The organism is Ureibacillus galli, from assembly GCF_014836845.1.
Taxonomy (GTDB): domain Bacteria; phylum Bacillota; class Bacilli; order Bacillales_A; family Planococcaceae; genus Ureibacillus; species Ureibacillus galli.
Genome location: NZ_JACSQA010000015.1, coordinates 1 through 57,671 on the forward strand (window position 1 = coordinate 1; position 57,671 = coordinate 57,671).

General features: G+C 33.3%; 58 protein-coding genes, 2 pseudogenes and 1 riboswitch (1 of these 61 running past the window's edge). Of the genes and pseudogenes, 52 read left to right on the plus strand and 8 right to left on the minus strand.

Annotated elements, in window-relative coordinates; genetic code table 11:
• Positions 1-110: 110 nt before the first annotated feature.
• Positions 111-1,856: a B12-binding domain-containing radical SAM protein gene (locus H9636_RS10695; protein ID WP_191707602.1), complete on the minus strand. Its 1,746-nt coding sequence runs from the start codon at positions 1,854-1,856 to the stop codon at positions 111-113.
• Between the two features lie 509 nt (positions 1,857-2,365).
• Here H9636_RS10695 and H9636_RS10700 point away from each other — a divergent pair.
• The 21 genes from H9636_RS10700 to H9636_RS10800 all read left to right on the plus strand — a co-directional run bounded on the left by H9636_RS10700 (position 2,366) and on the right by H9636_RS10800 (position 21,388).
• Positions 2,366-2,749 carry a DUF1259 domain-containing protein gene (locus H9636_RS10700; RefSeq protein ID WP_191707603.1) on the plus strand — a complete coding sequence of 128 codons (384 nt, stop codon included), beginning with the start codon at positions 2,366-2,368 and terminating at the stop codon, positions 2,747-2,749.
• Between the two features lie 358 nt (positions 2,750-3,107).
• Positions 3,108-3,980, plus strand: coding sequence for a hypothetical protein (locus H9636_RS10705; protein ID WP_191707604.1), 873 nt, complete (start codon positions 3,108-3,110; stop codon positions 3,978-3,980).
• A gap of 276 nt (positions 3,981-4,256) precedes the next feature.
• The gene (locus tag H9636_RS10710) at positions 4,257-4,964 is read left to right on the plus strand and encodes a DNA alkylation repair protein (RefSeq protein ID WP_191707605.1); all 708 of its coding nucleotides are present in this window, start codon (positions 4,257-4,259) and stop codon (positions 4,962-4,964) included.
• A 187-nt stretch (positions 4,965-5,151) separates the two neighbouring features.
• Positions 5,152-5,484 (plus strand): metal-sensitive transcriptional regulator, encoded by a 333-nt coding sequence (locus H9636_RS10715; RefSeq protein ID WP_191707606.1) that lies wholly within the window; start codon positions 5,152-5,154, stop codon positions 5,482-5,484.
• 70 nt (positions 5,485-5,554) lie between these two features.
• A complete protein-coding gene (gene copZ, locus H9636_RS10720) occupies positions 5,555-5,761 on the plus strand; it encodes a copper chaperone CopZ (protein ID WP_191707607.1) in 207 nt (68 codons plus the stop codon).
• 72 nt (positions 5,762-5,833) lie between these two features.
• Complete coding sequence (locus H9636_RS10725) at positions 5,834-8,263, plus strand: heavy metal translocating P-type ATPase (RefSeq protein ID WP_191707608.1); 2,430 nt, start codon at positions 5,834-5,836, stop codon at positions 8,261-8,263.
• Positions 8,264-8,358: 95 nt separating this feature from the next.
• Positions 8,359-8,976: a nitrite reductase gene (locus tag H9636_RS10730; RefSeq protein ID WP_191707609.1), complete on the plus strand. Its 618-nt coding sequence runs from the start codon at positions 8,359-8,361 to the stop codon at positions 8,974-8,976.
• Positions 8,977-9,263: 287 nt separating this feature from the next.
• Positions 9,264-9,737 (plus strand): DinB family protein, encoded by a 474-nt coding sequence (locus H9636_RS10735; RefSeq protein WP_191707674.1) that lies wholly within the window; start codon positions 9,264-9,266, stop codon positions 9,735-9,737.
• 208 nt (positions 9,738-9,945) lie between these two features.
• A complete protein-coding gene (locus H9636_RS10740; RefSeq protein ID WP_191707610.1) occupies positions 9,946-10,326 on the plus strand; it encodes a hypothetical protein in 381 nt (126 codons plus the stop codon).
• Positions 10,327-10,644: 318 nt separating this feature from the next.
• Positions 10,645-11,841 (plus strand): MFS transporter, encoded by a 1,197-nt coding sequence (locus H9636_RS10745; RefSeq protein ID WP_225230178.1) that lies wholly within the window; start codon positions 10,645-10,647, stop codon positions 11,839-11,841.
• Between the two features lie 183 nt (positions 11,842-12,024).
• A complete protein-coding gene (locus H9636_RS10750; protein WP_191707611.1) occupies positions 12,025-12,858 on the plus strand; it encodes an SPL family radical SAM protein in 834 nt (277 codons plus the stop codon).
• 195 nt (positions 12,859-13,053) lie between these two features.
• Positions 13,054-14,649 carry an ATP-binding protein gene (locus tag H9636_RS10755; RefSeq protein ID WP_191707612.1) on the plus strand — a complete coding sequence of 532 codons (1,596 nt, stop codon included), beginning with the start codon at positions 13,054-13,056 and terminating at the stop codon, positions 14,647-14,649.
• Positions 14,646-15,326, plus strand: a complete 681-nt coding sequence (locus tag H9636_RS10760) for a response regulator (RefSeq protein ID WP_191707613.1) — start codon at positions 14,646-14,648, stop codon at positions 15,324-15,326. Before H9636_RS10755 ends, H9636_RS10760 begins: the two co-directional genes overlap by 4 nt.
• Before the next feature lie 54 nt (positions 15,327-15,380).
• The gene (locus tag H9636_RS10765; protein ID WP_191707614.1) at positions 15,381-15,872 is read left to right on the plus strand and encodes a hypothetical protein; all 492 of its coding nucleotides are present in this window, start codon (positions 15,381-15,383) and stop codon (positions 15,870-15,872) included.
• Between the two features lie 278 nt (positions 15,873-16,150).
• On the plus strand, positions 16,151-17,443 hold the full coding sequence (locus H9636_RS10770; protein ID WP_191707615.1) for a CitMHS family transporter: 1,293 nt from the start codon (positions 16,151-16,153) through the stop codon (positions 17,441-17,443).
• 185 nt (positions 17,444-17,628) lie between these two features.
• Positions 17,629-18,045, plus strand: a complete 417-nt coding sequence (locus H9636_RS10775) for a BlaI/MecI/CopY family transcriptional regulator (protein WP_191707616.1) — start codon at positions 17,629-17,631, stop codon at positions 18,043-18,045.
• A gap of 2 nt (positions 18,046-18,047) precedes the next feature.
• Complete coding sequence (locus H9636_RS10780; protein WP_191707617.1) at positions 18,048-18,896, plus strand: M56 family metallopeptidase; 849 nt, start codon at positions 18,048-18,050, stop codon at positions 18,894-18,896.
• Between the two features lie 52 nt (positions 18,897-18,948).
• Positions 18,949-19,593, plus strand: a complete 645-nt coding sequence (locus H9636_RS10785) for a DsbA family protein (protein ID WP_191707618.1) — start codon at positions 18,949-18,951, stop codon at positions 19,591-19,593.
• Entirely contained in the window at positions 19,586-19,987 is a 402-nt protein-coding gene (locus H9636_RS10790) for a disulfide oxidoreductase (protein WP_191707676.1), read from the plus strand. The genes H9636_RS10785 and H9636_RS10790 overlap by 8 nt, the downstream gene beginning before the upstream one ends.
• Positions 19,988-20,013: 26 nt before the next feature.
• Positions 20,014-20,553, plus strand: coding sequence for a thiol-disulfide oxidoreductase ResA (gene resA, locus H9636_RS10795; protein ID WP_191707619.1), 540 nt, complete (start codon positions 20,014-20,016; stop codon positions 20,551-20,553).
• A 220-nt stretch (positions 20,554-20,773) separates the two neighbouring features.
• Positions 20,774-21,388, plus strand: a complete 615-nt coding sequence (locus tag H9636_RS10800; protein WP_191707620.1) for an RraA family protein — start codon at positions 20,774-20,776, stop codon at positions 21,386-21,388.
• A 49-nt stretch (positions 21,389-21,437) separates the two neighbouring features.
• On the opposite strand, the gene H9636_RS10805 is transcribed toward H9636_RS10800, so the two are convergent.
• A complete protein-coding gene (locus tag H9636_RS10805) occupies positions 21,438-22,307 on the minus strand; it encodes a LysR family transcriptional regulator (protein WP_191707621.1) in 870 nt (289 codons plus the stop codon).
• A 205-nt stretch (positions 22,308-22,512) separates the two neighbouring features.
• Between H9636_RS10805 and acnA the strand changes: the two genes are divergently transcribed.
• The 6 genes from acnA (at position 22,513) to H9636_RS10835 (ending at position 27,885) form a co-directional block, all read left to right on the plus strand.
• Positions 22,513-25,239 (plus strand): aconitate hydratase AcnA, encoded by a 2,727-nt coding sequence (acnA, locus tag H9636_RS10810; RefSeq protein ID WP_191707622.1) that lies wholly within the window; start codon positions 22,513-22,515, stop codon positions 25,237-25,239.
• A gap of 153 nt (positions 25,240-25,392) precedes the next feature.
• Positions 25,393-25,581, plus strand: a complete 189-nt coding sequence (locus H9636_RS10815; RefSeq protein WP_191707623.1) for a hypothetical protein — start codon at positions 25,393-25,395, stop codon at positions 25,579-25,581.
• A gap of 201 nt (positions 25,582-25,782) precedes the next feature.
• Complete coding sequence (locus H9636_RS10820) at positions 25,783-26,004, plus strand: transcriptional regulator (RefSeq protein ID WP_191707624.1); 222 nt, start codon at positions 25,783-25,785, stop codon at positions 26,002-26,004.
• A 166-nt stretch (positions 26,005-26,170) separates the two neighbouring features.
• Entirely contained in the window at positions 26,171-26,386 is a 216-nt protein-coding gene (locus H9636_RS10825; RefSeq protein WP_191707625.1) for a hypothetical protein, read from the plus strand.
• Between the two features lie 215 nt (positions 26,387-26,601).
• Positions 26,602-27,309, plus strand: a complete 708-nt coding sequence (locus H9636_RS10830) for an MBL fold metallo-hydrolase (protein ID WP_191707626.1) — start codon at positions 26,602-26,604, stop codon at positions 27,307-27,309.
• A gap of 9 nt (positions 27,310-27,318) precedes the next feature.
• Positions 27,319-27,885, plus strand: a complete 567-nt coding sequence (locus tag H9636_RS10835; protein WP_191707627.1) for a TetR/AcrR family transcriptional regulator — start codon at positions 27,319-27,321, stop codon at positions 27,883-27,885.
• Between the two features lie 64 nt (positions 27,886-27,949).
• Here H9636_RS10835 and H9636_RS10840 read toward each other — a convergent pair whose 3' ends face one another.
• Complete coding sequence (locus H9636_RS10840; protein ID WP_191707628.1) at positions 27,950-28,465, minus strand: hypothetical protein; 516 nt, start codon at positions 28,463-28,465, stop codon at positions 27,950-27,952.
• Between the two features lie 202 nt (positions 28,466-28,667).
• On the opposite strand from H9636_RS10840, the gene H9636_RS10845 reads away from it, so the two are divergent.
• The 13 genes and pseudogenes from H9636_RS10845 to metA all read left to right on the plus strand — a co-directional run bounded on the left by H9636_RS10845 (position 28,668) and on the right by metA (position 42,958).
• Positions 28,668-29,327 (plus strand): SDR family oxidoreductase, encoded by a 660-nt coding sequence (locus H9636_RS10845; protein ID WP_191707629.1) that lies wholly within the window; start codon positions 28,668-28,670, stop codon positions 29,325-29,327.
• A 160-nt stretch (positions 29,328-29,487) separates the two neighbouring features.
• Entirely contained in the window at positions 29,488-29,955 is a 468-nt protein-coding gene (locus H9636_RS10850) for a CBO0543 family protein (protein ID WP_191707630.1), read from the plus strand.
• A 370-nt stretch (positions 29,956-30,325) separates the two neighbouring features.
• The gene (locus tag H9636_RS10855; RefSeq protein ID WP_191707631.1) at positions 30,326-32,656 is read left to right on the plus strand and encodes a helix-turn-helix domain-containing protein; all 2,331 of its coding nucleotides are present in this window, start codon (positions 30,326-30,328) and stop codon (positions 32,654-32,656) included.
• A 167-nt stretch (positions 32,657-32,823) separates the two neighbouring features.
• Complete coding sequence (locus H9636_RS10860; protein ID WP_225230179.1) at positions 32,824-34,053, plus strand: MFS transporter; 1,230 nt, start codon at positions 32,824-32,826, stop codon at positions 34,051-34,053.
• Positions 34,054-34,066: 13 nt separating this feature from the next.
• Entirely contained in the window at positions 34,067-35,248 is a 1,182-nt protein-coding gene (locus H9636_RS10865; RefSeq protein WP_191707632.1) for a M20 family metallopeptidase, read from the plus strand.
• A gap of 55 nt (positions 35,249-35,303) precedes the next feature.
• A complete protein-coding gene (gene sdaAA / locus H9636_RS19380) occupies positions 35,304-36,866 on the plus strand; it encodes an L-serine ammonia-lyase, iron-sulfur-dependent, subunit alpha (protein ID WP_191707633.1) in 1,563 nt (520 codons plus the stop codon).
• A 252-nt stretch (positions 36,867-37,118) separates the two neighbouring features.
• Positions 37,119-37,310, plus strand: coding sequence for a hypothetical protein (locus tag H9636_RS10875; protein WP_191707634.1), 192 nt, complete (start codon positions 37,119-37,121; stop codon positions 37,308-37,310).
• Between the two features lie 208 nt (positions 37,311-37,518).
• A complete protein-coding gene (locus tag H9636_RS10880; RefSeq protein ID WP_191707635.1) occupies positions 37,519-38,049 on the plus strand; it encodes an RNA polymerase subunit sigma in 531 nt (176 codons plus the stop codon).
• A gap of 150 nt (positions 38,050-38,199) precedes the next feature.
• A complete protein-coding gene (locus H9636_RS10885) occupies positions 38,200-38,589 on the plus strand; it encodes a RidA family protein (RefSeq protein WP_191707636.1) in 390 nt (129 codons plus the stop codon).
• A 115-nt stretch (positions 38,590-38,704) separates the two neighbouring features.
• Positions 38,705-40,132 (plus strand): aldehyde dehydrogenase family protein, encoded by a 1,428-nt coding sequence (locus H9636_RS10890; RefSeq protein WP_191707678.1) that lies wholly within the window; start codon positions 38,705-38,707, stop codon positions 40,130-40,132.
• Between the two features lie 210 nt (positions 40,133-40,342).
• The gene (locus H9636_RS10895) at positions 40,343-40,972 is read left to right on the plus strand and encodes a DUF3885 domain-containing protein (RefSeq protein ID WP_191707637.1); all 630 of its coding nucleotides are present in this window, start codon (positions 40,343-40,345) and stop codon (positions 40,970-40,972) included.
• Between the two features lie 598 nt (positions 40,973-41,570).
• A riboswitch (cyclic di-GMP riboswitch) is annotated at positions 41,571-41,662 on the plus strand.
• A 111-nt stretch (positions 41,663-41,773) separates the two neighbouring features.
• Positions 41,774-41,878, plus strand: a pseudogene (locus tag H9636_RS19455) (phenylacetaldoxime dehydratase family protein); the annotation flags it as partial.
• Positions 41,879-42,019: 141 nt separating this feature from the next.
• A complete protein-coding gene (gene metA, locus H9636_RS10900) occupies positions 42,020-42,958 on the plus strand; it encodes a homoserine O-acetyltransferase MetA (RefSeq protein WP_225230186.1) in 939 nt (312 codons plus the stop codon).
• 93 nt (positions 42,959-43,051) lie between these two features.
• Here the strand turns inward: metA and H9636_RS10905 are convergent, their stop codons facing one another.
• Complete coding sequence (locus H9636_RS10905) at positions 43,052-43,501, minus strand: hypothetical protein (RefSeq protein ID WP_191707639.1); 450 nt, start codon at positions 43,499-43,501, stop codon at positions 43,052-43,054.
• A gap of 600 nt (positions 43,502-44,101) precedes the next feature.
• Here H9636_RS10905 and H9636_RS10910 point away from each other — a divergent pair.
• The 4 genes from H9636_RS10910 (at position 44,102) to H9636_RS10925 (ending at position 48,230) form a co-directional block, all read left to right on the plus strand.
• Entirely contained in the window at positions 44,102-45,067 is a 966-nt protein-coding gene (locus H9636_RS10910) for a helix-turn-helix transcriptional regulator (RefSeq protein ID WP_191707640.1), read from the plus strand.
• Between the two features lie 74 nt (positions 45,068-45,141).
• Positions 45,142-45,771 carry a type 1 glutamine amidotransferase family protein gene (locus H9636_RS10915; RefSeq protein ID WP_191707641.1) on the plus strand — a complete coding sequence of 210 codons (630 nt, stop codon included), beginning with the start codon at positions 45,142-45,144 and terminating at the stop codon, positions 45,769-45,771.
• A 181-nt stretch (positions 45,772-45,952) separates the two neighbouring features.
• On the plus strand, positions 45,953-47,404 hold the full coding sequence (locus tag H9636_RS10920; protein WP_191707679.1) for a serine hydrolase domain-containing protein: 1,452 nt from the start codon (positions 45,953-45,955) through the stop codon (positions 47,402-47,404).
• 373 nt (positions 47,405-47,777) lie between these two features.
• A complete protein-coding gene (locus H9636_RS10925) occupies positions 47,778-48,230 on the plus strand; it encodes a hypothetical protein (RefSeq protein WP_191707642.1) in 453 nt (150 codons plus the stop codon).
• 146 nt (positions 48,231-48,376) lie between these two features.
• On the opposite strand, the gene H9636_RS10930 is transcribed toward H9636_RS10925, so the two are convergent.
• From H9636_RS10930 to H9636_RS10940, 3 genes are all read right to left on the minus strand, one after another.
• Positions 48,377-48,865, minus strand: coding sequence for a PaaI family thioesterase (locus H9636_RS10930; RefSeq protein ID WP_191707643.1), 489 nt, complete (start codon positions 48,863-48,865; stop codon positions 48,377-48,379).
• Positions 48,866-49,091: 226 nt separating this feature from the next.
• Positions 49,092-49,580: a hypothetical protein gene (locus tag H9636_RS10935; RefSeq protein ID WP_191707644.1), complete on the minus strand. Its 489-nt coding sequence runs from the start codon at positions 49,578-49,580 to the stop codon at positions 49,092-49,094.
• A 227-nt stretch (positions 49,581-49,807) separates the two neighbouring features.
• Entirely contained in the window at positions 49,808-49,984 is a 177-nt protein-coding gene (locus H9636_RS10940; RefSeq protein WP_191707645.1) for a hypothetical protein, read from the minus strand.
• A gap of 621 nt (positions 49,985-50,605) precedes the next feature.
• Between H9636_RS10940 and H9636_RS10945 the strand changes: the two are divergent.
• Positions 50,606-51,113: pseudogene (locus H9636_RS10945) on the plus strand (Ger(x)C family spore germination protein); the annotation flags it as partial.
• Positions 51,114-51,227: 114 nt separating this feature from the next.
• A complete protein-coding gene (locus tag H9636_RS10950; protein WP_451923565.1) occupies positions 51,228-51,740 on the plus strand; it encodes a Ger(x)C family spore germination C-terminal domain-containing protein in 513 nt (170 codons plus the stop codon).
• A gap of 367 nt (positions 51,741-52,107) precedes the next feature.
• Here the strand turns inward: H9636_RS10950 and H9636_RS10955 are convergent, their stop codons facing one another.
• On the minus strand, positions 52,108-52,695 hold the full coding sequence (locus H9636_RS10955; RefSeq protein ID WP_191707648.1) for a hypothetical protein: 588 nt from the start codon (positions 52,693-52,695) through the stop codon (positions 52,108-52,110).
• Between the two features lie 484 nt (positions 52,696-53,179).
• Here H9636_RS10955 and H9636_RS10960 point away from each other — a divergent pair, with 484 nt between their 5' ends.
• From H9636_RS10960 to H9636_RS10980, 6 genes are all read left to right on the plus strand, one after another.
• Positions 53,180-55,084, plus strand: coding sequence for an endonuclease MutS2 (locus tag H9636_RS10960; RefSeq protein WP_191707649.1), 1,905 nt, complete (start codon positions 53,180-53,182; stop codon positions 55,082-55,084).
• 268 nt (positions 55,085-55,352) lie between these two features.
• Positions 55,353-55,751, plus strand: a complete 399-nt coding sequence (locus tag H9636_RS10965) for an acyl-CoA thioesterase (protein WP_191707650.1) — start codon at positions 55,353-55,355, stop codon at positions 55,749-55,751.
• 297 nt (positions 55,752-56,048) lie between these two features.
• A complete protein-coding gene (locus H9636_RS10970) occupies positions 56,049-56,333 on the plus strand; it encodes a hypothetical protein (protein ID WP_191707651.1) in 285 nt (94 codons plus the stop codon).
• A 196-nt stretch (positions 56,334-56,529) separates the two neighbouring features.
• The gene (locus tag H9636_RS19255; protein WP_263604160.1) at positions 56,530-56,790 is read left to right on the plus strand and encodes a DinB family protein; all 261 of its coding nucleotides are present in this window, start codon (positions 56,530-56,532) and stop codon (positions 56,788-56,790) included.
• The gene (locus H9636_RS19260) at positions 56,741-57,034 is read left to right on the plus strand and encodes a DinB family protein (protein WP_263604161.1); all 294 of its coding nucleotides are present in this window, start codon (positions 56,741-56,743) and stop codon (positions 57,032-57,034) included. The genes H9636_RS19255 and H9636_RS19260 overlap by 50 nt, the downstream gene beginning before the upstream one ends.
• Before the next feature lie 271 nt (positions 57,035-57,305).
• On the plus strand, positions 57,306-57,671 hold the beginning of the coding sequence (locus tag H9636_RS10980; RefSeq protein ID WP_191707652.1) for a DHA2 family efflux MFS transporter permease subunit. It continues 1,089 nt past the right edge of the window; the window shows 366 of its 1,455 coding nt (coding positions 1-366); it begins with the start codon at positions 57,306-57,308; the stop codon falls past the right edge of the window.

The following is a 57,671-nucleotide window of genomic DNA, read 5'->3' on the forward strand; positions in this document are numbered from 1 at the left end:
AATACCCGAAAAACGTTCAAAATTACAAAAGGCCTTCAGAATGTGACCATTCTGAAGGCCTTTTGTCGACAATCTGACCTTTCTATTTATGAAATAGAAAGGCTTAAATATCATGCAAGTATTTTGTTAAGCGTTGCAAAGTAAGGAGTCATCCCTGCGCGGAAGTAAACGAGCAAATAACCTTCTTTCGCTACGATTTGTCCATTTTTAAATGCATCGTAATCAAGCGCAAATGGAATCAATAAAGAATGTTTAAAGAAGTCTTTTTCACTCAAGTCAAATTGAGCAAATTCTTCTCCAGCAATGATAGGGTTTTCCTTTAATACATTGTATATTTCTTTTTGTTCATCACGAGAAACCCGTTCATCCCACCATAATTTTCGTGGTTGGAATTGTTGTTTCGATAAATAATCAAGCTGCATTAAACTGCGAACGATTTCAAGGTTTACATTTGGCTGTGTTGCTAAAAACTCTTCTAACCTTTTAAACAAATCTTCGAGCTGGTGGCCAATTCGAGACCATCCTTTTTCTTCCCAGTAAGTACCGAAGTTTTGGAAGAAATCAAACGGTGTTTCAAAGCTTTCCGTTACAAGATATTCGATCGTATTGTCCATTCGGTGATCATTCCAATATTTTTCAAGAACATCTTCTGCATGTTTAATTCGAACAATATCATCAAAAGTTAATACGTTATTAGAGAAAATTTCATAAGGTGCCACATCGACATACGTATAACCGTATTTTTGTGCCTCTACACGAAGACCTGTCCCACGTAAAAGTTTTAAAAATCCAAGCTGTAATTCTTCAGGACGCATCGCAAATACATCGTTAAAGGTTTGACGGAAGCTATGATAGTCTTCCTCAGGAAGACCAGCAATTAAATCTAGATGTTGATCGATTTTACCGCCCTCTTTAACCATTGTAACTGTCCGTTTTAATTTTTCAAAGTTTTGCCGACGTTTAACGAGCTCATTTGTTAAATCATTTGTTGATTGAACACCAATTTCAAAGCGGAATAAACCTTTTGGTGCATTGTCATTTAAAAATTGAATTACTTCAGGACGCATAATATCCGCTGTAATTTCAAATTGGAAAACGACACCAGGTACATGTTCATCAATTAAAAATTGAAACATTTCCATTGCATAACTTCGGCTTATGTTAAAGGTACGATCGACAAATTTAATCGTTTTTGCGCCATGGGCCATTAAGTATCGAATGTCATCTTTTATTTTCTCCCGATTAAAATATCGAACACCTACTTCAATAGAAGATAGACAGAACTGACACGAAAAAGGACAGCCACGACTTGTTTCAATATATTGAATTCGCTTACCAAGGTGGGGAAGGTCTTCTTCGAAACGGAACGGACTTGGAAGTTCACGTAAATCAATCTTATTCGGTTGGGCATGTAATTTCATTTTGCCTTTTTGTAAATAACAAATTCCCGGTACATCCTCGAGGGCAATTTCACCATTTAAATGTTTTAATAATTGTTTAAAGGATATTTCACCTTCACCCATTACGATAAAGTCTACTTCTGGAAGTCGACGTATCCAATCATGGACATCGTAAGAAACTTCAGGGCCGCCTAGAACAATTTTTGTTTGTGGCGAAACAGTTTTCAGCATACGAATGACGCGAATCGTTTCTTCAATATTCCAAATATAACAGCTAAAACCAACAACATCCGGCTTATATTGATAAAGATCGGACACGATATTAAATGCAGGGTCTTTTATCGTATATTCAACAATAGTCGGATCAAATTCGGGTCTAGCTGCTCCTTTCAAATATCGTAACGCCAAGTTGGTATGGATATATTTGGCGTTTAAAGTAGTTAGTACTATATTCATCAATGAATACTCCTTTATATATACAGTTACTATTTCTAACTATATGATTTTAGCAGTAATAATGGATTTACGCCACAAAGGTCTATACAATGCAGGGTACTTTACTAAAATAAGCAGTTTAAATGATGTAGATTATACTCAAAGTTAGAAGTAATGTCTTTTGATTAGAAACGACAAGAGATAAATAATAGATTTAATAACCTATTGTAAATTCAATATTAGTCTATACATTACCCTTTAATGCTTAAATTAAATAAACATAAACGCTACACACTTTTCTAATTTGAAAGTGATAGAGTTATTAATAAAGTTTTAGTTACTTCACCCTAAATGAAACATATATTATTTATGTATTTAATAAAGAATTTGAAGATAGCTTTTTATTGTAAAAACTAGTGATGCTCTTCTTCAACTATTTTGCATGTTATTGCTTTCTTAATTTGGTCTGCCTATGAAACTTTACATATTCTTCATAAGATGTAGTAGATAATCGTGAAAGGAGAATTAATTTGTCAACTTGCCAAAAGCTTGCCGATATTATCGGTGGTGAAGTGATTCAATCAAGTCCTGTTTGTGTAGTAATGCGTCTTCGTGATATTCGGGCATCTATTTTGGGTCGTCGTACTCTTTCTCCGCTTGTACTACCATTTATGTTATCTTTTGAAAAGAATGGCCTCAATTTAGGGGAAACGGTACTTCTTGAAAAAGAAGTGAATCCAATGTTCGATGCATTACGAAAAAGGGGACTTAAAGTAACAGCTTTTCATAATCACTGGTTGTTTGAAGAACCAAGGCTGATGTATATGCATTGGGAGAATGTAGGTATGGATCCGTTTGAATTTGCTAGAAAAAGTTTTGAAGCTGCGCAAGATGCATGTCTTAGATTTGTTTAATGTAAATTGGGACGTCATTATTTGAAAATATAATGGTTCATTTTAAATTGAACAGAACGATTTAATTAGTTTACCTTTCATTTAATTCCTTTAGTTACAATAATCATTTTCCATATTAGAAGTTTAATAGAGATGTATGGTGGGGCGGAGAAACAAAACTACCCCATCTTTTTATTTCATTAGGAGTTCAATATGAATAATAAAGTATCTTAAATGGATTTCAATAGTCGACGTTATAATGGATATACGGATGATGATGTAACACAACAGATTGGGTAGTACCCTACATAGGAATATGATACTCTAAAGACATAAAGTAAAATGTTAAATTTTTGAAAGTGAATCCTGGGGTGGTTGAATGAGAAAGTTTTGCGGAATTATAATTATAATTTTTAGTTTAGTATTAGCCTTAAGTTGTGCTATCTACATGCATGAAGATGTTATTTTTGCCAATTTCATGCTATGGCTAATTAGTGTTCCGTTATACATTATGGGTCAAATAATCAGAACTTCTAAGTCTGAATTTAAATATCGAGGGAAACGTTGGCTATCCATATACATATTTTGCTTTTTTATTCTTCCTTTATTAATTTACTTACATGTATTTTATAACGACTTTAAAGAAAGTACATTTGTTGATGAACATTATATTATTTTTGAATCCGCCTCTAGTTCACTAGGAGATTTGTCTATCGGTGTTTTTGTCATTCTTATCTTCCTATTTGCTGGCCGATTTCTTAATCCAGAGTTAAAGCGAAAAAGGTTGTTGAATGTGACCATTATAGGAACGATTCTTTTTTTAATTGGATTCAATTATTTCATGTTCTCCGACTATCGAGGAATACATGAAGAGAAGGGGTTAATTTCAAGCGATTGGAAGGGGAAAAAACATATACTATCTTTCGAAGAAATTGAAAGTGTCTATGTGAAACCTTACGTCCATTATGCCAGTTTATCTAATACTGCTGATGAGACAAGATTTGTTTGGAAAGTAATCTTTCAACCGATCCAGCAAAATGATGATGTAGCTTACTATTTTCCAATGATGTCGGAGTCTAATATGGAACAGACAATTGCGATTCAGAAAATCGCTATGGAAAACGACATTCCTTTTATCGTTGAAGAAATGGATCAAAAAACTTTAAAGTGGTATGAGATTGACTTGGAATTAGAAGGATTGGAGAACGAACGTTATGATGAGCTTTTTCAAGTAGACCAAACTGCTAAATAGGGGGAATAAAAACGAAAAAAGGATAGATTAGTTTAGTTCATCAATCATTTTGAAAAATGTTTTTTTGGCAACTATAAATGATGATTTTTGAAAACGGCGTAATTCTAGTAGAGGAATTGTGCGTTTTTTATAGTCATGCCATAATTGGACTAGACAAACAAAATGACATAGAAGAATACTTACGTAAAGTTATGCTAAAATTAGCATGTATGAAAATAATTGTTGGACAAGAATGTAAACGAAGTGGAAAGGTAATAATACGAAGGAGGTATAACGATGGAATTTGAAACTGTAATGTTAGAGCTTGAATCCCTTGGTAAAGAACGAACGAAAAAAATGTACATATCCAATGGTGCCCATGAGCCTCTTTTTGGTGTAGCTACTGGTGCAATGAAACCTATTGCAAAGAAAATAAAAATAAATCAACCTTTAGCTGAAGAACTTTATGCTACTGGTAATTATGATGCCATGTATTTTGCAGGTATTATTGCAGATCCAAAAGCAATGACAGAATCGGATTTTGAACGTTGGATGGATGGTGCGTATTTTTATATGCTTTCTGATTATGTAGTGGCAGTGACTTTATCAGAATCAGCTATTGCACAAGAAGTAGCTGATAAATGGATAGCTAGCGGAGACGAGTTGAGAATGTCAGCAGGTTGGAGTTGTTATTGTTGGCTATTAGGGAACCGTCAAGACAGTGAGTTTAGCGAGAGCAAAATTTCAAATATGCTAGATTGTGTAAAAAATACTATTCACAACTCACCAGAAAGAACGAAATCGGCGATGAATAATTTTCTATATACAGTTGGTACTTCATATTTGCCACTTCATGAAAAGGCAGCCTTAACTGCAAAAGAAGTAGGGATAGTAGAGATGAAAAGGGACAACAAAAAAAGTAGTTTCCTAAATGCTTATGAAAATATAGAAAAACAAAAGGAAAAAGGAAAGCTAGGTTTCAAGCGTAAGTATGTAAGATGTTAAATGCCTGTTAAAAAGGAAATAACTGTACTCGAGTTAAAATATATTTTTCTACTAGCGGGTAACATCGTTGGATGGAAAACACATGAAGTGGAGTAATGATTAATTCCGTAAATGAAATATTTTATTAAAAACCTACTTTACATACCCCACTTGGGTATAGTACATTGTAATTGGGGAGGTTGAGTAAATGGAAGAATCGATGAAAGAAGTAGCTTGCAATGAGGAAGTTGGTACCTCTTGTCGTAAGAGTCATCATCCAGAACGTGTAAAAAAGGATTTGACTACTCGATTAAATCGGATTGAAGGTCAAATTCGTGGGATTAAAGGAATGATCGAAAAAGATGTATATTGTGATGATGTAATCACACAACTTTCTGCAACACAATCTGCTTTAAATAGTGTAGCTAAAATTCTTTTGGAAGGCCATTTAAAAGGGTGTGTTGTAGAACGGCTTTCAGAAGGTGATAATGAGGTTTTAGATGAATTAGTTGTAACGATTCAAAAACTAATGAAAAAGTAATTTTTTTCAGTTCTATATACCCCTAGTATGTATAAACGTGTTTAAAAATTTATAAAAGGAGAGAATCGAAATGAAAACTGTAACATTAAACGTACAAGGTATGTCATGTGGGCATTGTGTGAAAGCGATAGAAGGAAGCGTTGGAGAATTAGAAGGTGTTAGCGAAGTAAGTGTAAAACTAGAAGAAGCTTTAGTTGATGTAGCCTTTAATGAATCACAAGTTTCACTTGATAAAATTAAAGAAACAATTGTAGATCAAGGATATGATGTAGAATAAGAGTGCTTTCATAGCACTCTCTCATTTTCACAAAAATATACCCTGTATAGGTATAAGAGAGGCGGAAAAGTTATGGGTACAGAAGCTAGTAAAGTAAAAGAAGCGAGTATTCAAATAACTGGAATGACTTGTGCAGCATGTGCAACACGTATTGAAAAAGGGTTAAATAAGATGGATGGTGTTGAAGAAGCATCTGTCAATTTAGCACTTGAAAAATCATCGATTAAATATGATCCTTCAAAACTGAGTGAAGTTGATTTTGAAAAGAAGATAGAAGCACTTGGCTATGGTGTCGTAAAACAAAAAGCTGAGTTTGAAATAACTGGAATGACTTGTGCTGCATGTGCAACACGTATTGAAAAGGGGTTAAATAGATTAGATGGTGTTGCAAGTGCAAACGTTAATCTAGCCCTTGAAAAAGCAACGATTGAATATAATCCATCTGAAGTAACGATTGCAGATATCATTGCAAAGGTAGAAAAACTAGGATATGGTGCACAGCAAAACAAAGAAGATAAAGAATCGGTAGACTATAGAGAAAAACACATTAAAGATCAACAACGTAAATTCATTATATCAGTAATTTTTTCACTCCCTCTACTATGGACGATGATTGGCCATTTTTCCTTTACATCGTTCCTATATGTACCTGATTTCTTAATGAATCCATGGGTTCAATTAATATTAGCAACACCCATACAATTTATTATTGGAAAACAGTTTTATGTGGGTGCTTATAAAGCACTTCGTAACGGTAGTGCCAATATGGATGTTCTTGTTGTCATGGGGACTTCAGCAGCCTATTTTTATAGTGTATATCAAGCAATAATTACCGCTGGAACACACCACGGACCACATCTTTATTTTGAAACAAGTGCGGTATTAATAACGCTAATTCTTTTAGGGAAATTATTTGAAGCAAGAGCTAAAGGACGTTCATCAGAAGCGATTAAAAAATTAATGGGACTTCAAGCTAAAACAGCGATTGTTGTACGTGATGGAGTTGAAAAAGAAGTTCCATTAGAAGAAGTCGTAATCGGTGACACCATATTAGTAAAACCTGGCGAAAAAATTCCTGTTGATGGTGAAGTATTAGAAGGAACAACAGCTGTAGATGAATCTATGTTAACAGGCGAAAGTTTACCAGTAGATAAAAAGAACGGTGACGTATTATACGGTTCAACGATTAATAAAAACGGCTTCATTAAAATGACAGCAACAAAAGTCGGCCGTGACACCGCATTAGCTCAAATCATTAAAGTAGTAGAAGATGCACAAGGTTCAAAGGCGCCAATTCAACGTCTAGCCGACAAAATTTCAGGTATTTTTGTACCTATTGTTGTGGGGATTGCCATCCTTACTTTCTTCGTATGGATTATATGGGTTCAACCAGGTGAGTTTACACCAGCACTTGAAGTATTAATTGCCGTACTTGTTATTGCTTGCCCATGTGCACTTGGTTTAGCGACGCCAACTTCTATTATGGCAGGTTCGGGTCGTGCTGCAGAATTTGGTATTTTGTTCAAAGGTGGCGAACATCTTGAGCAAACCCAAAACATTGATACAGTAATAGTTGATAAAACAGGTACTGTTACACATGGGAAACCAGTACTAACAGATGTATTAGTAGCAGAAGGTCAAGACGAAATAAAATTTTTATCATTAATCGGTGCAGCTGAAAAACAATCTGAGCATCCACTTGCCCAGGCGATTGTTCAAGGAATTCTAGATAAAGACATTGAACTTGGGAACATTCAGTTTTTCGAAGCGATTCCAGGTTTTGGTGTGCAAGCGACGATTTCAGGTCAAGGAGTAGTGATTGGTACACGTAATCTAATGCAACAGTATGGAATTAATATTACCGCCGTACTTCCAATTATGGAGGAGTTGGAGGAAAACGGTAAAACAGCAATGCTTGCTGGAATTAATGGACAGTATGCAGGTCTAGTTGCAGTGGCAGATACAATAAAAGAAACCTCTCGTGAAGCTGTTCGTCGATTACAAGATATGGATATCAACGTCATTATGATGACAGGTGATAATAAACGTACCGCCCAAGCCATTGGCAAAGAAGTGGGTGTTAATGAAGTCATTGCGGAAGTGCTTCCTGAAGGCAAGGCAGAAGAAGTGAAGAAACTACAACAAAAGGGTAAAAAGGTTGCGATGGTAGGTGATGGTATTAATGATGCACCTGCACTAGCTACAGCTAATATTGGTATGGCCATTGGTACTGGTACAGATGTTGCAATGGAAGCTGCTGATATTACACTAATCCGAGGTGATTTAAATAGTATTGCTGATGCGATCTTAATGAGTCGTAAAACGATGAAAAATATAAAGCAAAACTTATTCTGGGCATTTGCTTATAATATTATTGGGATACCAATTGCCGCAGCAGGTTTCCTAGCCCCATGGGTTGCAGGTGCAGCGATGGCATTTAGTTCCGTGTCGGTCGTCTTAAACGCATTACGTTTACAAAGGGTTAAGTTAAAAAATAAATAACGGAAATAATCTGTCACTAACTTTTGTGGCAGCAATTATTTCTTTTCAATATACCATACCGGCGTATAGTAAAGTAAAAAGGTTGTGGAATAAATATGGAAAACAGTGTAAGTAAAATAAAAATTGGGATAAATGGGGGAATTGGTTACGGAGCAAAACTTAATTCCAAACAAATTGTAACGATTTCAAAATATATGAATGAAGATGAGGAGTTGGAGTTAACAACATTCCAACAACTTTATATTGAAATAGCAGAAGATAAAAGTGAAGAAATCATAGAAGATTTACAAAGTGTTGGGTTAGCATGTTATCCAGTAGGTAACTTTGTAAAAAGCTTGAAAACTTGTAATTTCTGCAAAGGTGAAGTGGAGGAAGGAATGCCAGTAGCAAAAGAGTTAAATCAACGGATTGCTGGTAAAGCTGTGCCATTTACTTTAAAAGTTGCCTACACGGGTTGTCCGATCGGTTGCGGTGAACCGATGCTAAGTGACATAGGTGTTATGAAAATAAAAGATCATTACAATTTATATGTTGGAGGAAAAGCAAAAGGTAAAGATGCAGAAGTTGGTCAGTTACTTTTAGAAAATTTAACGCCCGATGAATTGTATAATACAGTTGAAAAGATCATCGCTGTATATTCACAAATGGGTAAGAAACGAGAGACATTCTATAAATTTCTAAAACGAATTGGTAGAGAAAGATTACTAAGTTAATCATATTTTTTCCAGCATAACATGTGCATGGTCTATGTCACAAATTCAAAGGTCAATGAACGGACATGAAGAGAATTACTTTCTTTTTTGTACCTTTAAATAGAACGTTCATTAGCTAAATTGATGGCAGTTCCGAATAAAGGACTGCCTTTTTCATTTACTTAGTCAAATTTCGCTCATTACTAGAAATGAATACATGGAAGAAAAAAAGGAAAACAGGACAATAAACACTTGATGTAGAAAGTATAGAGGGAAAGATAACAAATTGATGTTAGGGAGTGTTCGTTATAGTTCATGCAAAAGAAGTTTTATCCGATCAATTGCTGGCAAATGCAAATGACGCTAGTTGGTACGAACCTTTTTCAGTTGCAGTAGAAAATTTGTCTGAGGAACTAGCATTTTGGAAGCCAAACAAAGAAAGTAATAGTATTGCGGAAATTGTACAACATCTACTTTATTGGAATCAAACTTGGCAAACGAGGTATGAAAAATCCCATGTTAATGCTGTGCCTTCCATCGGCAATAATAATAATAGCTTTATACCACCAGAAAACGCCATTTTCGCAGATTTAAAAAATCAATTATTAGAAGTGCTATTACGCTGGCAAGAGTTAATAACTGAAGAAAAAATTGAGAGTAATGTGAACGGTTTTCCCGAAGCAGTAAATTGGTGGCAGGTACTGGGAAATGTTTCGACTCATAACGCATATCACATTGGTCAAATTATTTATATAAGAAAGATGCAAAATAACTGGAAATAGAACAATAAAAATGTATCAATTTTATAATGGAAGTTTTAGTTAAATAACGATATTTCACAATCGGGCATAATTCGTATAAGCAATTGTGTCCTTTTTTTATGGATAACGTTCAATTTCTAACTCACAACTAATTAAGGAAAATTTGAACAATTTTGAAACGAATACTCTGTTTAATCGTAGAAAAGAAAAAACAGAAGGAGTGGATGGATTGAATAAAATATTTGCATCATTGTTTTTAATTATTGCAATGTTATCCGGCTGTAATTTTTCGTCGTCATCTTTAAGTTTCAGTAATATTGAAAATGTTCCTGATCATGTAGAAAGTATAATTGATACCAATCTAAAACTTCAATTAATTAATGATGGAGAAAAAGGTTCATATATTATTTTTCGTTCAAATGGCGATATCAACACGAATGTTGAACAACAAGATGATAACGTAATACTAATAAATTTGAACGAATCGGGTTCAACGGATGGGGTAGAACAACCAAATATCTATTATTTAACAGCAGATCCAAAACCACATGAAATATCAGTATATGTTAATGGAGAATTAACTCCTTTTGAAATGGTAACAGGTCTATAAGTAATGTCAGGAGATAAATTTTTTTAACAACAGATAAAATTGTATTTATATAGTAAAAGCCAGGGCAATGTGTCTTGGCTTTTTGGTTTGAGAAAAATACTTACGATCACTTTACTTTTAAAAGAAATGACTGCTGTATGGGGAGAGAAAAAGATTTTAAGGAAAGGTAATACTTTTTTCATTGTAAGAATATTAAATAAGAAGAAAATGCTAAAATTTTTAAGAAGAAAAATTGATTGTTTGATAAAGGAAGTTGTAAAGATCTCGTTATATAGGATATTTACAACTTCTTCTCATTGAGCAAAAGGGATGTGTGCCATGTCTGGTCACTATAAGTTCACACTATATTTATTAATGTTTTGTATGTTTATTACGATGGGCGGTTTAGGGATTATCGTCCCCGTTATGCCGGCTTATTTAGAAATGTTTGATGCTGGAGGGAAGATTTACGGATTATTAATTGCCACCTTTTCCTTTGCACAGTTTATTTTATCCCCATTTATTGGTGAACTGTCGGATAAATATGGTCGTAAAAATTTTATCATCATCGGTTTAATCTTTTTTGGTTGTGCTTTAATATTGTTTGGTCTTGCAAATTCTTTATGGTTACTATTTGTGTCTCGATTAATAAGTGGCATCGGAGCAGCGTTTGTGATGCCAACGATATTGGCCTATGTTGGTGACGTTACGCCACTTGAAGAACGAGGAAAAGGAATGAGTTTAATAGGTGCAGCAGTTAGTTTAGGTTTTACAATAGGACCAAGTATCGGTGGTGGATTGTCGGGGATTACTTTAGAATTTCCTTTTTACTTTGCAGGTTCTATCGCTTTAGTTGCGGCTGCTATTTCTTATTTTGTATTACCGACTGTTGAACAGAAAATAAATATACCAGTTGCTAATCGAAAGGAAAATACTTTTAAACAAGTCATTTCTTCTTTTAAAGTACCCTATTTTGTTTTTCTAATTGTTGTTTTCACTTTCAGTTTTGGAATTGCGAACTATCAAGCAACGATGTCTCTCTATTTAGATGATAAATTTCAGTATACGCCTTTTTTAATTTCTATCATTTTTACAGTAGGCGGCTTAGTTGGTGTACTTCTTCAATTGTTCTGGATGGATAAATTATTTCTTCGCTTTGGTGAAATGAAAATTATTTTATTTCATTTGGTATTGGCAGCAATTACCCTCGTATTATTAATTTACGTAAATGGATTTTTCATTATATTAACGGTTGCTTCGTTAAACACAATTGCCGCAACTTTCATTCGTCCAGCAGTTAATACAGCCATTAGTAAAATGGCGGGAGATGAACAAGGATTTGCTGCTGGAATGAATAACGCGTATATGAGCTTAGGAAACATGGTCGGTCCAATCTGTGCAGGTATATTATATGATTGGAAAATAGATTCACCTTATTTATTTGGAGCCTTTGTATTATTCAGTTGTTTCATTCTAACTTATTTTTGGTCAATGAAAAAATCAGCCCATCAAAAATTACAATCATTGAATCCATAATGGATGGTAAAAAGTAAGACTGATTCCTGTATGAAAGGAATCAGTTTTTATATGGAAAATATTAAACAAGAAGACAATAAATTTGTAGATTTCTTCAGATGATAGTATTTTTATTAAATACAGATTTAGAAAGTGATGGAGAAAGGGAAAAGCTACAATATCCTTCGAGAAAGGAGCATATAGATGGGGATAGAAGTAAAAGAAATTGTATCAAAGAAAATATTGACTGAAGCAAAAGGTTATTTAGATGTTGGTTTTACCCATTCTCTTAATCCGTACAGTGGTTGTGCATTTTCTTGTAAATATTGTTATGTAAGAGAAATGCCCATTCAAAAATTTAAAGAGATTCCATGGGGGGAATGGTTGAATATTAAATTAAACGCAGCGGAAAATTATCGTAAAGAAATGGTAAAAGTTCGTAACAAACAAGGTTCTTTGAATATATTCATGTCTTCTGCAACCGATCCATACCAACCAATAGAACGTAAAGCACTCATCACAAGAAGCATATTAGAGGCAATGATTGAATATCCACCTGATTTGCTTCAAATTCAAACACGTAGTCCTTTGATTACTCGAGATGTTGATTTGTTAATAAAATTAAAAGAAAAATGTAAAGTCATCGTATCCATGACAATTGAAACTGATTGGGATGAAATTAGAAAACTATTTGCACCTTACTCACCAGGTATTCATTTACGTTTGCGTGCATTAGAAGAACTGCGCAGCAAGGGAATATTTACGCAAGCTTCTATTTCTCCTGTATTACCATTTACTCCAGAGTTTCCAAAAGTACTAGGAAACATAGCGGATACTATATGGATTGATACGTTAAACATTGGGGATGGAGCGAAAGGCAAACGATCAGATAGATTAGGAATGCCACAACTATTCGAAGAACATGGACTATCAAAGTGGTACCGAGAGGATATACATGAAAGGGTAGCAAAGTATTTTAAAAAATTTTTTCCTTGTGACAAAATACGCATTTCAAAATATGATGCCTTTCCAACATAAAAAGCTTGATTGTTCAAGCTTTTTTATTTTTCTTTTTAAACTATTTGACGGGTCAACCTTTATTTTGAAATAGTTTTAATAATCCGCAGATAATTTGTCAAATCGCTAAAACAATGATTTCAAATAGAATCAATTGATAGAATATTTATATTCTTATAGAATTAAAAGTAAATGACTAAAAAAGGTTGCTGTTTTATGAGGAGAGTATCGATTCAAACAAAAATTTTAGGTTTAACATTATCATTAAGCTTTTTAATTATTCTCCTATTGACTTCTTATTTTACCTATATGCATGGTAAACAAATAGCAGAAGATAGAGGCCGTTTAGCGTTAGAACTATCGAAATCCGTTTCAATGATGCCAACGATAATCGAAGCTTTTGAAACGGACAATCCATCAGAAACCATTCAACCTGTTGTGGAAAAAATTCGTCAAAAAACAGGAGCAGAATTTATCGTAGTAGGAAATAAAGAAGGGATTCGCTATTCCCACCCAGAAGAGTCGGAAATTGGGAAGAAAATGGTCGGTGGGGACAGTAAACGTGCGATTGAGAAGGGAGAATACTATATTTCGGAAGCTCGTGGTTCTCTAGGACTTTCAATGAGGGGTAAATCTCCAATATTTAATAGGAATGGAGACATCATTGGCGTTGTTTCGGTTGGTTTTTTAGTAGAAGATATCGAAAGACAAATATTTAAAAATGTATCAAAAGAATTAGTCATTTCTTTATCAGCTCTTATTTTATCGATTATAGGAAGTTTTTTACTTGCGAAAAGCATTCGAAAGGATACTTTGGGGTTAGAACCATATGAAATTGTAAATTTATATAAAGTAAAAAATGCTGTACTACATTCCGTTCAAGAAGGGATTTTGTCAGTTGACAAAAATGGAATCATTACTTCCATGAATCAACGGGCTAAAACTTTACTTGGCATCAAAGGCTCTGTTCGTCATCTAAAAGTAGATGGACTATTTCCAACAAGTTATTTATATGATGTCTTACATTCAGGGGAACCACAATTTGATAAAGAACTAACATGGAAAAAGAAAACGATGATTGTCAGTTGTACACCGATTAAAGATGAAAAAAGTGTGAATGGGGTCGTTGCTGTCTTTCGTGAAAAGACAGAAATTGAGCAAATGATTAATACATTATCTGAAATGAAAACTTATTCTGAGGAGTTAAGAGCTCAAACCCATGAATACACGAATAAATTATACGTTCTATCAGGACTTTTACAACTTGGTGAGTATGAAGAAGCCATCGAAATGATTCAAGGGGAAACGTCTGAGTTGGAGTTTCAAAATCAGATCGTGTTTGAACAAATCCGAGATACGAAAGTTCAAGTAATCTTATTAGGGAAAATAGGAAAGGCGTCGGAGAAAAAAATTGTTTTTGAAATAGCACCAGAAAGTTATATTGATAAACTGCCAGATCATATTCGGCTTTCGCAATTAACACTAATACTTGGAAATATTATAGATAATGCATTTGAAGCCGTTTCTGATATAGACAAGCCTATCATTAAATTTTTTGCTACAGATATAGGTGAAGACATTATTTTTGAAGTAAGTGATAATGGCAAAGGGATAGCGGACGAAGATATGCCATCTCTTTTTGAAAGGGGCTTTACTTCAAAAGAAGGAGATAATCCAAGGGGATACGGACTATCAAATGCTGAAGGGGCGGTAAAAGAACTAGGTGGTATTATTGAAGTCCAAAATGGCAACGAGAACACTGTATTTACCGTATATCTTCCAAAACAACTGCTAGGAGGGGAAAAACATTGAAAATAAAAGCAGTTATCGCAGAAGATGACTTTCGTGTAGCGGCTATCCATGAAAAGTTTTTAGGCAGTTTTGATGGAATAGAAGTCGTAGGGAAAGCATTAAATGGGAAAGAAACTATTGAGATTTTAAAGAAGGAGAAACCGGATTTACTTCTACTAGATGTATATATGCCCGACCAACTCGGTACCGATTTGCTTCCAATTATTCGTAAGCAATTTGCAAATTTAGATATTATTATGATAACTGCAGCGATCGATAAAGAACTGTTTACGAAAGCACTTCATTACGGGGTAGAGTATTTTTTAATAAAACCTGTTAAGATGGAACGGTTTAATGAAACAATTGAAGAGTATTTGAATAAAAATCAGCTTTTACAATCCAAACAGGAAATAGATCAGGATTTTGTGGATCTCATATTAAAAAAATCTTCTCCTACTACTACTACGAAAGAAACAGTGCTCCCAAAGGGAATTGATGAAATTACCCTCGTGAAAGTAAGAACTGTACTGGAAAATAGTAAAACGAGTTTATCGGCTGAGCAGGTGAGCGAACAAATTGGGGCTTCACGAATTACTGCTAGGCGATATTTGGAATATTTAATTACTGTAAAAGAATGTAAAGCGGAAGTCGTCTATGGTGTTGTGGGAAGACCTGAACGAAGATATTGTAAAATTTAACATAAAATTATTAGAGATAGTAGGTTAAATCGTTAACGAAAGGGGGGAGAAAACTTGGAACATGGCAATTTAGTTATTTGGGAACCACTTCAAGTCAACCCCTTTGACCGATTTCATGCACCAATGAATCTAGTATCTATGCATTTTGAAGGTGATTTTGTACTGAAATTTAATACGTTTAACAGTTCAAAGGAATATATTTTTACTTACAAACAAAATCAATCCAATTATTACGCTATTCGACATTTTCGTATTCTTGAAGAATTTATAAGGCATGATATTGAAATATTAATTGATCAATTTCGTTTAAAAAGAGAATCATTAGGATTACCTAAATTAACCTATAACCATACTTTTTTTAAAATAGAAAATTCCAGCTTTTTATCTTGGTATCGAAGTATTGATCCATCCTTCCCATTACAAGAAGATTGCTGTGTAGAACATCATTTATATATTACATCGAATTATTTTATTGATGTATTAAGTGAACAACAGCCTACTATTACCATATCTACTAATAATGACAGTGGCAATTTAATTGAATAAATTGAAAAGATATTATTTCACAACGTTAATAATTTTGAGAAGATAGTCTTTTTAATATGCGTGGGCACTTTTAAAGTGCCCATTTTTTTATTGTAATAAAGTTTCAGTATGACATGTTCGGATATGATTTCCGTGAACACAATGTACAAAAGTTTCGTAATGTTCTTAAAAAACATTATTTTGCAATCGCTTACAAAAGAGAAATTCTCATCTACAATTAATTCAAAGGGAAAATAATAGATAATGATTTTACTTCATAAGGGGGAGGAAAAATAAATATGCTAGCGATTTTAGGATTTTTAATGATAATTGTATTTATGGTTTTAATCATGACTGGACGACTTTCAGCAATGATCGCACTGATTATGATACCAATTGTTTTTGCTTTAATTGGTGGGTTCGGTAGTGAAATGGGACCGATGATGTTAGACGGAATTAAAAGTGTTGCACCAACAGGAATTATGATTTTGTTTGCAATCCTTTATTTCGGTACTTTAATTGATGCAGGGGTTTTTGATCCGATTATTAATACAATCCTTAAAATTGTAAAAGGTGATCCTGTTAAAATTGCCATCGGTACAGCAGTATTAGCTCTACTTATTTCATTAGATGGTGATGGTACTACTACATATATGATTACAATTTCAGCAATGCTTCCACTATATAAAAGAATTGGAATGAAACCGATTATTTTAGCAGGGATTGCGGTTTCCGCTTCAGGTGTGATGAATCTATTACCATGGGGTGGACCGACAGCAAGGGTAATGTCCGCTTTAAATTTAGAAATGTCTGAAGTATTTACACCAGTAATACCAGCGATGGTTGGTGGAGCTCTTTTTGTACTGTTGATGGCCTTTATTTTAGGGCGAAAAGAAAGAAAGAGAATTGGTATTATCGAGTTTGATTATCAAACAATGGCTCAACTAACGGCAACAGTAGATGATGACAATTTAAAACGTCCGAAATTAATCATATTTAACTATGCATTAACGATTATTCTTTTAGTTGCACTAATTATGGAACTACTGCCACCAGTAGCATTGTTCATGCTTGGATTTGCAATTGCGATTACAGTTAACTATCCAAAAATGAAAGATCAAAAAGAGCGTATTGCAAATTATGCGGATAATGCATTGTCTGTTGTTTCAATGGTTTTTGCAGCAGGTATTTTTACAGGTATTCTTTCAGGAACGACAATGGTAGATGCAATGGCAAATTCAGTTATTCAATATATACCAGAGTCTATGGGATCCCATTTCGCTATCATAACGGCTATTCTTAGTGCTCCTTTCACTTTCTTTATGTCAAACGATGCATTTTACTACGGTGTTCTACCGTTACTTGCGAAAGCAGGAGCAGTATATGGCATTGATCCAGCTTTAATTGGTAGAGCTTCTCTTTTAGGGTTACCGGTTCATTTATTAAGTCCATTAGTGCCGTCGACTTATTTATTAGTAGGAATGGTCGGTGAAGATTTTGGGAAATTCCAACGAATTTTCTTAAAATGGGCTTTCGGGTCTACGATTGTTATGATAATTGTTTGTCTTGTATTAGGAATAATTCCTTTCTAAAATATCCGAGAGGTTTTCCTTCTAATTTAAATAATTGAAAGAAAATTAAGTGATAACGATAGTGAGAGCTATCGTTATCTTTTTTATGATGTTTACTTTTAACATTTTTATTAGGGCTATTGAAAACCAACTTCTTGACTCAAAAACAATATAACACTACAATGTGTAATGTGAGGTGGTAAATCGTGTTGATTCGTAAATTTAAAATGAAAGAAACTGGCTTAAACCGTTTTTTTGGACCGCTTGAAGCAAAAATTATGGACATTTTATGGAATGTGGAAAGAGAAATGACAATCAAAGATGTTCAAAATGAGTTAGAAAAAGAGAAGTCCACTAATTTCAATACGGTGATGACTGTTATGAATCGATTAGTAGAAAAGGGGATCCTTCGAAAACAAGCAGTAGGTCGCTCATCTGTTTATACACCCGTACAATCGAGAGAATGCTTTTTGAATGAACAATCAAAGGAAATGACCCATGAATTAATGGATGAATTCGGGACTGTCGTTGTCAGTCATATGTTAGATGCACTTGAAGAGGTTGATGAAGACCTTGTTTCAAAACTTGAACAAAAAATTAAAGAATTAAAAAAGGATAAGTAACTATGTCAAAACGCCGCTCAACCTTTACATATTTATTTCCATTAGCCATTTCAAGTATTATTTTTATTCAAATGGGATTATATATCCTTTCTATATTTGGTGGATGGAATACAAAGTACAATTTAGTCGTTGCCTGTCATAGCCTTTTAAAAGCAATTGGTCTTTCATCACTTCGCTATGCACTCGATTTGCTTGTTTTCTATACGGTACTTTACTTATTGTGGAAAATAGGTTCTCAACTATTCAATAGTTGGAAATTAAAGCGGAAATTTAAACAATATCAAGATATTACCCTCACAAATGAGTTTAACATCATGTATCACAATGAGAAGGACGATATTGTTGTTATATCACACCCAATACCACTTGCTATTACAATGGGATTTATTCGACCTAAAATCGTATTTTCTACAGGCTTAATTAATTTGTTAACAGATGAGGAATTACGTTCTGTTATTACTCATGAATTTTATCATTTTAAAAATCGAGATCCATTAAAGGTTTTTTTAATCTCTTTATGTGCTTCTACAATGTGGTATATTCCCATTTTACAATGGTTTACCCAACAATATCGAATCATTCAGGAATTATTAGCCGATGAGTATGCTATTAAAAAACAAAATACCTCTGTTTATTTAAGTAGTGCACTTTTAAAAATGATTAAAGTAGGTAAACAACAAAAGATGCCTTTTGCTTATGTATCGTTTGCAGATACATCGGTTAATTATCGGATCGAGTATATTTTGAATCCATTAAAAAATATAGAATGGAAGATTCCTAAGAAAGAATCCTATATTTCTGTGTTTATCTTCCTATTAATCTGCTTATTTTTTATTTACGCATTAGCGTAAATTTTTTACCCCATTACACTACATAATGTAGTTTGAATTAGGAGTGTTTCATATGTCTAAAAAAATATTTTGGATTGTCGGCATAATTGCCGTATGTTTAGTAGGTATTATCGTGTTAACAAATGTTCAAACCGAATCGGCTAAAATTGATTACGAAGGACAGCCTTATTTAGGAGAAGAATCTGCACCAGTTGAAATTGTTGAGTTTGGTGATTATAAATGTCCCCACTGTGGAGAATTTAACAGTTCATTTGTTCCGTTTATAAAAGAGGAATTTGTTGAAACGGGAAAAGCTAAATTTTATTTTATGAACTATTCATTTATTGCCTTTGATTCAACGATATCAGCCCAATTTGCTGAAGCGGTTTATGAAGAACTTGGTAATGAAACATTCTGGGAATTCCATGATTTATTATTTGCAAACCAAACAAATGCATCAGGAAAAGAGAATGTATTAACCGAGGAGTTTCTGAAAGCTATCTTATTAAAAGTTGCTACACAAGAAGAAACGGAGAAAGTCATGGAAGCTTTCAACAATGATGGGGGAGCAAAAGCATTAGATCATGATATGGGAATTGCTAAAGGCTTAGGCATTAATTCCACACCGACTATCTATATCGGAGGAGAAAAATTCACTGGGCAAACTTTAGATGATTTTAGAGAAATGGTAGAGGAAGCGGCTAAAAATGATGAATAAATCGTTATTACTTGCATGGATTACCTCCATTATAGCGATGGGGGGGAGTTTATTCTTTAGTGAACAAATGGGTTTTATTCCATGTACTCTTTGTTGGTACCAACGAATATTGATGTACCCCCTTGTAATCTTATTGGGTATTGCTTTCTATAAAAGCGATAAGAAAATATATCAATATATTTTACCTATATCGCTTATCGGAATGGCAATGTCTAGTTATCATTATGCGTTACAAAAAATCCCGGCCATGCAAGATTTTCATACATGTACAAGCGGTGTGCCATGTTCTGGTCAATATATTAATTGGTTTGGATTCGTTACAATACCGTTTTTAGCACTGATTGCATTTACAATCATTACGATTTCGATGATGGTCCTTTGGAAAAGAAAATAATGTTATATTGAAAGGAAATTATTAAGATGGATAAAAAGAAAAAACGTCGTTATTTGCGAGCTGTTATTCTTGTCATTTTGTTTGGCGCCATTGTATTTACAATCTACTCAACTTTTACTAAAGAAAAAGTAGAAGTTTTGCAAGAAGGGGATATGGCACCTGATTTTGAATTAGTGGATATGAATGGTCATACCCATCGACTATCAGATTATAAAGGGCAAGGTGTTTTTCTCAATTTTTGGGGGACATGGTGTAAACCGTGTGAAAGAGAATTTCCAGTCATTAATAATTATTATAAAGCATATCAAAACGATGGGGTCCAAGTGTTAGCTATTAATATTGCTGAATCTAATTTCACAGTCCAAAAGTATGTGGATAATAAAGGGTTAACATTCCCCGTACTTATTGATAAAACGAAAAGTGTAATGTCAGCATATAATATCAATCCGTTACCAACGACTTTTTTAATAAACCCCGAAGGTGAGATTGAGAAAATTATTACAGGGGAAATGACGGATGAAATGATCTTAAATCATATGAAGCAAATTATGCCAAAGGATATTTAAAGAATAAACTTTGAGAGGGAGACTTCTCGAAGTTTTTTTCTTTTTCCGAAAAAATAATTTGATTGTATACGACAAGGAACGAAACATTCCTAATAGGAATCGTTAGAAATGAAATATTACCATTTTTTACTTGTTTAGCTAGCAAGTTAAAATAAAGAAACAGAAATCATTTTTTTCTTAAAGAATGGTGGAAAAGTATATACATGGAGGGGAAATTACTATGAAATTAATTGATCAATTTAAAGATATACCAACGACTTGTATATCTGATGCTATGGAAGGCATGAATAATTTAGATTCAGCTATCAAACCATTAAAAGAAGTATATAAAGTAATAGGACGTGCTTTTACAGTAAAAATGCCGGTAGGGGATAATAAAATATTTTTAAAAGCAATACGGGAGGCAAAGCCTGGTGATGTTTTAGTGGTTGATGCAAAAGGTGACACGTACCGAGCAGTTGCAGGAGATTTTATTGTTGGAATGGCACAAACATTAGGAATAAATGGAATTGTAATAGATGGTGTCATTCGTGATATTGAAGGTATAAAGAAGTTGGATTTTCCAGTCTTTTGTAAAGGGTCGACAATTGCGGCTAGTGGAAAAGCAGGTCAAGGAGAACTAAACGTACCTATTTCATGTGGAGGAGCAACGGTTACACCTGGGGATATTATTATTGGCGATGTAGATGGGGTTGTAGTTATTCCACAGGAATTGGAAAATGAAGTGTATAAGAGGTCTTTCGAAAAATTAACGTTTGATCGAAAAAGAGCAGAAACAATAACTGGAAATCGAGAAGAAACAATAAAATATTTGGATGAAATTCTTTCAAAATAAAGAAGAGCTCAATAAAAACAAGGGAAGGGGTACCCCCCTTGTTTTTTATTTATAGATGATAAATATCTAATTCTTTTATAAATCGGACAAATGCTTTGACAACGTTTAACTTCAGTGATTCTTCATAAAAAAATATCCACGTTTTTTGCGTAATTTTATTCCCGTCTTTGTCCTTTAAATAAATTTTATGTATATCCTTTTCGTTTTGTAAAAATAAAGAAGGCATAATCGCATAGCCTAAGCCATTTAACACCATTTCTTTACAAGTGTCACCTTGGTCTACTGACATTGCAATGTATGGGGGCTGAGAATAATGCTCTGTCCACCAGTTTTCTGTTAACTGTTTATATAGTTGGTCCGTTCGATAGTCTATACGAGGTAAATTTGGAAGATTATCAAGGTTAATTTCATCTTTTGACACAATACAAAGATCTTCTTCGAATAATAGATATTTTTCATCAGGCCAGTTATAGTCTCCACGAATAAAACCAATATGAGAGACTTGGTTATAAACGAGATTAAAAATATCTTTACTATAACCAGTATTCACTTGAAACTCAACATCAGGATACATATTTTTAAATTGTTTTAATAAGGCTGGAAGTTTATACTTACTAATAAAATTTGAAACACCCAATCTTAATGTTCCAGATACAGTATGTTGGAAATTTTCTATATCTTCTTTAATTTCACGGAAAATATTGAGTACTTCTTCTGCTCGTTTTGCTAAATATTCCCCTTCAGGTGTAAATTGAACCCCTTTTACACCACGATTAACAATTTTAACCCCAAGTTCTGTTTCAATTTGTTTTAACCGTTTTGTAATGGTCGGTTGAGCAATAAACAAAGTTTGTCCTGCCTTTGTAATGTTTTTCTCAAGGTATAAAGTATGCAAAATTAACCAGTCTCTTTCATCCATTTCACTTCCCCCCTTTATAAAATGTCTGACATCGCTTCTATTTAAAACATAGCACATACCAATCATAATACAAAAGAAAACTTGAATCTTATTATGAAAAAGTTGCATAGCTAACAATGAAAATTCGATATTTTTCCAATGTACCTGATTTAAATAAAATGAATGTATGAAATCGATGAATGAAATGTTTAAGGGGTTGAAATGTATGGTTAATGATCGAGAGGATGTTTTTCAGACACGTATCTCTATGAAAATCAGAGATAAGGAATATTATTATTATCGAATTAATGCATTAGAAAAAAAGGGGTTTAGTAATGTTTCTCGATTACCTTATTCGATAAAAATTTTATTAGAGTCAGCTCTTCGTAATTTTGATAGTTCTAATATTACAAAAGAACATATTCAAACATATGCAAATTGGGCAGTGAAAAGAGAGCCGAATAAAGAAGTGCCCTTTAAGCCTTCACGAATTCTGTTACATGATACAACGGGTTTACCGGCAATTGTTGACTTAGCTGCAATGAGAGAGACCGTGTTACGTATGGGTGAAGATCCTTCTATTATAAATCCACATATACCAGTTGACCTTGTAGTTGACCATTCGGTTTCGGTAGATTATTTCGGTCGCGCGGATGCAATGGAGTTAAATGAAAAACTTAATTTTAAACGGAATTGGGAGAGATTTCGATTTTTCCGCTGGGCTCAACATGCTTTTCGAAACTTAAATATTGTTCCACCTGCTACAGGCATCATGCACCAAATCAATATGGAGTATTTATCATCAGTTATTGTCAAGAAGAATACTGACCATGGTATTGAACTTTTTCCTGACTCACTTGTTGGAACAGACTCCCATACAACGATGATTAATGGTTTAGGTTTATTAGCATGGGGAGTTGGAGGGATTGAAGCAGAAGCTGCGATGTTAGACCAACCTTTATATTTTGTTATTCCTGAAGTCGTAGGATTTAAACTAACAGGGAAACTTTCAGATGGGGCAACCGCAACCGACTTGGCTTTAACAGTGACCAATATTCTTCGGAAAAAGGGAGTTGTCGGGAAATTCGTTGAATTCTTCGGAGATGGTTTAAACAAAATGAGTGTAGCTGATCGAGCTACAGTAGCCAATATGGCACCGGAATATGGAGCTACTATGGGATTCTTTCCAGTAGATCAAGAAACTTTAAATTATTTAACACTAATTGGTCGGAGTGAAGAGGAAGTATTGCTAGTAGAAACTTACTATAAAGAACAGGGAATGTTTTTTGATAACGATAAGCATGAGCCAATCTATTCGGAAAACATTGAGTTAGATTTATCTACTATCGTACCATGCCTTGCTGGTCCAAAACGTCCGCAAGATTTAGTGAATCTAACGTCAATGAAAGAAGACTTTAAACACATTATGTGCAAGCCAATTGATGAAGGGGGATATGGCTTAACTGAAGACGATTTAAGAAAAGAAGTAAAAATCGTTCATGATAATGGAGATTGTTCCATAATTAAACACGGTTCTGTTGTACTTGCAGCAATTACAAGTTGTACGAATACATCAAATCCCAATGTATTAATTACTGCTGGGCTATTAGCAAAAAAAGCAGTAGAAAAAGGATTAACAAAACCTTCCTTTGTAAAAAGTTCTCTTACACCAGGATCTCGCGTTGTAATGGATTACTTACAGGAATCCGGTCTTTTAAAATATTTGGAAAAACTAGGTTTTTATATTGCAGGTTATGGTTGTGCGACATGCATTGGCAATTCTGGTCCACTACCTGATGCGATAAGTAATGCAATCGTAGACAATGATTTAGCTGTAGCTAGTGTTCTATCAGGTAACCGTAATTTTGAAGGACGTATACATCCTCAAGTAAAAGCCAACTATCTGGCATCACCACCCCTTGTTATTGCTTATGCACTAGCCGGCACAATGGATATTGATTTTTATAGTGAACCAATTGGTTTTAATGAAACGAATAGGCCGGTTTATTTAAGAGATATTTGGCCTTCTTTTACGGAAATACAAGATTATTTAAAAGGTGCCGTTCGACCAGAATTATTCCAAAAGCGGTATGAAAATGTGTATACAGCTAATAAAAGTTGGAATGAAATTGATTTCCCTAAAGGGGATTTATATGAATGGGAGGACTCTTCTACTTATATTCAAGAACCACCATTTTTGCACAATCTACCAGAATATGCTGATGCAATAAAGGATTTCAAAAACGTCCATGTACTTGCATTACTCGGTGATTCTGTTACAACCGACCACCTTTCTCCATCTGGGGCAATCAAGAAAGATAGTCCAGCAGGATTATATTTACAACAACAAGGTGTCAAAACCCATGAATTTAATTCTTATCCTTCACGACGAGGGAATCATCATGTCATGATACGCGGCGCCTTTGCGAACCATCGGATACGTAACCAAATGGTTCCTGAACGGGAAGGTGGGATTACAAAGTATATGCCGAGCGGAGAAATTATGTCGATTTTCGATGCGGCGATGAAATATAAAGAAAATCGCATATCACTTTTTGTCATTGCAGGAAAAGAATACGGTACCGGAAGTTCCCGAGATTGGGCGGCGAAAGGAACTTATTTACTGGGAGTAAAAGCGGTAATAGCAGAAAGTTTTGAACGAATTCATCGAAGTAATTTAGTAGGAATGGGTGTTTTACCCCTTCAATTTATAGATGGCCAAAATGCCGCATCACTTGGTATACAAGGAAATGAAATCTTTGAGACGATCGGTTTAAGCTCAAACATCATTCCAGGTCAAAAAATAAAAATAAGAGTTATTCGAGTAGATGGTAGTTCCTTTGAATTTAGCGTCATAGTTCGTTTAGATAACGGAATAGATGTTAAATATTATCAAAATGGCGGGATAATGCAAACTGTATTACGGCAAATGATGAAAAATCAGAAATATTGAATAATTAAATTGAACAATGAAAGATTGTCTAAAGATCCATGGAGTCAAAAAGCTATTAACTTGTACTAGAGATAAAAGTTATACGAAGCTATTTTAAGTTTCGTATTCTATAAAAAATAATTTTGTAAGCGTATTCAAAGTAGGGGAGATTTTGTGATTGCATTATTAGAATTTTTAATGATGATATGTTTTATTTTTCTTATTGTCACAAGAAAAATGTCTGCCTTACTTGCTTTAATTATTATTCCACTATTCTTTGCAATAATTAGAGGATTTGCAGAAGATGTAGGTCAAATGGTGTTAAATGGTATAGTTGGTGTAGCACCTACAGGAATAATGTGATTGTTTGCAGTTTTATTTTTCGGAATGATGATTAAAAGCGGGTTTATTCGATCCGCTTATTAATAAGATTTTAACTTTGATAAAAGGGGAATTTTTACACTGAATGAATTATCAGTTTCAGAAATAATTACCATTGATAACAAGGAACATTTGTTCTCTTCTTTAAATAAGAACGAACTTTATGAAAAAGGAGTTGTATCAATGAAAGAAAAGTTACTGAAAGTAATGAAACGTAATCAACTAGTTGAGATGATGTACATTTCCAAAGCAGGGGAAATTACAAAACGACGTATTAAAGTTCTTAAAGTATCGAATGATACATTTGAGTCGTACTGTTTTCTTAAGCAAAGTAAAAGAACGTTTATCATTCAAAATGTTCTTGCATTGGTACCAATTATTCGAAAAGAACGGGAAGTTATTTGAATAAAATTTTTAACTAATATTAGTTGGAATAGAATGTTAGTTCCTCAAAAGATTTCGAAAAGTAGCAATTGGATTGCTTGTTGAATAAAGCTACAAATAAAAAAGAGATGATATAAACTATATTTTTACCTCCATTGGGCATATTACAATTGAGAGGTGATAAATAATGAATAAGAAAAAAGAACAAAACAAACAAAGGATAAATGTAGAATTAGGCGGTATGGATCTCTTTGGAACAACTTCCAATGCAGAAGTGGGTGGGTACAAAGCTTCTGGAGATATTGAAAATGCGGGAAGATTAGATAAAGGGTTTCAAAAAGTGGAGGATGATGATCTTACTCCAAATGCTTCAATCAAAGAGGGAGAACAAAAGGGATATTAACCTTCATTCCAGAAAGCTATTTCATTGGGAAATTTTTTCTAATGCAGTAGCTTTTTTCTTTAAATTTCTTTAATTTAAAATGTGTAAATAGTGATAGTTTGATTGTTATGATTTTACAAAATTTGTATATTATTAAATAAATTAAAAAAATCTTCCAAAAACTAATGGTATTAGTTATACTAAAACTAATACCATTAGTTTTTGGAGGTTTTAGGATGAAATTAACAAAAGTGAACAATATTTATCAGCTTACGTTTTTTCCGAATTTTTTCCCCGTAAACTGTTATTTTGTAGAAGAGGATGAGCATTTAACTTTAATTGATGCAGGCCTACCTTTAAGTAAGAAAGATATTTTGAAAACTGCTCAAGATTTAAGGAAGCCGATACGTAAAATAGTCTTAACCCACGTGCATAGTGATCATATTGGTGCACTCGATGGACTGAAAGAGGCACTCCCAAATGTTGAAGTTTTAATACCCAAAAGGGAATTTAAAATACTTAACGGGGATATGACTTTAGAAGACGGTGAGGAGGATTTGCCGATTAAAGGGAGTATTCCGAAGAACATCAAAACAGTACCGGACACATTACTAGAAGATGGGGATCAAATAGGTTCTATAATAGCTATACATTCACCCGGTCATACACCAGGGATGATGTCGTTTTTGGATATTCGAGATAATACATTAATTGTAGGAGATGCATTCCAATCAAGAGGAGGAATTGCTGTAGCAGGAGATATTCGTTGGAGTTTTCCATTCCCGAGCTTTGGGACATGGAACAAAAAAGTTGCAATCGAATCTGCTGAAAAATTATTAACTTATAAGCCATCGGTACTTGCGGTAGGGCATGGAAATCTAATCTTTGATGCTGAAGAGAAAATGAAACAAGCTATTGAAAAGGCAAAAAAATCAATAAAGTAGGGAAAAATGATGTCACCACGTACTGGAATAAATCAAGAAATTATTATAAATAAAGCTGTAGAAATCGCTGAAAAAGGGGGTATGGAAGCAGTCACGATGGCAACATTAGCAAGGGAATTGTCCATAAAATCACCATCACTTTATAATCATTTCAAAGGTTTAAAAGAAGTTAAACTAGCCCTAGCTTTGAAAGCGTTAAACCTTTTTTACCAATATTTAAAAAAGGCTACTTTAAATCAAAAGGATGGCTCTGAAGCGATACGTGCAATTGGAAAAGCATATATAGAGTTTGCAAATCAGCATCCAGGTTTATATGAAGCACTAATATCATCACCTGACCCATCATCTAATACTATTCAAATTGCTGAGGAAGCTATCGTAGATTTAATAATGGAAGCTATATCAGTTTCCCCTCTAAATGAAAAAGAACAAATTCATGCCGTCAGGGGTTTAAGAAGTTTACTCCACGGATTAGTAGATTTAAAAAGAAAGGGTGGATTTAATCTACCATTAGATTTTGAGGAATCTTTAGAAGTTAATCTCGAAATATTTATAAAAGGATTAAATGAAAAATAACTCCTTGAGGATGACAATCTATACGTTGTGATCCTTAAGGACTAGTTTGCTATTTTTAAATTTTCTAGTCTACTAAAGATTTTAACATTGAATATATTTTCTCTAGTATGATTTGGTATTTACTACTACTGGTAATCAGAATGTGATTTTCGAAGAAGTATTTACCTCCACTTAATAACTTCATGATAAACTCCTTCTTTGCTACATTAAAAATGTCATTACCATATTTAATCTTGATTACATCATTGTTGATTTTAGTAAACGATAGTTTCACTTCATAACCAGGTACTATCATTTCAACAAATTCATCTTCTAAAAAAGAATATAATAAGTCAGTTATCGCTATCCAATATATAAGCAAATAATCTATAAATTCCTCTCCGAAAAGAATATGGTCATTGTAAGTGACTTTAATAAAACCGTAGTAATATTCTCCGTTACTATCTTTAATAATTTTTTGAATTTCTTGATATCTTTCTTTATTTTCAATGTTAATAAATTTCATATTAAATTGTTCCAAAGTTAATGGAACTTCTACATTTGTGTCTGGAACTAATAGAAATGTTTCGACCGTCATCATAATAATCAACCTCCGTCGCCAAAGTTAGATGAATTAGGTAAATTATACCATATTTTAAATGCTAGATAACATAGCCTTTTTATTTGTCATGACGTCAGATTTTACGTCCAGTTAAAAATTTTTAAGTAAAAAGGGATATGTTTCGCAATCCTTTTCCATAGTAGTGATAGATCAAAATTTCAATTTGAAAGGAAGTAATATTTTGAAGGTACTTATTATTGGAGCAAACGGGCAAATAGGCCAACACCTTATAAAGAAACTTCAAGAATCAGGTAGGCATCAACCAGTAGCAATGGTTCGTAAAGAAGATCAACAATTAAAATTTGAAAGTCAAGGGGTTAAAACGGCATTAGTTGATTTAGAAGAAAGTGTTGATAAAATGGTTGAAGCTATGAAAGAAGTAGAGGCCATTGTTTTTACTGCAGGTTCAGGTGGCCACACCGGAGCTGATCAAACAATGATGATTGATTTGGATGGAGCTATTAAATCGATGAAAGCTGCGAAAAAAGCCAACGTCAAACGTTTTGTTATTGTTAGTGCTATCGGGATTCATCAATGGCATGAAAACAATCACCCTGAATGGATGGATCGTACACCATATTATAGTGCAGCTAAATATTATGCTGATGTTTGGCTAGAAAATAGTGGACTTGACTATACTATTATTCGCCCTGGGGGACTAACCAATGAATCGGGAACAGGAAAAGTAGAAATAGGAGATAACCTTCAGATGGCCATGATACCTCGTGAAGATGTAGCAACGACAATCACTTTAGTTTTAGAAAACAATAATTCAATTGGAAAAGCATTTGATTTAACTAGCGGTCAAATTCCAATTGAAAAAGCAATAAAAACATTATAATTTATTCTTACCGCTAATAGCTTGCCTATAACTGTTTGTTAAATACTGACAAACAGTTAAAGGTTCATTAAATAGAATTATGCCCTTCAAGTTGAAGTATACTTGATAAGAAAAAATTACATAATAAATAGGATTAATGAACTTCTGTGGGGGGGTACTTTTGGAGCTGCAAACTATTTTTGTATATATTGTAAGTATATTATTTCTATTAATCGCCTACATGATCCCCAAAAAAATTAATCTTTCTGAAATTCATGCTACTTCATTATTCGCTACAGTAGTTGGCCTTATTGTCGATACGATACTAGCGGTAAAATATAAATTTTACGTTCTTGATAAGGAGGGCGTGCAAATCCCCCCATTAATCGGACAAATTATTTTATATTATGTAGGTAGTTTAATAATATTGAATTACTTTCCTTTTAACAGATCAAAATTACGTAAAGTTGCATACATTTTATTTTGTTCTTTAGTTGCTGTTCTATTTGAATTGATTTGTTATCAATTTAAATTTATTAAATATCATGAGTGGAATATTTGGTATTCTGCTTTGTGCTACCCTTTTATCATTATTTTCTTTACACTTCATTATAAATTCTTTCGTTGGTTAGCAAACCGAAATTTATAATTGGAAGGATACGTAAAGTGTTCATCGAGTATAAAGGTTGTTGCTACTGTTTAGACACTCTTTGTTAGGAGTGTCTTTTTAGTTTGTGGAATCTCCATTTTTTCATTATGTTCTTCATATTCCAAAATAGAACCTACATACTTAATAGTATCGAATAATTAAAATTTACTTGGTACAATATAGAAAGTAACAAGGGGGAGTATTGAATGGGTTTACTGAAAATTTATATGCATGCTACTGATTACGAATTAATATAAAAGTAAGTGATACAAAGTATAAATCAATTTTAATCGCGAGCAGAGATGTTTTCTATAACGCATACAAAACATATTCTTTACTTCGCTTAATTAAATTTCTGGGGTGATAGATTATGTATGAACCAACCATTGAAGAACCATATAAAATCAGTCTTCAAAACATACGTTATTACTCTCAATATACATATTCAGGGATTGAGTTACTTCTCGTTATTAGTGGGGAAATTGAAGTGTTGGTAAACCAACAATCCATTCATTTGAGCGAAAACGACCTTCTTCTTATAAACGCAAATCATGTTCGTACAATCAAAGGAAACAAGGAAAATGTTGTGGCCTTATTGCAAATTCCCCTACGTTTGATCGAACAACATTACACTAAAATTCATGAGTGCTATTTTGACTGTAACTCAACTAAAAAAGATAATGGATTTTATTTATTATTCGATCAAATTCGGCAACTCCTAGCAGAAATTTTGATTGCTCAATATCAAAAGCAAGAGGGAAATGAACTCGAAATCAATAGTTTAATTTATAAGTTAGTCACTCTATTGATCCGAAATTTTAAATCAACTTATATTGGTCAAAATCAAATAATCGGCATGAAGAATGAACGAATTCGAAATATTCTAGCTTTTATTGAAAAAAACTATCGTAAGTCGATATCGTTGGAGGATATAGCTAAACAGCAATATTTATCCCTTTATTATTTATCCCGCTTTTTTAAGCAGGAAGTTGGTATAAGTTTTACACAATATGTAAAAGAAGTACGATTGAAATCTGCCGTTCATGAGCTTTTGAATACGAACAATAGTATTATTCAAGTTGCCCTTAATAATGGATTTCCAAATGCAAAATCATTTAACAAAGTCTTTAAAGAAATGTACCAACAAACACCAGCTGAATATCGAAGTCTTCATAAGAAAGAACCTTCTAATGGAGGTGAAGAATTCTCTGAAAGAGACCAATATACTTTATTGAAATCACCTAAATTTTTAATTGAAATCAGTAAATATATTTCATCGTCAAATAACAATCTTATTACAATGGTCGAACCTGCTGCATCAACCGTATATATTGACATGCCGAAGGAACCTATTTATACACGGAAAAAGTCTAGCAAATTATTGGTGATTGGCCAACTGGAATATGCATTGCATGAAGAAGTTCAAGCACAACTACAAATTATTCAAGAGCTACTTTATTTTGAGTATATATACTTCTCGAATTTGTTCTCCTCTACCTTAACTATTACAACACCATTATTTCAAACAGGAGGGAAATTTTATCAGATTAATGCATTATTCACCCGCATGAGACAACTTGGTTTAGTGCCATTCATCCGTGTAGAGTTTGAAAAAGAAGTGGAAATCAGCTCTGAATATCTCAAGTTATTAGAAGAATTTTTACAGCACAGTATCCAATATTTCGGCAATGCGTTTGTAGGGCAGTGGCAGTTTGAAGTAGTTTTCACAAGGTGGGATGAAACATCGAGAGCTTTTTATCGAGATTTTTATCAAGGGGTGAAAAAATGGTCAGCTGATTCAAAAGTGGGTCTTCACGTACCGTATCGTTTAGAAAGTGGTATCAATGGAAAAGCCACAGCTTTTTTAAAGGAATTTGCTACTATATGCGACCTTATTTGTTTCACTTGCAATCCGAATGAACATGTTGATTTTACAGACATGAATAATAGTAGCTTTGAAGGTGTAAAAAGTTTTTTAAAGAAATCATGTACTGATTTAAAAGAGCAACTAAAATCAGTTGGTTTTGTAGATTGTTCTATTTATTTAACCAATTGGAATACACTTTACGGAAATACTGTCGATTTAAGTGGAAGCTTCTTTCGTTCTTCCCTAATCTTTAAAGATATGTTTGATGTGATGAGGGAAATCTCTGGAGTCGGGTTTTGGATTGATACCCATTCATTGGAGAAAAGTAATCAGGAATATGAGCAAATTGCTATGAATGGGATTGCACTTTTTTATTATTATCAATTGAAACGTCCTGCATTTTTTAATATACAATTGATGGCAAAATTAAGCCCTCAGATTTTAGCTGAAGGAGATGATTTTGTCCTAACGAAAGGAGAAGGAGGTTACCAATTAGCTATTTATAACACCTCCTATGTTAATCCTTCTTACTCGGTTGAAAGTTTCTTTTTACGCTCCTTAACGAAGGAAACAAGGTTTGTGATTTCAGGATTACCCCCTGGTCATTATCAAATTCGTAAGCACATTCTGGACCGAAATAATGGTGCATTTTACATGAACTGGATCAATTTCCAGCGGGGAAATATTAATGATGGAGAAACAATTGCTTTCTTAAAACAGCGTACCTTTCCTGAATTACAAATTTATGAGGAAGAAATTGCCACGAACTTATATTTACAAACGACCTTAACATTAAATGCCTTTCATCTCTTTGAAATTAAGCCATTAAGTTAAAACTTAATGGTCTTTTTTTGTCATTGTGTAAACAAACAACTAGATGATGGCAAATGCAGGAGATATTTAGGACAATGAATGGACAGCCTTTTACATTTGTCAGAATTTATAATTATTTATAGTTGAAAGCGCTTTCGAAATAATGTGTTACCGAAAGGAGACATTCTATGTCTATTACCCAAGAATTTTTAGATGAAAACAAAGCCAAACTTTCGGTTCAAAAGGCCAAAAGTTCTCGAGAAGCAATGTTAATCATAGCTTTAATGGCTGGTTATTCCATGATTTATATGGATAAAAATATGATTTCAACTGCAATTATTCCAATTGCAGAACAATTTCACCTTACAACTAGTCAAACCGGGTTAATGATGAGTTTATTTTTCCTCGGATATTCAATTATGCAAATACCTGGTGGGTGGTTGGCCGATAAGTTTGGTTATAAAAAGGTTTTAATTCTTTCTCTTTCGTTAATTGCACTATTTTCATTTGCATTTAGCTTTGGGGCAAGTTTACTAGTTTTTGTGTTAATTCGCTTCCTAGCAGGAATAGGTCATGCAGGGTATCCACCAAGTTGTTCTAAAGGAATTGCAGTTAACTTCTCAAAAGAAAAACGGACCTTTATCCAATCACTCATTTTGTCTACAAGTGGTATTGGCGGTATTTTAGCATTTGTTATTGGTGCACGTTTGATTGATTTAAATTGGCATTATGCTTACTACGTATTGGGTGCATTTTTTGCCATTTCACTTCTACTAGTCATTTTCTTTGTGCCAAATCATGTTCCTATAGAAAAAGTGAAAGTAGTATCTAAACAAGTTAGTTTTAAATCGGTAATTTCTAATCGGAATGTCATTATTTTATTCATCGCGATGTTGATTGCCAATATTGCCTTCTATGGAAATATGTCATGGTTGCCTTCTTTTTTAAAGGTTAAATTTTCGCTTTCCATTAGTACAGTTGGAACTATATTGGCAGTGAATGCGATTGGAGGAACAATCGCCTCCTTATGTGCGGGTGTTTTATTGACAAAGTTTAATGGCAAAGAAAAATTACTGTTAATGGTTTCGTCAATTTTATCATCTATATTGTTTATTAGTTTAGTTTATTCAGATTCATTGGCACTATCGATCGTATTTTTATATGTGCTTACATTTTTACTAACAGTCATGTTTGTTGGAATCTTTTCTTGGCCACATAAGATTTTGCCGGAAAAAGTAATTGGTTCGTCCATTGGAATCGTCAATACTGGAGGGACACTTGGAGGTTTTATTGCACCGATTTCATTTGGAGCATTAATCTCCATGGCTGGTGGTTCATTTTCCATCGTTTTTATCAGCTTGGCAATTGCGATTCTAATATGCGGCTTCGTAACTCTTACCGTTAAAACAGAAAAATAAAGGAGGAAAAGTAATGTTAAATCAACTTTTACAAAAATTAGATGAGAAAAAAGAAAAAATGATTGAAATTCGAAGATATCTTCACCAACATCCTGAATTATCTTTTAAAGAGGAAAAGACAGCTCAATATATAGCCGATTTTTATAAAGATAAAAATGTTCAATTAAGAACGAATGTAGGTGGGTATGGAATTGTTGTAACCATCGAAGGTGGGCATGCGGGTAAGACGATTGCTTTAAGAGCTGATTTTGATGGATTGCCAATTAATGAAGAAGCAGATGTTCCTTTTAAATCAAAAAATCCGGGTGTTATGCATGCATGTGGTCATGATGGACATACAGCATATTTAATGATTTTAGCTGAATCACTAATCGAATTGAAGGATCAATTAAAAGGAAATGTTGTAATTCTTCATCAGCCAGCGGAAGAAACGCCTCCTGGTGGTGCAGCTGCGATGATTGAAGACGGATGCTTAGAAGGTGTTGATAATGTTTTTGGTATCCATCTTATGTCTTTAGCAAATACCGGAGAAGTTTATTACCGTGCTGGAGAAATGCAGGCGGCACGTTCATATTTTAAAGTGAGAATTCAGGGGAAAGGCGGACATGGTTCGATGCCGCATTTAAGCAATGACAGTATTGTCGCTGCTAGTCATTTCGTTGTTGCAACCCAAACAATCGTCAGTCGCCGAATCAATCCATTTGATATGGCAACAGTTACCATCGGCTCGTTTGATGGGAAAGGTTCTTTTAATATTATTAAGGATAGTGTTGAACTTGAAGGAGATGTTCGGACGATGTCCAGTGAAGTTCGCGCTACCGTGGAAAAAGAATTTAAGCGAATTTTAGCAGGACTTGCTGAAGAATTTGATATTACATATGATTTAATCTATTCTCATGATTATCCTGTTTTAGTAAATGATAAAGAAATGACAGAAATAGTTGTCAACGCAATCAATAAAGCTGAAATTCCTGAAGTTAAAGCAGTTATTGAAACACCGCCTTCTTCCGGCTCAGAAGATTTCGCCTACTATTTACAAAAGGTACCCGGCAGTTTCTTTTATGTGGGAGCTATGCCGTCAGATGGTCCAGCTTATCCGCATCACCATCCTAAATTTACAATTAATGAGGATAGCTTGATCATTGCAGCAAAAACAATGGCAGCGGTAGTTGTTGAATATTTTGGACAGAAATAGGTAAACATAACGGTTGCTTTCTGCAATTAGTCAACCTACTTTAGGGAGTGAAGATATGTCTTTTAAGAGTTTACATGAATTAATTGAACTAGCAGAGAAAGATAACATAACGATTGCAGATTTAATGATAAAAAAAGAAGTGGAGCAAAAAGGTTGTAATCAAGAGACGATTTTCCAAAGTATGTGGGATCAATTCACTGTTATGGAGGAGTCCGTCCGTAGGGGAACAAACAGTCCTGTAATGTCTCGTACCGGTTTGACGGGTGGGGACGGATTCCGTCTTCATCAATATGCAAAAAATAGGGAATCCTTCATTGATGCTATCACATTAAATACTGCAGCGAATGCGCTTGGAGTATCTGAAGTAAATGCCGCTATGGGAAGGATAGTGGCAACACCAACAGCAGGCTCAGCAGGAATATTACCAGCTGTTCTCGTTCACGCCCTTGACAGTGGAAAGTTTACCCGCAAACAGATTGTCGAATCGATGTTTACTGCCTCTGCCCTTGGTTTGGTCATTGCCAATAAAGCTTCCATCTCAGGAGCTGCAGGTGGGTGTCAGGCTGAAGTTGGTTCAGCAACAGCAATGGCTGCTGGTGCGCTCGTGGAGATGGCTGGCGGTACGCCAAAACAGGTTGGTCATGCTGTTGGAATTGCTTTGAAAAATTCTCTTGGACTAGTTTGCGACCCAGTTGCCGGGCTCGTGGAAATTCCATGTATTATACGCAACGGACTGCACGCTATTACAGCTCAAGCGGCAGCAGATATGGCCTTAGCGGGCATTGTCAGTGTTATTCCACCTGATGAAGTTGTTTCCGTCATGCAAGAGGTAGGCCAGCAAATGCCAGAGTCACTAAGGGAAACAGGGGTTGGTGGCCTTGCCGGCACTCCAACAGGGAAGAAATTGAAAGAACAAATATTTAACGAAAAAGGCAGTGTTTCCGGTCCCGCGAAATATCAAAGTGCTTATGAAATTATTGGACCAGTGATGGTCGGGCCATCTAGTTCACATACGGCCGGAGCAGTTCGAATCGGAAACATTGCTTATCAACTATTGAATGAAAAACCGAAATTTGTAAAGTTTTCACTAATGGGCTCTTTTGCAGAAACTTACCAAGGGCATGGGACAGACTTAGCTTTATTAGCAGGTGTACTAGGGTTAACGACTATGGATAATAGTATTCCAAACGCCAAGGTTATTGCAGAAGAACAGGGATTACAATATGAATTTACAAAACGAATTCTTGGAAGCTATCATCCCAATACAGTTCTCGTAGAGTTGTTAGGTGATACACGTCGTGTTAAAGTACTCGCAAGTTCTTTAGGAGGAGGTAAAGTAGAAGTCCAAGAATTGGATGATTATCCTCTTAAATTTTCCGGAGAACGACCAACCCTTTTGATACGCCATATCGACCGAAAAGGAGCGATATCTGAACTATCGAGTATTCTGTATCAAAAAGGATTTAACATTGCTCGTATGGCGAATGAGCGTTCAAGCCTTAATGGTCCAGCTATCACGATTTGTGAAATGGATAATAAAATGGATGAATCAGTCATCGCTTTACTCAAAAAGGAAATTCCTATTATAGAAGAAGTTATTTTAATTCAAACTAAATAGTTGGAAAATTTTAATCCTCTCAAAGGATAATCATCAAATGAACATAAGAACGAATGTAATAATTGTATGGATCATAAGTTCATATCAACTTTAAATAATTATTCCATGGCCGAACGCTATTCTTGCACAAAGAATAGTGTTCTTTTTTAAAAGACAACTTTATTAAAGAATGCTTTCATCGATTCATATAAAATAATAGAAAAAGTAAACTAAACACAAAATCGTTTAATAATATATGGGGGATGTTTAAACATGGTGATGAGAATATTATTAGGAATTGTAGCTGGTGGATTGCTCGGTTTTATAAGTAGTTCAATTATTGGAAGTGCTCTAAACATGCCAGATAGCACTATCATTAATGGAATATACTTCGGAGTCATTTCTGGTTTATTAGTTTGTTTAATTTTAGAGATCAATAAACTTTATGTAAAAATTGACAAATAAAACGATTATTAAAAGAAGTTTAAATTTGAAGAACGATGTTTCATTTTACAATGTGTGTCCAACAGTTCAGTATGTGGTGGATTAACCTGACAGATGAGGAACAAAACAAATAACGATACCCCAACTAATTAATCCATATTATGGAATAATTTTATATTTCTGATAAAATTAATAGATAAATATAAGACTTAAATATGGGGGAACTGGAATGATTTATGGAAAATTAGGTGTATTAGTAATCATCGGAACATTACTTTTATCAGCTTGTACTGAGGAAAAAAATGAAGATAAATTGTCAGTAAAGGAGGAAGTGATTGATGATCCCCCATCCGTTGAGTTAACTTTATTTGAATTGTCATCGAAAGAAAAAGAGGTATATAACAATTTTCAAAAGGACTTCAACTTAGAACATCTAAGTGGATTGGATCCAGTAAGTGTAGCAAAGTTATATGTTCAAGCTGGGTTCGATAAAAACTATGATGTTAAATACGCATTATATACAGACAGGGAAGAATATGTTCTATGGTCTAAAGAGGAAGATGAAAGTATTCCGGAATCTGATAGAGGTTCAAAAGAACAGTATATAAAGCAGTTTAGAAATATTGATAAAGGAACATTTATTCAAACGAGTGATGATGAAGGATATATTGAATATGACACAGGAGAGGGGACAATGGGTTTTAAAATGATTAAAAATGCAGATGGAATTTGGCAAGTATCATTTTTACCTATACAATAGTTCCTCTTATCTTGTATTAGTGAATTAACTTTAAGAGTCTAATAAAATACTTCTCGTAATGCTAACGAAGTATACACGTGAATGATTAATCGAAATTCTTTGATTACTATAATGTGTTAGTAGAAATATTTGAAAAAGGAATGGTAGATGTTGAAACGATCAAGAAACCCAGAAAACGTGCATCAACCTTTAGCCCCTTATGTACATCAAATAGAAATTACGGGTCCGCATAAATGGCTTAACTTGTCGGGGCAAGTAGGAATGGAAGTGGATGGCAATGTGCCTCAGAATCCACTAGAGCAACTAAAATTAGCTTTAGAGAATATAAGAAGAAATCTAGAGTCTGCCGATATGGAAATTGAGAATATAACAAAGTTGGTTTTTTATTTGGTCGGTGACTTTGATGCGGAGAAGAGAAGAAAAATTATGGGGGAATTTCTAGGTGAACATCTCCCTTGTATGACAATGATTTATGTAGTGGCACTGGCATCACCCGTATTAAAAGTAGAAATTGATGCTTGGGCGTGTAAAGCCTATTAAAAATCATAGTTTAAACTTCAACAAAATTTTGAATTGGATTAATGTCTGGGAGTTTCATACATAGAATTACTATTAGGTTAGTAATATTGACTATTTTTGAAATGGGGTATGAAACATTCGAAACGAATTAAAGCACTTTATTAATGGTGAATGGGTTGAATCGACTGGATCAAAAACAGTTGATGTAATCAACCCAGCTACTGAAGAAGTGATAGGTCGAATTAGTGATGGAACGATTGAAGATTTAAATAAAGCAGTTGCAGCTGCAAGAGCAGCATTTCCTTCATTTTCTCAAACTTCGAAAGAAGAACGCATTGATCTGTTAAATCGCATTGCAGATGAATATGAAAAGCGTAAAAAAGATATCGTTGAAGTGGTTACACAAGAATTGGGAGCGCCGATTACAATCAGTGAGCATACACACTACAACATGGGCTTAGGTCATTTTCGTCAAGCAGCAAAAGAATTGGAAAGTTTCGATTTTACTGAAAGACGAGGCAGTGCGTTAATTCGTAAAGAACCAATTGGTGTGAGCGGACTTATAACACCTTGGAATTTCCCTACAAATCAGACGTCTACGAAGCTTGCTAGTGCATTCGCTGCTGGTTGTACCGTAGTGTTAAAGCCTTCTGAACTAACACCATTTGCAGCCATTATTCTAGCTGAAATTTTCCAAGCTGCTAGTTTACCAAAAGGCGTCTTTAACTTAGTGAATGGAACGGGAGAGGTCGTGGGGAATGGTATTAGTTCTCATCCAGATATTGATTTCGTATCCTTTACCGGTTCCGGAGCAGTCGGTCAAAAGATTTCAGAAAATGCATCAAAAACAATTAAGAAAGTAGCTCTGGAACTTGGAGGGAAATCCCCCCTTGTTATTCTCGATGACTACGACATGAAAGAAGCTGCTCAAATCGCCATTTCGAATGTTCTTTTCAATACGGGTCAAGTATGTGTCGCGGCCACAAGGACCCTTGTTCCAAAATCAAAACATGATGAATTCATTGAGGCAGTGAAGGAAATCTTGCCAACTATTCCTTATGGTGATCCACTAAACAAGGGAAATATTTTCGGACCCCTTGTTTCTGAGAGACAATATAATCGCGTACAAGAATATATAAGGAAAGGGATTGAAGAAGGGGCTACCCTTGTAATTGGTGGACCTGGAAAACCGGAAGGACTTGAAAAAGGGTACTTCGTTAAACCAACTGTGTTTACCGATGTGAAAAATGATATGGTGATTGCTCAAGAGGAAATTTTTGGACCAGTAATGTCAATCATTGCTTATGATGATATAGATCAAGCGATTGAAATCGCGAATGATACGGTGTATGGATTAGCAGGTTATGTAGTTGGTAAAGATAAAGAAAAAATAGAGAAAGTCGCATCCTCCATTCGTGCCGGCCATATTACGATTAATAATGCGCCGATGGAACTATCTGCCCCATTCGGAGGCTATAAACAATCTGGAGTCGGGCGAGAGTGGGGTAGCTATGGTATTGAGGAATACTTGGAAGTAAAATCTATACTCGGAATGCCATTATAATTCGTAAAAATGATTTAAGAGGCAAGATGGCAATTGAATATTTTTCAACATTCGGCATATTTCATTTGAAATACGCCGATTTTTTTATTATCTTTTTTTACTAAAAAAACTGTCCGATTAAACTAGTTTATTGTAAAATGATACCACTATTGGGCATAATGTTTTTTTCTTATACTGCACTAATTTTAATGATTGAATAAAGGGGAACTTATGGAACTTAAAAACTTTATGAAGAAACATTATAACGATTTAGCTTTAACACCTGATTTTTATCAACATTGGAGTATAGGTATACATCTTGAATTAGGTAATAATATTTATCCATTTGATGAAAATCATCAGATTAATTTAAATTTGTTTAATAAGGTGTATAAACAATTATCGGAACTTGTTCCTCTATTGTTTAAGAAAACAGATACAGTTCTAGTTGTGGTTAATACCTATCCACAGGAAACTAAAAAGATAGTATACCCTAACTTCTTTAAACGTTATGTAAAGGAACAAAAATTAAAATATTCACTACACTACCATGAATTTCAATGGCAAGATGATGAAAATCATGTATTTGTTCAGCAAATGTCTTTATGCTGTAAAGTAACAGATTTAAAACTTGAACTTCTTTTGAAAACATTAATTCATGAGGATTTCCCTCCACTACAGCCGCGTTTAAGGACAAAACATTGTCTATTTGCACCTGATGTATTTTTAATCAATGTTAATACGAGGTGCATTTTTCATGTATATGATGATCGGGGATGTGAAGTGATCAATAGGAATCTAGAACTACATGAAAAACTAGTTGAAAGATTGAAGGAATGGGAAATGCAAGCAAAACCTTAACCTATACGATGGATAGTAATTGCTTAAGAAAATAAAACTTTTAAAAGCACTTTAAGAAAATGAATTAATCTTAAGATGCTTTATTATTTAATTTAACCAGTTCCTCAATCCATCTATTCCGATTTTTCTAGATAGAGAAATTATTGTTCTGTTAGAAAATAGTAGAAAGGGGATTCGAACTTTCATATATAGGTGAACATTGCTATTAGAAGTTTTTACTTATATTCTATTGTAATTTTATAGTCAAAACTGTTTGTCTTTCTTCATAGATGTTATTTAAATTATGTCCTAATATCGTCAATAATTACTACTCAATTTATTGTTGATAAGCAGAATGGTAACGATATTTTTAATCTATAATATTTTAAGATAGTAAAAAACGAATTAACAAGTAGAATCGGATAATTTAGACTGTAAAATGAGACTCAAAAATGTTTAAATTCACATTTAAAAAAGATGAATCTTTCTATTTAATCAATAAATAGAAAGCCATTAATTATTTTCAAATAATGTGAAAAATCGTAAATAATACCCATTGTATACAATTTGTAAACAAGTTACATTGAAAGTAAGAAAATTTAGTAAAGAGATAATTTTCGTACGATAATAGCAAACCCACTGAAAGGTGGCGACGCAAAGCTATAGGGGCTAAAGTGGCAAATTAAACCACCATGCCAGCCAGTTGCCGAATACGACGGATCCTCCGTCTATTTCATCATGGGCGGGGGTTTTTTGTGTCTTATTGGGCAATCTCTTTAAAGGAGGTGAACGAATAAAAAATAGTGAAATAGAACCTTTCATAAAATGCTTAAAAAACATCACAATAAAACAGAACTGGCGTTATGGCATGAAGTATCTGTTTTAAAAGATGACCAAGCAATATTCGAATATATCAATTGTCATTTGAAAGCAGGTCTTCTCCCTTATTCTGAGTTAACTATGACAGCTATTAAATTTTATTGGTCAGCTATATATTTGGGTAATTTTATACTCTATTTATCTATAAAAGTTTGTATTTGCACAAATAATAGTATTGGGGGAACAAAAATGCCAATCAATATTCCAAAGAACTTACCAGCTGGTGAAATTTTACGCAAAGAAAAAATTTTCGTTATGGAAGAGGAACGTGCAAAAACGCAACAAATTCGACCACTGAACATTTTAGTTTGTAATTTAATGCCAGAGAAAGAGAAAACAGAGTTGCAACTTTTGCGCTTACTCGGGAATACACCGCTTCAAACGAATGTTACATTTTTAAATACAGCTACATACTCGTCTAAAAACGTTTCAAAAACACATTTAGACACCTTTTATAAAACGTTCAACGAAATTAAACATCGACGTTTCGATGGTATGATTATTACAGGGACACCAGTTGAACTAATGGAATTTGAAGAAGTTGCTTTTTGGGAAGAACTTACAGAAATTATGGAATGGGCAAAGATTAATGTAACATCATGTATGTATATTTGTTGGGGAGCACAAGCAGCTCTTTACTATCACTTTGGAATTGATAAATTCCTACTTCCTATAAAGTGTTCAGGTATTTATTCTCATGTTATTACAGATTTAAAAGTCGATTTAGTACGTGGATTTAGTGATGAATTTGATGCACCGCATTCACGTCGCACGTCCGTTTCATTAGAGAATGTACGTAACTGTCCAGAATTACGATTATTAAGCTATTCAGATGAAGTTGGTCCGTTTATTATCCAATCCACTGACAGTAAGCATATTATGATCACGGGACATTTAGAATATGATGCCACAACTTTGGCAGATGAATATAAACGGGATGTGGCAAAAGGAGAAAATGTGGAGTTACCAGTGAATTACTTCCCAGATAACGACCCAACGAAAACACCGAAAAATACTTGGCGTACCCATGCTAATTTACTTTTTTATAATTGGTTAAACTTTTATGTTTACCAAGAAACACCTTATGATTGGCAATATGTCGATGATTTAGTTGAATTGCAAATTTAATATGTTTTAATCGAAGACGAAAAAGTCTATATACATTGATCATTCAATGTATATAGACTTTAGAACAACTATGTTGAAATAATCTTCTAAATACTACTCGTTTAATCTTTCCCCAAATTTATTATAAATATAAATCTTTACAATTCTTTCTTTAAGGTAATTTGAAGTGAATTGATCCTTTAAAATTTTATTTATATTAGCTTCTATTTCTTTACCTATACTTGTAGGTTCTTCTCCATTTAATAAAGTATTTACTTCAATAATTAGATTTTGAGATGAATCAGTTATAGCTATGTCTTTTATTTGATTCGGATAGGATTCCGTTAAACTTTCTTGTATTGTTTTCGTCATTTCAAATCGCAATTCCATTACTTCTTTGGCCTCCACGTTTAAAAATGAACCGATTTTATTTTTTTCTACTTTAACGGAGTAATCTTTAAATGGAGTTGATTTCACTACTTCTTTAACAAGCGATTCGACTTCATTCTTTACGGATTCATAGTATTCTTGACTGCCATTAATCGGAATTATAATTTCATTCAATGTACCGTTATGGTTCGAAGCTGTACTAGTCGCTCCGATGTTATATTTTCCATTTAATACATTTTGAATATTTACAAATAATTTAATAGTTTCTTTATCTGATGGATGACGATCTGTTTCAGCTTGAGGAAGATATATAAAAGTGAAAATAACGCCAAATATTAATAAAAAGCCACCAACGAAAACAATTTTATTCGTTTCTATTCCTCCTTATGTTACTAGATTGTATGATTTTTTTTCAAAAAAATGAGAGTATTGCTCTTCGTTAACTGACAATATCTTTTAGTTCATAACGTTTATAATAAATCGTCATTTTTTATTTGGTATACTAAAAATGAAACATCTTGATTATCAACAACTGATTATAAAAGTATAAGTCCTAGTACAGTCATCAATTTTAAAAATTTCTTATTCTAAAAATAATAAGGACTATTGGTGGAACAAACTTTGCTAGGCAATTAGGGTACAACCCTCTAACTGGTTTATTAAGAAATAGGAATGTTTCTATCAGAAAAAGGGAATTTATAAACCTTTTTGGGTGACTACTCCCGGTTTAAATCGTTTATGTAGTGGATAATAACTTATTAAAGGTGGAAAAGTATGTCTAAAATTGATAATGTACTTGCAATATTATGGATGCTTCGTTCAGGTGAAAAAATTACTGCCAAGGAAATATCGGAAAAATTAGAGATGAATATTAGAACTGTATATCGGTATATGGATACACTTTCAATGAGTGGGGTTCCTATCATTTCTGAGCCCGGGCATAATGGTGGTTATACTTTATTAAATAATTTTATTGAAGCTCCACTTTTTTTTGATTTTGAAGAGCAAACTGCATTAATTCATGCTGCTGTTTTTGCAGAAGAAGCCGGATATTATGGAGGTGAAGCTCTAAAAAGGGCAATTTCGAAGCTGAGGAAGTATTCAAACAAAGAGCAAGAAACAAAGATAAATCAACAATTAACGAGTCTCGAAGTGATAAACGGATTTAGTTCCTTCTCTTTGGAAAATGCCCTAAATGTACTGGATCGGGCTATAGCCGATGATTACTCTGTAAAATTTCTTTACCATAAAAGTGACGATGACCAATCAAAATATCGGTTAGTTGATCCATACAAGATAATTTATTGGAATAATAAGTGGTACATCATTGGATACTGTCATATGAGAAAGGATATTCGTAGTTTTAGAGTAAATCGACTGGAAAGTTTAAAGCTAACGGAAAATAAGTTTGAACGGCCAGAAAATTTTTCATCACGTCACTTATTTTTGAAAAATCTACTTCCAACCATAAAAGATAAGGAAGAAACAATGAATTTGGTTATTGGAGGAAATTCGAGATCTTTGGATGATCTTTGCCAACACTGGTATTTAGGACATTATTTACAAGAAAGAACTTCAACACAAGCCGTATTTCGTCTTGAAAAAGATCAAATCGATACATATATCCCTTACTTTCTATTATCTTACGGTAAATCGATTCACATTGATGAACCAATAAGTCTTAAGGATAGACTTATTGAAGTTCTGTCAGAATTAATAAAATTTCATCAACAACAATAAAACTTCCCTGACGTAAGTTGTCAGGGAAGTTTTATTATACTTGGGTTATATCAAATGTGAATGGAGTGTTTTGAATGCAAACAAAAAAAGCTTATCTTTATGTATTTAATACAATGTCAGATTGGGAATATGGTTATTTAGTTGCTGAACTAAACTCAGGAAGGTATTTCAAAAAAGGTTTAACCCCTTTAAAAGTAGTTACAATAGGATTGAATAAAGAAATCATTACTACGATGGGAGGACTACGTATAAAACCCGACCTTTCCCTAGATGAATGTGGTTTTGATAGCAAAGATCTTTTAATTGTGCCAGGGGGGACTACTTGGGGCGAAGAAATTCATCAACCTATATTAGAGAAAATAGAGGCGGCATTAAAGCTTGGAACGATTGTTGCTGCCATTTGTGGTGCAACACTAGCATTAGCGAATAAGGGATTCCTAGATTCAAGAAGACATACTAGTAACGATTTAGAGTATATTAAAATGACTTGTCCTAATTATAAAGGTGAAAAATATTATGAAATGGAACCTGTAGTTTCTGATACGAATTTAATTACTGCATCAGGTATAGCTCCTCTGGAATTTGCAAGGGAAGTTCTAAAAAAGTTAGATGTAATTGCACCCGAAACGTTACACTCTTGGTATCACCTAAATAAAACACATCAACCTGAATACTTTTTCCAGTTAATGAATTCAATAAGTTGATAAAAGTGACTCTTTAAGCCCCTAGACCTATGAAATTTCATACTGAGGTACCTATTTTTTATGTTTAAAGGAATATATTGTAAAAATTAATACTTTTAGGAATAGCAAAATCTTTTGTCTCTACTTCAATAGGATTTGGTTTTCCTAACTTTCAATTTAATGATGGGGTGAAATTGCTTTGATGAAAGTTCTCCGTGTTCCATACAAATTCTGTTTCATTATTTTATGTTGTACTATATTTCTACCTATTAAATTAGTAACAGCAAACCAAATTTCCGATAAAACAATAGAGAACCAGTTAGATGCTTATATTATATCGTATTTGGAAGAATATCAAGTTCCTGGTGCTTCAGTTGCTATCATTCAAAACAATGAATATTTTTATAAAAAATCGTGGGGAATAACTGGAGAATCACAAGAAAAGGTTACGACAGAAACGCCTTTTACAATTGGTTCTATTAGCAAATCATTAACAGGTTTAGCAATCATGAAGCTCATTGATGCGAACATAATTGAACTAGACGATCCAGTACAAAAACATATACCTTGGTTTAAACTTGAAGTTAAGCAAGGAGAAGCTCAAATAACAATCAAACATTTACTTACCCAAACGAGTGGATTTAGTACTTATACAGGGTTATCTATTTCAGATAAAGAATCTTTAGATTTAAATGCAATTAAAAATAATGTAAAGAGTTTATCAAACGTTAAACTTACTAGTTTACCTGGAAAAAAACATCAATACAGTAATGCCAACTTTTTAATTCTTGGGGCGCTTATTGAAGAAGTAACAAATCAAACATATGCAGAGTACATGGAACAAAATGTATTTAAACCTTTAGGTATGAAGAATGCAGCAGCAGATTACGAAACTGCCTTAGAAAAGGGATATTTAACAGGTTACCAGTCATGGTTCGGTATACCTCAGAAAAGTTCCGTAACATATGATAATGGTGGAGCACCATATGGATATATAACGGCAAGTGTAGAAGATTTAGTACAATACATCAAATTTCTAAGTGGGAAAGATTATATTGGTTATTTAAGTGAATACACAATGAATCAATATAAAACTCCTCATATACAAACAGGTGAAAATCGTTATTATGGCTTAGGAATAAGAATTTCAAACCCAGGGACTGAAGAAAAAATATTTTGGCACTCAGGTTCAACACCTGATTCACATGCAGAAATGTTTTATATTCCGAAAAGCGATTGGGGTGTAGTAATACTTACAAATAAAAATAACCAGTTAGAAGAAGAAGGATTATATTACCTTAAATCAGGTATTATTAATATTTTAAATGGGAATCAACCAGTGAGTATTCCAAAAAATACACAAACTGTCCAATTTTTTATCGTTGGGATTATTAGTTTGCTATTTTTGTTATCGATTTATTTATTAATTAAATTAAAGTCAAAAACATCAAGCAAAAATCGTTTATGGGCTATGTTAGGTTTTGTATGTTTAATAGTATCGGCCATTCTTGTACCATTATTTTTGAAATTTGTACAATCACCATGGCACTCAATCAAAATGTTTGCTCCTGACATAGCATTATTAACAATCATAATGGTTTTCTTCTTGGCACTGAATGGTTTGTTAGCGATTAGATTATCATTTAAGAAGTAAGATCGATTAATATTTAAATTCTAAATGATTAGAAGATCTTCGAAACATATGCTATTTTTATAGCGACCCTTTCGTTTCAATATCAGATTAAAAATAAACATAAAGGTGAATTTAGTAATCTACATTAAATAGCATTAAATAGTTAACTTAAATAATCAGTGTTGTGTTTGTACAATATGAACAACGGGGCGCTCTCCTTTATTATAGGGAGAGTGTTCGTTTTGTTTAAGGACTTGATTGATATGAATGGAAATTTTTGTTAACATTTAGTGGGAAATATGAAATAATTTTCATAGAATGATGGGATATAGTCTTTTGGATATTTATTTTAAAGATAATTGTTATTCTTAATCAAAAAATCGGAGGAAAGTAAATGAAAGGGAAGTATGAATTGAATAAAATAGTATTACTCATATTGGTTGTATTTATTTTAACTGGCTGCAATGGATTACCAAACGATACAATTAAAACACCAGAAGGCAAAGTCATTGTAGATGGAGAACCATATAAAATGATACCGGGTGATTACGAGTGGAGAGAAGACAATATTGATATTAGTTCAAAAAGTATTCCCAATTTAAATGAAATGGCTGAGCTTTTCGAAACATTAGAAGTTGATAAAGGCGAGAAATTAAAATTTGAAATCGATCAAAAACCTTCTTCATTTACGGTTATTAAAATAGATGAAGATGGTCAAAGTGATAATGTTGAAGTAATAGAAGATGAAATAACTATGCCATTAGAAAGTGGCTATTATATTTATCAAATTGAAACGATATGGCCAAATGGAAAACAAAAATTTGTTTTTGATGTAAACGTAAATTAATTAAAAGCCTTCTTTTTTTGCAAAATAGAAGGCTATAATTAAATAACAATCTTAATTTTTATATTTGATTTAAAGGAATTTATTATCATATATTTATTTGTTTTGAATTATAGTTACTTTTAATGAACATACTTCAGACTTGTCTATTAATCGGTTTTTTGAAAAGTACTCGGCATTTTTACTAATATTACTGTACCTCGAGCGCAAAGCGTATCCTCTGCAAAAACTTCGGTATCAACCTTCCATCTTTTCGGATGAATTTCTTCAACAGTCCCAACAGCTTTTAATGTAACTTGTTGAGGAGTTGGCTTCAGGTAATCTACATTCAGACTTGCAGTTACAAATCGAGGTGGGATTGTCCCATCACCAATTTCATTCCCATTTTTACGATGTAATGCGAGTGCAGCAGATCCTGTACCATGGCAATCGATTAATGAGGCGATTATGCCACCATATAAAAACCCTGGAATACCCATATATTTTGATTCAGGATTAAAGAACGTTACAGTCTTGTCACCTTGCCAACCTGTTCGCAGGTGATGACCGTCTTTATTCAATCGACCACACCCATAACACCAAGAGAAGTCATCAGGATAAACATCTTGAATTGCTTTTTCTATTCTGTATTCTTCCATTTCTCTACCTCCTCAATAATCTATTCTATAGATAGATATTCTGTTTTCTAAACTAGTATGCTAGCATCTATATGACTAAAGTATAAATTACTATTTTCTTACTATCAAATAGAATTCAGAATATTCCTTGAATAGGAGAGAATTATCATTTTGATTGCAACGAACTTTCCTATATAGACCTAGTGTAATTTTTAAACTGATATGGATTAAAATCAACTAGCTTTTTTTATATTGTATCAAACCTATCAGGTGTCCAGATTGCAATTTCATTGCCAGGAACTGCAACTACAAGCCAAAAATCGTCGTCAAATTCAACTCCTGCTTGCCAACATTCAAATTTGTCGTGATAACCATTTACAAAAATTGTGTATCCACTATCCAATGTGATAAACAGATGCGGAGTTTTCTTTCCTAATTGTATATTTACGATTTTTTGTCTTCTAATTTTATATATCCTAACGTATTCTTCATCTTCAGAATAATCCTCGATTTCATCTTCATTAGATGGATGTACCTCGGTTTGATTATGTAATAAACACCATTTTGATTCGATGTTGAGATACAATTGTCCGCCGTAATCTTCCGTACCTTCGTAATTTGTAAAATAAATTTTTACTGTTGCTGGAGAGATACCAAACTGCACTCCATCAACCTGTGCCCCAATAAATAGATGTTTTAATACTTTTTCGGCATAGATTCTATCCTCACTGTCCAATAAAGACCCTCCTCAAAAAAATTTAAAGAATACATGAATATGAAATGCCTTTATGGGAAGTACAACAGCGAAAGAAGAAGGGGAAAGGGAAGCAAGCAATACAAGTACTTAATAAGAAGTTTGATAGAATGTGCATGGGGCAAATTGCTAAGGGAAATGGCTATTTCATACGCAAAAAAATATTAAAGATAATCTTGTTAACCAAATGGTAAATAATTTAATAAAGACTATTTTTGTTTACTCTCCTCAATCATTATTTTCGTTATATTTACTATTACTGCAACAGGGTAAATTATAACGAAGAGTGCTGATACCTTTAGAGACCAATGATCTCTAATTATCACTTGATAAATCATGATAGCCGTTATAATAATCATAACGAATAAACTCAATTTTAGTCTCATTATAGAACGCTCCTAACATTTCCAATTACATCCATATATAATTGACCAAAGCATATTATTAAATGTTTTAATAGCATCGTCCACAAAGCCACCATACTAAAATCCTTAAGGTTAACTGTTACAGCAGACAAGTATTTAAGTGAGATATACACAATGGATTGTAGCATCAAAAAGAAAGGAATTTTCCTACTTCTTAAAGTATAACAATTGATCTAAAGGGATTGAAGATAATCTCTCAATATTTAACATTTTTCTGAAATTAATAAAATGATGGGTTTACAAATACTTTACAAATTTTGGTGCATTAATAATAAATAAATATAGGGATTAATATTATGAATACCTTCCTGGTGTTACACCTTTTTAAGAAAGCATTTCTTTTGGAATTTTTTTTTGAAAACTAAATGGACACAAGAGAAGCTTGGTTATTAGTCATTAATAATATATTAATGACAGGGATTTCTTTTTACGTTATTCATTTCATTTATCTAAAGGAGGCAAAATGACCATTCCTAATAATGTTTTGGCACTCCATGAACAAGTTTTGCATCCTGAAAAAATGTATATTTTATTACACTAAGGATAATTCTAGTTTTAAGTAAAAAATTGGAGAAAAACATTATGTTTAAAAAGCGTAAGTTAAAATGGTTTATATTTTTTATTTCTATCTGCTTAATTCTCACTGCTTGTACGGAAACAAAATTACTTGAGAGAATTAGCATAGTCACTTTAATTGGTTATGATAAAGAAGAAGATCTTTTGTCTGCAACAGCAGTGGTTCGTCAAATTAATCCAGAATTTCAAAGTAATATTGAAATTCACTCCGAAACAGCTGCAACGAGTAAAGAATCCAAACTCAAAGTTGATTTAGAAATAGCTAAAAAACTCGGAACCGGTCAGTTGAGGGTCGTTTTGTTTGGAGATGACTTAGCGAAAGAAGGTTTAGAGGAAGCCGTTCACACTATTGCAATGAATCCTGAAATGGCCACAAGTATTTACTTAAGTGTAGTTAGGGAAAACAAAAACATTACTAGAAAACAAGTATGAAAACATTACAGATGTTGGTCAACATATATTTAATTTATTGGATCATAACATTAAACAGCAACAAATGATTTCTTCCACGTTTCATGAAGTTGAAAGAGATATTTCTTCACCATTACGAGACTTTGCTCTACCAATAATAAAAAAGATTGAGGAATATATCGATATTTCAGGGGTTGCTTTATTTAAGGAAGGGAAGATGGTAGGTAATCTACCGGCAACCGATGTTTTCTATATTATGTTGACGAGAAAAGATATTAAAGATGGAACAGCGCAACTGGTTTTACCAGCAGAATTACTCAATCATTCTAAAAATCCACCCGAAAACCTACCAGAAGATTTACCAATTGCCATTGATGCTATTAATTCAAAAAGAAAATTAGAAATAACCGACCATAATAAAAATGAAATTGATTTAAATATTAAGTTAGATTGTCGATTGGTAGAGATTCATTCCAGCCTTTCGGTTGGGGATAAAAAAATAACAGAAAAAATAGAAGAAGAAATAAATAAAAAAATGGAATCTGAAATAAAAAGGATTATTGAATATAGTCAAGAAGTGAATTCCGATATTTTTGGCTTTGGCGAACATTTTTATGCTCAAGTAAGAAACTCTAAATTAACGGAAGAAAAATGGCGTGAATTGTATCCGGAAATGAAGGTCAATGTAAAGGTTGATACAGAAATTATACGAAATGGTGTAACCGAATAATATTTGTTGTTGTACCTCTTATATTGGAATAACAAGATGAATATGAAAAGAGGATGTAAGAGATATCCACCTCATACATCCTCTTTTCGACTTTTCTGTTTTATGTAAGATTGCTTACAAACCAGCCTACCTATGAAACCACAAGGACAGTCATTTACCTCGAAGAAAACTTCAAAGTTGTATGGTAGGATTTTATGAATACTAAACACTCCATACTAATCACTGATTTGCTTAAGTACTAAACACTGAACACTCATTACTGAACACTAAATGTCTTTTGATTTAAAACGTTTGCTATCTCTAGCAAACCCATATGAGTGTGACTGATTTTTAGTGATTTACAACGGTATGCAAGCAACATTGAAATTTAATCAATATCGACGTCAATTAATGTTCTAGCATTCACTTCATTTAAAGTACCATCAATCTCAGTCATAAACTCAACTAAAAATGAATCAAGTTCATCTATTTTTTCGATTGGAACTAAGTATAACACATCAGCAAGAACTTCTTTTTTCACCTGCTCCGATAAACCTTCTGTTTTCATGTTTTGATTAAATGTATCAACTTCTCGTGTTGCTTTTTTTACAGCATGTTGATAAGCGGTTTTCAAATTTGATAAATACTCTTGTATGTCATTTTTATAAACTAATGCTTCAGCAATTTTTAACGTTTTACCTGCAACAATTATTTCTGTTTCTAAATTCGCTTTGTTGATAGCTAATGTGAGCTTTATATAGTTATCTTTTAGATCGTGAAATTGTTGAAATAATGATTTTACTTTTTCAGTAGCCTCACGGTGATTTTTTTTAATATCTGATTTTTCGTTTGATAAGATATGTAATCTTTTATTATTAATAGCACTGTGATTCGAAATATCTTCTATAATTTTATCCAATTGGGCTTTTATCGTTTTTTTACGTGTCATAGCACGTGCAATGGTCATTTGCATCAAGAAACACACCTTTCTTTTAGGGAGAATACGAATATATAATAACATATTTTTACAATATTTTGGGAAAGAAATAATCATCCATGCTGTTTGACGAAACATCCTTTCCATGCTACATTAATCTCATAATACAAAAAGGTGTGGTGAATTATGTCGGTAGTAGGTGTCAACTAATTGTTTTTAGTTGAATAAGGTACTTATTTTCTGGTTAAAGCCAGTTTATTAAGTATGCCTTTTTTCAAATATGTTATTTTAACATTTTTGAGTACCTACTATCAGACTGCTTCTCTTTCCATATATTCGTTTAGCATAAAATGTAAGACATAAAGCTTCACATAGCTAAGTCTTATTTGATTATGCTCTTCGAAATATGATCTTGTTTCTACAAGATTATGCCCGCGGAAGCTTTCTGTCCAATTTGATGGTTTAAATTGGAAGGTAGGGAAGGCTTTAGCGGGCTTATTTTATTTGGAATGAGGATGATAATATGAATCATATGACCTTTGAAAAATTACACTACCAAGAATTAAAAAATAAAGTTAAAAACCACTGTGTCAGTAGTTTAGGAAAAGAGTTAATCGAAAAATTAGAACCTAGTTCGAATTTAAAAGTTGTTCGTAATCGTTTAAATGAAACGAGTGAGGCGAGAAAGTTATTGGACGCTGAAAAGCATTTGCCATTGACTGGCATTTCCAATATAACAAACCATATTGAAAAATTAGAAAAAGGGTTGATATTAACGCCGACAGAATTACTTGCAGTTGCTGATTTTTTAAGGGGATGTAGAAAAATCAAGAAGTTCATGGCGGATAAGGAATTTTTTGCCCCTGTACTTTATTCCTATGCACTTTCTATCACGGAATTACGCAATATTGAAGAGGATATTTTATTTGCTATTAAAGGAAATCGAGTTGATTCAGGCGCTAGTAAAGAATTAAAACGCATTAGAAATCAGATAGCGAAAGTAGAAGAGAAAATTGAAGAACGACTGAATAAGTTTCTGAAAAGTGGAGCCAATAAAGAATATATCCAAGAATTTTATATTAGTAAAAAAGACGACCGTTTCACGATTCCAATTAAAGCGTCCTTTAAAAATCATGTAGCAGGAACGATTATTGAAACATCTTCTAAAGGATCTACAGTATTCATTGAACCTGAGACTGTTGCGAAGCTTAATATAGAATTAGTGAGTTTAAAATCAGAAGAATCCGTTGAAGAATATCAAATTTTAGCAACGTTGACCGGAGCGATTTATGAATCTTTACATGAAATAAGAGTTAATATTGACTGCATTAGTCAGTACGACATGATTTTTGCGAAGGCCAAGTATAGTAAAAGTACGGATGCTATCGAACCGAAGATCAATAATTACGGCTATATAAAATTAATCGATAGTAAACACCCATTATTAGAAGGCAACATTGTCCCATTAGATTTTGAAATTGGAAAGGATTATAGAAGCCTAGTTATTACAGGTCCAAATGCGGGTGGGAAAACTGTCGTATTAAAGACAATTGGAATTTTAACTTTAGCTGTCATGTCGGGGATTCATATTATGGCAAAACCAGGAACGGAAATTGCTATTTTTGATCACGTCTTTGTGGATATAGGGGATAATCAAAGTATAGAAAATGCACTAAGTACTTTTTCTTCCCATATGAAAAATATTTCAGAGATTATGAGTAAAGCTACTAATAATACGCTGTTATTATTTGATGAAATTGGAAGTGGAACGGAGCCAAATGAAGGTGCTGCTTTAGCCATCGCCATTTTAGAAGAGTTTTACCATATGGGATGTATTACAATTGCAACAACTCATTATGGGGAAATTAAACGCTATTCTGAAATGCACGATGACTTTATGAATGCGGCCATGTTATTTGATAGCGCTGAATTGAAGCCGTTGTATAAGTTATTAATAGGGAAATCAGGAGAGAGTAATGCACTTTGGATTTCCGGTAAGATGAATATCCGTGAGAATGTTTTGAAGCGGGCTCAATCCTATATAGAAAATAAAAATTATAATCTCGAAGTAATCAACGAAAACAAAATAAAAAAACAAGTACATGAAGCACAAAAGCAATTAGAGACAGAACATTATGATATCGGTGATCGGGTAAAATTAATCAGCCAAGATGATTATGCCATTGTCTTTGAGCCGAAAGATAAATTTAATAACATTAAATTATTTTATAAAGGTGAAATATTGGAAGTTAATATTAAACGGATTCAATTGGATATTAAAGCAAGTCAATTATATCCTGAAGGGTATGATATCAACACCTTATTTACGAATTATCAAGAAAGAAAGCTGCAGCATGACCTAGAGAGGGGTTCAAAAAAGGCATTGCGAAAAGTGCAAAAGGAAATTCGAAATAGAAATCAAGAATAGTTGTCGATGAAGAATAAGTGAATCTCCTACATCGAAGTAAAAACTTTACTACTACATTACAGTATTGGTTAAGGAACCTCGAATGGGGTTCTTTTTCTATGATAAATGACCCTCTTTTTGTTATTTCAATAATGATAGATGAATGATGTTTTTCTATACGCGTCCATATTGTTGATGATGACACCTAAACAATTATAGGAAAGAAGGAATTTTTATCCTTTATGCATAATAACTTAGACTAAATATGCACCGGGAAAGGGTGAGGTAAATGAATTCGATAATAGAAATCGTCGTAAAAGAAGAGGATATTGATAGTTTAGGTCATGTGAATCACATTGTTTATTTTCAGTACCTTCAAGATGGTCGAACAGACTGGTTTAAGAAGACGGGCCTATCATTCGAAAGTTTACACAAAAAAAGTATAGAGTCTGTTGTATTAAAGATAGAGGTGCTGTATAGGAAGGAAGCCAAGTTAGGTGAGTACTTAATCGTTGAAACGAACCCATTGCGATTGGGCAATACGAGCTTTTCCTTTGAGCAAAGAATTCTCAATCAGAAAAATGAAGTTATTACTGAAGCAACGGTGACAGAGGTGATGTTTGACTTGAGAACGAGAAAATCGACACCTATTGTCCAGGAGATTATACGTGGTTTCCAAAATGATTAATTTTCAGAGTCAAGTAACGTTTTTAGTTATTTCTTTAATGTCCCCATTTTAGTAATTAGGCGAAATCTTAAATCCGAAATGGTATATATATTGGAAATATTGAATATTGCCGATGGGAAGGCATATGATAATGAAGTAATTGAAACGAATCTTGAAAGTACGGATTCGTAAAATAATTCAAAATTGTTATTCCATAGATGGTCGCTTTCCAGAAAATTTGGAAAGCGTCCTTCTCCTGAAAGGGCATATTTTTGACATATACATAAAAAATAGGAATTTATATAAGGGGGGATGGAGTTGGAAATACACTGGGTAAATGGACAATATCGAGAAGATGAAAGGATTTTTGATTCTCAGTTTGAAGTACATGAATGGACGGATTCCTTGTATCAAGATTTCGCATATTGCTTTTTTAGAAAAGAACTTGTAGGTTATGCAACACCTGATATAAAGGTAATTGATTATTTAACTAAATTAATACCAGAATGGGCGGAATACGTTAATGTACAAGTTATTTTGCATAGAGATGAGATTCAAGTAGATGGTAAATTTAAGTATAGAATTTGGACCTCTTATAATTAAATATAAATAATCATTTTTCTTAAAATACAGTTTATGAAATAACAGAATGAATATTTTGTTAAAGTAGAAACGTTTATTAAAGTCGTGTTAATAATTGTTAAAAAAGCAAAATTATAAACAAAATGGATGTAATGATACGATTATTTAGTGTATAGTAAAGTGAAAAATCCACTTAATTTTGATATTGGAGGTTCCTTTGGAAAAGAAAGAATATGAATGGATAAAACAAACACGTCAAATTTTATTAGATCAGTGTAGCGAATTAAATGAAGATGAATTTACTAAAGAGTTTGAATTTGGCTTTCAGAGCATTAGAGATTCTTTAGTTCATATAGCGGGTTGCTATCATGCGTGGTTAGGTTCTTTTGTGCTATCAGAAACATCATCGCCATTATTAAAAAAGGAAGTTGTTAAAAATATGCAGGTGGACGATATTCAACGCTATTTTAAACAATGAATATGTAGAGAGAGTTTTTGAACAATTCACAAATCAATTTGATACGTTTATTGAAAAAGAACCTGCGTGGAGAGTAGGTAGTGGGTTCATAAGAAAAACACCACATCAATTATTAATCCATTCAATTATTCATGAATCCCACCATAAAGGGCAAATCGTAACGATGCTACGTTTACTTGGCCATATACCTAAAAATACAGATATATTGGGGCTACCTGAAAAGGAATTTGTAAAAAATGAATAAGTAAATCCTCTGTAATACAATTCTTGAATATGCATTATAATCTTTCTGATACATAGAGACGTAGTAAAGAGGTATGCTTCCAAATTAATCTATAAAAAATTCGGGATGGATGGGGAGCGAGAATTCAGAGATTTATGACCTAAAATGACTTTGATTTAATGGTAAATAAGCTGAATGACAAGAGAGGTTATATGATATTAAACCAAACCTATCAGAAGGCTCCACCATGCATCATTAAACAAATAAATAATGAATTAAAGGGAGAAAAATTATGAACGTAGATATTTCCGCAGACAATGGTTTGACCAATGCAAAAAATAATATTAAAACAGTACCTATTATCGTCTCATTTCTAATCGCTGGTTTTATCGGTCTTTTCAGTGAAACGGCATTAAACATGGCATTAAATAGTCTGATTACGGATTTTGGAATACATGAAACTACTGTGCAGTGGTTAACAACTGGCTATTTGTTAACACTGGGAATTTTAGTTCCGGTTTCTGGTCTGATTTTACAATGGTTTTCGACTCGACAACTATTTATAACTTCTCTTATTTTTTCAATTATAGGTACTTTTATTGCTGCTATCGCACCAACTTTTACAGTGTTAATGATCGCTCGTGTAGTTCAGGCAGTA

Coding starts and splice junctions, on each gene's coding strand:
- H9636_RS10770 (WP_191707615.1), top strand. CDS start 16,151: ATGCTAGCGATTTTAGGATTTTTAATGATAATTGTATTTATGGTTTTA.
- H9636_RS10695 (WP_191707602.1), bottom strand. CDS start 1,856: ATGAATATAGTACTAACTACTTTAAACGCCAAATATATCCATACCAAC.
- H9636_RS10790 (WP_191707676.1), top strand. CDS start 19,586: ATGAATAAATCGTTATTACTTGCATGGATTACCTCCATTATAGCGATG.
- H9636_RS10750 (WP_191707611.1), top strand. CDS start 12,025: ATGGGGATAGAAGTAAAAGAAATTGTATCAAAGAAAATATTGACTGAA.
- H9636_RS10755 (WP_191707612.1), top strand. CDS start 13,054: ATGAGGAGAGTATCGATTCAAACAAAAATTTTAGGTTTAACATTATCA.
- H9636_RS10820 (WP_191707624.1), top strand. CDS start 25,783: ATGAAAGAAAAGTTACTGAAAGTAATGAAACGTAATCAACTAGTTGAG.
- H9636_RS10840 (WP_191707628.1), bottom strand. CDS start 28,465: ATGATGACGGTCGAAACATTTCTATTAGTTCCAGACACAAATGTAGAA.
- H9636_RS10960 (WP_191707649.1), top strand. CDS start 53,180: ATGAATCATATGACCTTTGAAAAATTACACTACCAAGAATTAAAAAAT.
- H9636_RS10865 (WP_191707632.1), top strand. CDS start 34,067: ATGTTAAATCAACTTTTACAAAAATTAGATGAGAAAAAAGAAAAAATG.
- H9636_RS10780 (WP_191707617.1), top strand. CDS start 18,048: ATGTCAAAACGCCGCTCAACCTTTACATATTTATTTCCATTAGCCATT.
- H9636_RS10920 (WP_191707679.1), top strand. CDS start 45,953: ATGAAAGTTCTCCGTGTTCCATACAAATTCTGTTTCATTATTTTATGT.
- H9636_RS10855 (WP_191707631.1), top strand. CDS start 30,326: ATGTATGAACCAACCATTGAAGAACCATATAAAATCAGTCTTCAAAAC.
- H9636_RS10860 (WP_225230179.1), top strand. CDS start 32,824: ATGTCTATTACCCAAGAATTTTTAGATGAAAACAAAGCCAAACTTTCG.
- H9636_RS10895 (WP_191707637.1), top strand. CDS start 40,343: ATGGAACTTAAAAACTTTATGAAGAAACATTATAACGATTTAGCTTTA.
- H9636_RS10805 (WP_191707621.1), bottom strand. CDS start 22,307: ATGGATGAAAGAGACTGGTTAATTTTGCATACTTTATACCTTGAGAAA.
- H9636_RS10965 (WP_191707650.1), top strand. CDS start 55,353: ATGAATTCGATAATAGAAATCGTCGTAAAAGAAGAGGATATTGATAGT.
- H9636_RS10880 (WP_191707635.1), top strand. CDS start 37,519: ATGATTTATGGAAAATTAGGTGTATTAGTAATCATCGGAACATTACTT.
- sdaAA (WP_191707633.1), top strand. CDS start 35,304: ATGTCTTTTAAGAGTTTACATGAATTAATTGAACTAGCAGAGAAAGAT.
- H9636_RS10830 (WP_191707626.1), top strand. CDS start 26,602: ATGAAATTAACAAAAGTGAACAATATTTATCAGCTTACGTTTTTTCCG.
- H9636_RS10710 (WP_191707605.1), top strand. CDS start 4,257: ATGGAATTTGAAACTGTAATGTTAGAGCTTGAATCCCTTGGTAAAGAA.
- H9636_RS10915 (WP_191707641.1), top strand. CDS start 45,142: ATGCAAACAAAAAAAGCTTATCTTTATGTATTTAATACAATGTCAGAT.
- copZ (WP_191707607.1), top strand. CDS start 5,555: ATGAAAACTGTAACATTAAACGTACAAGGTATGTCATGTGGGCATTGT.
- H9636_RS10825 (WP_191707625.1), top strand. CDS start 26,171: ATGAATAAGAAAAAAGAACAAAACAAACAAAGGATAAATGTAGAATTA.
- metA (WP_225230186.1), top strand. CDS start 42,020: ATGCCAATCAATATTCCAAAGAACTTACCAGCTGGTGAAATTTTACGC.
- H9636_RS10925 (WP_191707642.1), top strand. CDS start 47,778: ATGAAAGGGAAGTATGAATTGAATAAAATAGTATTACTCATATTGGTT.
- H9636_RS10800 (WP_191707620.1), top strand. CDS start 20,774: ATGAAATTAATTGATCAATTTAAAGATATACCAACGACTTGTATATCT.
- H9636_RS10940 (WP_191707645.1), bottom strand. CDS start 49,984: ATGAGACTAAAATTGAGTTTATTCGTTATGATTATTATAACGGCTATC.
- H9636_RS10715 (WP_191707606.1), top strand. CDS start 5,152: ATGGAAGAATCGATGAAAGAAGTAGCTTGCAATGAGGAAGTTGGTACC.
- H9636_RS10835 (WP_191707627.1), top strand. CDS start 27,319: ATGTCACCACGTACTGGAATAAATCAAGAAATTATTATAAATAAAGCT.
- H9636_RS10785 (WP_191707618.1), top strand. CDS start 18,949: ATGTCTAAAAAAATATTTTGGATTGTCGGCATAATTGCCGTATGTTTA.
- H9636_RS10730 (WP_191707609.1), top strand. CDS start 8,359: ATGGAAAACAGTGTAAGTAAAATAAAAATTGGGATAAATGGGGGAATT.
- H9636_RS10745 (WP_225230178.1), top strand. CDS start 10,645: ATGTCTGGTCACTATAAGTTCACACTATATTTATTAATGTTTTGTATG.
- H9636_RS10910 (WP_191707640.1), top strand. CDS start 44,102: ATGTCTAAAATTGATAATGTACTTGCAATATTATGGATGCTTCGTTCA.
- acnA (WP_191707622.1), top strand. CDS start 22,513: ATGGTTAATGATCGAGAGGATGTTTTTCAGACACGTATCTCTATGAAA.
- resA (WP_191707619.1), top strand. CDS start 20,014: ATGGATAAAAAGAAAAAACGTCGTTATTTGCGAGCTGTTATTCTTGTC.
- H9636_RS10705 (WP_191707604.1), top strand. CDS start 3,108: ATGAGAAAGTTTTGCGGAATTATAATTATAATTTTTAGTTTAGTATTA.
- H9636_RS10950 (WP_451923565.1), top strand. CDS start 51,228: ATGGTAGGTAATCTACCGGCAACCGATGTTTTCTATATTATGTTGACG.
- H9636_RS10875 (WP_191707634.1), top strand. CDS start 37,119: ATGGTGATGAGAATATTATTAGGAATTGTAGCTGGTGGATTGCTCGGT.
- H9636_RS10930 (WP_191707643.1), bottom strand. CDS start 48,865: ATGGAAGAATACAGAATAGAAAAAGCAATTCAAGATGTTTATCCTGAT.
- H9636_RS10725 (WP_191707608.1), top strand. CDS start 5,834: ATGGGTACAGAAGCTAGTAAAGTAAAAGAAGCGAGTATTCAAATAACT.